This is a genomic window from Ramlibacter sp. WS9 (assembly GCF_003797765.1).
Taxonomy (GTDB): Bacteria; Pseudomonadota; Gammaproteobacteria; order Burkholderiales; family Burkholderiaceae_C; genus Ramlibacter.
The window spans coordinates 56,924-112,487 of record NZ_RKMB01000003.1; the positions used below are offsets into that span (position 1 = coordinate 56,924).

Below are 55,564 nucleotides of genomic sequence, written 5' to 3' on the forward strand. Positions count from 1 at the left end.
GCCGTCGAATCCCACGGGCGCGGTGTACGCGCGCGAAGAACTTGCGGCGCTCGCGCGAGTCCTGCTCGAGCACCCGCACGTCTACGTGCTCTCCGACGACATCTACGAACACCTGATTTTTGACGGCGCGCCATTCCACACCATCGCCCAGGTCGAACCCCGCTTGCGCGAGCGGACGCTGACCATGAACGGCGTGTCGAAGGCGTATGCGATGACCGGTTGGCGTATCGGCTTCGGCACGGGCCCGCGGTGGTTGATCGACGCGATGGAGAAGCTGCAGGGACAGCAGACCTCCGGCGCGAGTTCGATCTCGCAGCACGCGGCCCTCGCGGCGCTCAACGGCCGCAAAGACTTCATCGCGCAGTCGAAGGCGCAGTTCGAACGCCGCAGGAACCTCGTCGTGCAACTGGTAAACCAGGCGCCGGGATTCCACTGCGAGATGCCGGGTGGTGCCTTCTACGTGTTCGCATCGTGCGCGGGTCTCATCGGCCGCACGACGCCGGCCGGCGTCCTCCTGGATTCCGACGAAGCCGTCGCCATCGCCTTGCTGCAGGAGGCGAACGTCGGTACGGTGCACGGAGGCGCCTTCGGTCTTTCGCCGTATCTGCGCATCGCCTATGCGATGGACGAGGATTCGCTGCGCAGGGCGTGCGAGTCAATCCGCACCTTCGGCAAACGCACGACTCAGTGAAGCACCGCATTCCGTCCGGCCTGGCCCCCCTCGCCTGCCTGCCCTTCGAATCGCAGGAATGCAGGTCATTGCACTGGATGCCGCTGGCCGTCCGATACAAGCTGGACGTCTGCCAGCTTTGCCTTTCGCTGGGGCAGTGGCAGTCGCTGTCCCTGGAGTCCCGTGCCTTCCTGCTGCGTGAGCCGTTCGCGACCGGATGCGGCAGCTGGTTCGAGCGCCTCGCGGTGGACAGGGGTGCCCGACCGTTGAACGAGGACCGGATAGCGCCCGGCTCTTTCGCCGAGTACGTGTGGCGCAAGCTCGCCACCGGCAACGGTAAGTTCCGCAGCGCGTCGGGCAACGGGGCGCTGCACGCGGTCTCCTGATCAGGCGCACATCCTGACGCGATGAGGCGCGGCACCAGCTGGCGCCCCGCACGGGCGTTCGTCTGATCAACCCGCTCGCCTCCTGCCGGCGCAGCGATACATCCCGCGGGGTCGTACGGCCAGCCTTCGTCCGTGACGATGTAGGTGATGTCGGAGGTCCACACCGAGTTCGGCACCGCAGGTGCGAAGGCGCGCGCAATCAGAGTCGGCGCCACCGGCAGGTCATCCCGCGTCCGACGTCGCTTTGAATTTATGCACGGTGTGCGCCCGGTTGCGGTGAAAGCCGCTGGCGCTGACCTTTAACTGTGTTCTCCTCGCCAAATTGCACTTCAGCGAGGGATACGTTTTCGGGGGCAAGGTCAATCTACTCGTCGTTGCGAGTCGCTGGCGACGCATAAAACGGCACGGTCATTCGAAGCCGACGCTGTCCCACTCAGTGGCGAACAGGCCAATGCGGTCACCGGTATGTACCACGGGGTCGCGACGGATACCTATGACGAACGAGTCGACTTGCAATCGAACCTCCTCCACCACCTCGCCCTTTAGTGTCACGACTCGTCCGATCAGCTGCCCCGCGGGAACGATCTCTTTGGCATCGCAAGTGGATAGGAACAAACCGCCTTTCCGGACCATGATCCACTGACGTCGCGTGGCGCGCAGAATTTTGGCTGGTGCTACAGGCTCGCCGCTGAGGATTCCCAGATGTCGCCCGAGGCTCATGAGACCCCGGACTGCCAGCTCAACGTTCTGCGGCGTATACCAGCTTCCCTGGCCCAGTTCGACCATGAAGGCGGGGATACCGCGCGCCAGGCACTGGTAATCCAGCGCACCGTCGACGTTGCCTGGCAACTCGCCCGTTCCACCCACGTCTATGCGGCGGCACGCCATCGACGGCCAGAAGTATGAAGTCATGCGCAGCAGTTGAGCCTCGGTGACCTTACCGCCGGGCCAAATCTTGTATATGCAATACGGCTCACTGGAATAAATTGGACCCATCGTGTGCAGGTTTACAAGGCACGATGCCATCGTGCGTACCTGGTCAAACAGCGCATTGGCCAGATGGCCTGTCACGGTACCGCTGGTTTCGCCGGGAAAGTTCTGGTCTAGATCCAGCAGATCTTGCGGTGCCGTCTTGGAGTGATTGTCGAGCGCCAGGGGGTTGGCAGTGGGGGTGATAATGATCGAGCCAGTGACCGACTCAGGATCGATGCGGCGGCCGAACTCGACTGCTGCCACCACGCCGTTGACCTCCGCGCCATGCACCTGCCCATTAATCCATAAGCAAGGGCCGGGGGTCGTGCCTTTGATCAGAGTCACGGGCAAGGCGATATTGGCGCCCGAACTCATCGTGCCCACTGGAATGTCGCCCTGCATGCGCGTGCCGGGTGGCATTTCGTCAAAAAGCTGTCTAACCATAATTTTTGCGTTTACTACAGTTCGAGTGAGGAGAGATCGCGGCGTCCTGAGCGTTCAGGTCGGCGCGTAACCAATGCGCTTCACAAAAGCAGCCCATTTTTCGCTATCCTTTTTCAGGATCTCCGTCGACTCCTTCGGATCTGCTGGAACAACCTCCATCGCCAGGCGGCCAAGCGCGTCAATAACGTCCTTCTGCGCGAGCGCTGCGCGCAGTGCCGTGCTATGACGCTCGACGATTTCCGAAGACGTTCCCGCTCGAACGAAAAACGAGGTATACGCACTGACATCCATGTCAGAGATGCCCTGCTCCGCAAAGGTTGGCACTTCGGGAACTGACGGGTTCCGGTTGTCGCTGGCAAGGGCTAGTAACCTGAGTTTCCCTTCACCGAGGTGGGGCTTAATGTCCCCGAGCGAAGCCACCATCGCCGGAACGTTGCCCGCAAGAGCATCCAGCGCTGCCAACTGACCACCTCGATACATCGCCGGCACCATCTCGACTCCGGAGATTTTGGACATCATCAGGCAGATCAGTTGAGGAAGTACGCCAGCAACAGCAACAGTGGCATGCTTCGAATCTGTCTTGACCCACGCCCAATAGTCCTTTACCGAACGAACCGAAACGGGCACCATCCGCCCCACCGCGTATGCATACGGCGCCCTGGTCGCTGCAGTCAAGATGACGAAGTCCGCCACTGGATCGTACGGCAGGCTTTTGTATACATGGGGGAACAGAGACAGCAAAGGCATCGGTGACGCCAAAATTGTGTTGCCATCGGTGGGCTGCATCTTGACTTGGCTGATCGCTAGCTGACCGAGGGCCCCAGGTTTGTTGTCCACAATCACCGAATGCGTATATTCGAGCTGCATCTTGCTGGCGACCTGGCGGCTGAGTTGGTCAACCGTGCCGCCTGCAGCGTAACCGCAGACTATCTTCAACGGCGAGAGCTTGGTCTGAGCGACCGGATGACCGACAGCAGAGAGGAGTGCCACACCTCCCGCCCCTCGAATCAGGGTACGCCTGTGGGCATCCAACACAGAGGGTTGTTGTTTCATTTTCTTGAGCATTGTTGAGTTAATGAGGAAACGAAGAGGCTCTGCACGCGCATCACAGCGAGCGGCCAAAGCCGTTGCCCAGGTGCCAAACACGACAGTAGGCGTAGCGACGGGCTTTGCATAATTCGAATCGCGGAATGGATTGATATGCCCCGCCTATTGAAGGCTAAGGAGCGTCTGCAGATGATGTTGGCGTTTGATTGGCGAGTCTGCCGGTACGCTCCAGGAATCGGACGAAGCCGTCGCAAGCGCATTGCTGCGGGGAACCAAAATTGGAACCGTGCACGGCACGGCGCACACGCCAAAGAACACACCTCCTGCGGTCGTCTCCCGGTTGCAGCAGCGAGAGATTGCCAAGGTACTCGCCACGCCGGCAATCTCAAGCCGGCTAATTCAGGACGGCTTGGATCCAGCGGGCAGCACGCCGGAGAAGTTCAGGGAGTTCCTCCTGGCCGAGAGGAAGAAGTTGGCCAGCGCTTCGAAATGCGATTCGAGCTCGAGATGGTGCGCCTAGATCCATACGTGGCGTTTGGCCTCTCCGATCAGTTCCGCCACCTTGGTGTGCACGTCGCAGGCCAAGTGCCTGCGACAGGAGCGTAGGCAACCATACAAGCGCCGACCCGTCCAGCACTGCCCAGGCAGGCAGCAGCGGCAGCCTGAATGTCAGAACCTGAAGCCCCACCTTCACCATGCGGAACCCACGATTGGATGCTCCGTGGAAAAAAACTCGCGTGCCAACGAATTACTGTCATGCCCATGGATTTTTGCCCGACACGGCCGGAGCTGATCCCTCTCGCTCCGGAAACTAAAAGATGACAGTGGGCCGCTGCAACAGAAAGGGGACCGTGCGACGCGCATGCCACCGCAAGCCGCGGCGACACCAGATCGGGCCGGTCCAGGTTGAAGTTGGCCGCCCCTGTCATGCCGCTGGGCGGGTCCGCTCACACAATGGCTTTCATGCGCCTTTCTGACTGAGGGTGGCTTCGACCCAGGCGGCCGAGTAGGTGCCGGCACGGATCGCAGCGATCGTTTCCTGCTCCTGACCCACCTTTTCGCGGGCCTTGTTCGCGACTTCCCGTGCAAGCGCCGCCGGCACAGCAACGATGCCATCAGGGTCCCCGACGATGACGTCCCCAGGCTGGACAAGCATGCCGCCGATGATGACCGGCACATTGATGCTGCCGGGACCTTCCTTGTAAGGGCCACGCAGGCTGACGCCGCGCGCCCAGCACGGGAAGCGATGCTCCTCGAAAGCATCGACATCGCGGATCGCGCCGTCCATCACGAACGAGACCGCACCGCGCACGCGCGCCATCGTCATCATGATCTCGCCCACGAGCGCGCGAGAAACGTCGCCCTCGCCGTCTACCACCAGAACATCGCCGGGCTCCAGGAGGCCCAGCGCCTTGTGGATGAGCAGATTGTCACCGGCTCGCACTCGCACGGTGAAGGCGTTGCCGCAGGTGCTGGCCGAGGACCGGTTCACCAGCCGCAACGCGGTCGTTCCGATGAGCCGGCCACCCATCACGTCTCCGATCACCGAGGTCGGCAGGCCCCGCAGGGCCTCCACGGCGGCGGCGTCTTCTTTCACACGAGCGTTGATTTCGATTCCGTTGAACACCGACATATTTCAATCTACCTTTGCGCCGGAGCGCTTGACCACGGATTCCCACAAGGGCAGTTCCCTCGCGATGAACTTGGTGAACGCCTCAGGCGTTGTCTTGACATCCGCGGAGCCCATCTTGTCCAGGCTCGCACGGACTTCCTTTGTTTCCAGCACGGCGTTGAGCGCCGTGTTCAGGCGTTGCACGAGAGCGGGCGGTGTGTTGGCCGGCGCGAACACGCCGTACCAGTTCTCGGTCACGAAGTCGGGCATGCCCAGCTCCTTCATGGTGGGCACGTTGGGCAGGCTTGCGGAGCGCGCACTGCCCGTTGTGGCGAGGGCACGGACGCGGCCCGACGTGAGCTGGGGACCGATCACGCTCATGGCCTCGAACGAGACTTGCACCTGTCCCGCCACCACGTCCTGGATCGCCGGCCCCGAGCCCTTGTATGGAATGTGGACGAGCGAGATCTTCTGCTCCAGCTTGAGCAGTTCACCCATCAGGTGTTGCGGGCTGCCGCTGCCGGCGGACGCGTAGCTGAGCTTGCCCGGGTTCTTCTTCGCCAGGTCGACCAGCTGGCTGAGGTTGGCAGCCGGTACGCCCGAATGGACGTACAGCACCAGGGGAACCGAGGCGACCGGCCCGATCGCGGCCAGGCCCTTCACTGGGTCCACCCGCAACTTGTAGAGATTGCGGTTGATCGCCACGCCGGTGTTGTTGCCCAGGAGCAGCGTGCAGCCATCGGGGGCGGCCGTGGCGACGAACTCGGTGCCGATGTTGCCGCTCGCGCCGGCCTTGTTCTCGACGATCACGGTGGTTGCAAGTTCTTTCGCCAAACCCGGCTGGACCAGCCGCGCCAGCAGGTCGGTGGTGCCGCCCGGCGGATAAGGCGATACGAGCTTGACGGTAGCACAGGGATAGGCCGATTGCGCGAAGGCTCCCGCCGGAATCGACAGCAGGGCCACGCCGAAGGCAATGGCGGACAGGACGGATGCGGTCTTCATGACGCCGCCAGAGGAGAATCCACGGCGCGTTGCAGCGTGTGGTACTTGAACTGCTTGCGGGCTTCAACCAGGGGCATACCGCCCAGGGCCGCAGCGAGAATTTTCTCCTCGATCGTCCGGGTTTCGAGGGCCTTCGTGAGCACGTCTTGAATTCGGGCTCGCAGCACCACCACGATGCCGTCGGCGTCGCCAACGACGAGGTCCCCCGGGCACACGCGCACGTCGCCGAGCGACACCGGCTGCTCGTATGCCTCCACTTGCACGCGGTCCTTGCCGGTGCGCATGAAGCGGCCGTTGGCATACAGCGGGTAGCCTGCCTCGTCGGCTTCGGCGGTGTCGCGGCACACGCCGTGGATCACCGTGCCCGCCAGGCCCTTGTGCGCAGCCAGGCGGCTCATGATGCCGCCCCACACGGTGCAGTCGAGGCGCCCGCCGTTGTCGAGCACGGCCACGGTATCGGGTCCCAGCTTGTCGAGAAAGTCCCCCACCGTTCCCGGCGAGGAACGGTCGATCGGCGCGAAGCGCACGGTGTACGCGAAGCCGAACAGCTTGGCGGGCCCGGCCACCGGGCGAATGCCCAGGGCGCTGCCCGGCAGCTTCAGCGCGTCGAGTGCGTCGGAGATTTCCGCAGTGGTGAGGGTTCGCGCTTGCGCGAACCAGTCGGTTTGGGTGATGTCGTTGTTCATGGAGCGAATGATGGAACAGTGAATAAATGAATTCAACTTCCGATTTCTGAACTAATATTCAGAAATGCTGAACCTGAAGCAGCTTCGGTACTTTTGCGAGGTCGTGGACTCCGGCAATGCCCGGACGGCCGCAGGCAAGTTGTTCGTGGCGGCAACGGCCATCAGCATGCAGATCAGCCAGTTCGAAGAATTGCTCGGCGGGCCTTTGTTCGACCGCAGCAGCCGGCCCATGACGCTGACGCCGCTCGGCGAATTCGTCTACGCGAAAGCGAAGGAGTTGCTGTCGGCCGCCAGGCGGCTCGAGCTGGAGGCCCAAGGCATCGCGGCCGGCAATCTCGGCTGGCTCGGTATCGGCTTCACGCGATCCACGATCTTTTCGATCCTGCCCGAGGCGGTGCGCGCGATGCAGGCCGCCTATCCGAACGTGCGCATCGACCTGCTGGAGATCCTCACCGAGGAGCAGCCGGCAGCATTGCGCAGCGGCGTCATTCACCTTGCCATTGCGCGGACCCTTGGAGCGTTCATCCGTGAGCCGGACCTGCACTACACAGAGCTGTTCGACGATCCTCTCGTCGCCGCCCTGCCGCTCCAGCATCCGCTGATTGCGCGTGACTCGTTGAATGCCGCGGACCTGGAGGCGCTGCCCTACATCAGCTACCCGAAGGTGGCCAACGCGCATTTCTCCCGGCAGGTGCTCAACATCCTGGAGCTGGCCGGCGCCAAGGTCCAGGTCGGTCACGAGGCCAAGGAGATCCACACGGCGCTGGCGCTGGTGGCCGCGGGCCTGGGGACGACGGTGGTGGGCCGAAGCGTCGCGGCCAACAACCGGACCGACATTCGCTTCGTGCCCATTGCCGACCTGGAAGTCCATAGCAAGGTCCTTGCCGTTCGAAAGAGCGGCCTGGTTCATCCGTTGGCCGACGCTCTTCTGGCCAAGCTGCGCGAGCAGGTGCCGCACGAGCGCCCAGCAGGATGAAGCTTCAGATTCCCCGATTGTTCGGATTCTTGTAGGCCTCGCGCACTGCGGGCGACATGGGGAAGTTCAGGTTGATGTTGGCCGGCGGCACAGGGCGGGTGAACCACTTGGCGTAGAGCTCGTTGATTTCCCCGCTCTTCATCACGGCGGCCACCGTCCTGTCGACCAGCGTCTTGAACTGGATGTCGTCCTTGCGGTACATGAAGCCGTAGGGCTCGTCGCGCAGGCGTTCGTCCAGTATCTTGTATTCGCCCGGATTGCGGACTTGCGCGATCAGCCCGGCGAGCTGCACGTCTTCCAGGATCATCGCGACAGCACGGTCCGACGAGAGCATCAGGAACGCTTCGGAAATGTCCTTGCCGGACACCTCCGCGATGTCCACCTTCTCGCTGCGGCGGTAGGCACGCAGCAATTGAATCGCCGTGCTGCCGGTCACGGTCGCCACTCGCTTGCCGTCGAGGTGCGCCATGCTGTCGACGCCCGAAGTCTTCTTGACCGCAGCGGCCACGCTCCCCACGAAGTGCGTCGGCGCGAAATCCACTTGCTGGCCGCGCGCAACGGTGTTCGTGGTGGTGCTGCATTCGAGGTCGACAGTTCCGTTTTGCACCAGCGGGATGCGGTTGGCCGGCGTCACGATCGTGTACTGGACCCTGAGTTTCGGCATGTCGAGCTTCGCCTTCACCGCCTCCACAACTTTCATGCACAAGTCGGCCGAGAAGCCGATCGGATTGGCGTCTGCACTGGTCTTGTACGAGAAGGGGAACGAGGCGTCCCGGCCGCCAAGCTGGATGACACCGGTCTCCTTGATCTTCTGCAGCGTGTCCTTCGGCTGGGCGTGAGCGGTCACGGTTTGCAGAGCAAGAACGGCCGCGGCGGCAAGGGCAAGTTTCAGTTTCATGAAGTCTCCATATGGGATAGAACGAGTGAGCGCAGCACGTGAAGCCGGCCCGTGAAGAAATGGTCCGCGCCCGGAACGACGGTGACCGGTTGGGCGTGCGGCCTTGCCCAGTCCAGCACGGCCTTCAGCGGCACGCGCTCGTCGAGCTCGCCATGAACGACGAGCGCGTCCGGGATGCCGCCTGGCGTGTCGTAGCGGCGTTGGCCATCGACATCGCCGGTCGGCATTCCGGCCAGGCAGACACGCCAGGGCGGCGTGGCGCGCTCGGCCATCGACCGCGCCACGCGTGCCAGGACGAAGGCCCCGAAGGAAAAGCCGATCAATGCCAACCGCAGGTCCGGGCGGATTTCACGCAGCACTGCGCAGAGCGCAAGAACGTCCTCCGTCTCGCCCAGGCCAGCGTCATGCGCTCCTGCGCTGCGCCCGACCCCGCGAAAGTTCGGACGCGCCACCAGCCAACCAGCCTCCGCGAGTCCGCGCGCAAGCATGTGCGGCACCTTGTGCGTCGCATGCCCTCCAAGCAGTGGCTGCGGGTGCGCGACGACGGCAATGCCGGCTGCGGGGCCCTTCGGGAGATCGATGAGGACCTCCATCGGGCCGACAGGCCCGTCCAGCAATTGCGGACCGCTTTCGCGCAGGTCAAACATGGGTCAATCGGCGAACTGGCCAGCCGCCTTGATCACCGGCCCATAGCGCTGCGTCTCCTGCTGCAGCCAGCTCTGCAGGCCAAGAGGGGTGAGTTTGTCGTCCGTGGGGATCACGGCGCCCAGTTCGGCGAGCCGCACCGCCACCGCCGGATCCTTCAGCGCGGCCCTGAGCGCGGCGCCAAACTTGTCTACCGCTTCCTTGGGCGTGCCCTTTGGCGCGTAGATGCCGTGCCACACGACGACCTCGAAGCCCTTCAAACCCTGTTCGGCGAGCGTGGGCGTGTCGGGCAAGGTCTTGAGCCGGCTCGGAGTCGTCACGCCGAAAAGCTTCACCGACCCCGCCTTGATGTGGGCCGTGGTGGACGTCGTCTGGTCGCACAACAGGTCGACCTGCCCGGCCAGCAAGGCATTCATCGCCGGGCCGGTCCCTTGGTAGGGCACGGTCGTCAGGTCGACTCCGACGGCCTGGCGAAAGAGCATGCCGCACAAATGGGAAACGGCGCCCAGGCCGGCATGCGCCAGGTTGACCTTGTCCCCGCTGGTCTTCAGGTACGCAAGCAGTTCCTTGAAGTCCCTGGCGGGCAGATCCTTGCGCCCGATCACCGTCATCGGCACGTCGATGACCTGGCTCACGTACTCGAAATCCGCGAGCGGGTTGTAGGGCAACTTGCGGTACAACGCCGGTGCCGTCGCCATGCCGTTGTGGTGGATGAGGAAGGTGTAGCCGTCGGGCGCGGCGCGCGCCACGGTGGCTGCGGCAATGGTTCCGCCGGCACCCACCTTGTTCTCGATCACCACCGTCTGGTTGAGGGACTTCGTCATCACCGCACCCAAGGTGCGGGCCACCACGTCGGTCGGCCCACCGGCGGCGAATGGCACGACCAAGGTGATGGCCTTGCTCGGATACGTTTGCGCGGAAGCCGCAAGCGGCAGGGCGAGGCATGCCAGCATCGCTCCAGCGACAGCTGCCGCGCGCCGCATCATGTTCAAAGTTTTCATTTCGTTTTTTCCCCAACGTGTCAGGTCTGCTCAACGCATCACGAATGGATTGCCCGCGACCGCGCCGCTGTTGATCCACACGCTTTTCACCTGCAGGTACTCGCGGATCGCGTCGATTCCGTTCTCGCGGCCGAGGCCGGAATCCTTGTAGCCGCCGAAGGGCGCCAGGTAGCTGATCGCGCGGTAGGTGTTGATCCACACCGTTCCGGCCTGCAGCTTCTCGGACATGCGAAGGGCCCGGCCGATGTCGCTCGTCCACACCGCGGCGGCCAGGCCGAAGCGCACGTCGTTCGCGATCGCCACGGCCTCGGCCTCGTCCTTGAAGCGCAGGATGGAGAGCACCGGGCCGAACACCTCCTCCTGCGCGATGCGCATGTCGTTGCGCACGCCGCCGAAGATCGTCGGCTGCACGAACCAGCCGTCGCCGCATTCCGGCGCGTTGCCGCGCTCGCCGCCCAGCAGGAGGGTGGCGCCCTCCTGGCGGGCCACGGTGATGTACTCGAGCACCTTCTTGAACTGCGGCGGCGTGGTGACCGGGCCCACCTGCGTGCTCGCATCCATCGGGTCGCCCATGCGCGCTGTTTTTGCCACCGCCAGCAGCTTCGCCACGAAGTCGTCGTAGATGCTGTCTTGCACCAGCAGGCGCGAGCCGGCGATGCAGGTCTGGCCGGTGGCCGCGAAGATGCCCGAGATGGCACCAAACACCGCTTGGTCGAGGTCCGCGTCTGCAAACACGATGTTGGGCGACTTTCCGCCCAGTTCCATGGCCGTGTGCTTGAAGTGTCGCGCCGCTTTCTCGTTGATGATGCGTCCGGTGGTGTCCGAGCCGGTGAAGCTGATCTTGCGCACCAACGGGTGCTCGACCAGCGGCGTGCCGACTTCTGAGCCGAAGCCCGTGACCACGTTGAACACGCCCGGCGGAAATCCAGCCTCGTCGAACAGTTCGGCAAACTCGAGCGTCGAAGCCGATGTGAACTCTGAAGGCTTGACGACGATGGTGCAGCCGGCGGCGAGGGCCGGGGCAATCTTCCAGCTCGCCAGCATCAGCGGCGAGTTCCACGGCGTGATGGCGGCCACCACGCCCAGCGGCTCATGGCGCGTGAAGCTGAAGTAGCCCTTCTTGTCCAGCGGCAAGGTCGCGCCCTGGATCTTGTCGGCGAGGCCGCCGTAGTAGTAGTACCACTGGGGGATGTAGTTCAGCTGGCCCAGCATCTCCGCCAGCAGCTTGCCGTTGTCGCGGACTTCGATGGCCGCCAGCTTGGCCGCGTCGCGCGCGATGAGGTCGCCTAGCCGATGCAGCAGCATGCCGCGTTGGCTGGCCGACATCTCCGCCCATGGGCCTTGGGTGACTGCGCGATGGGCGGCCTGCACGGCGAGGTCCACGTCACGCGCGTCGGCGCGTGGAATTTCCGCCCAGGCCTGGCCGGTGTAGGGGTTCTGGGTTTCGAACCAGGTCCCGCCTTCGGGGTCCACCGACTGGCCGTCGATTCGCAACTGGTATCGCTTCATGGCGCTACTCGATCTTGGCGCCACTGAGCTTGACGAGGTCGCGGTAGCGATCAAGCTCCGACGTCCAGAAGGACGCGAATGCGGCGGGGGTGGATGTCTTGGGTTCGGCGCCCATGTCCTGGAGCCGTTTGGCGATCTCGGGCTTTTGCAGTGCCGCGGTCATGGCGTTGTTCAGCCTCTCGACCACCGCGGCCGGCGTGCCCTTGGGCGCCGCCATGCCGAACCAGGTGCTCAGCTGCACGCCCGGCCACCCCAGTTCGGCAAATGTCGGAATGTCGGGAACAGCCGCCAGGCGCCGCTCGGAAGCAACGGCAAGGCCTCGCACCTTCCCGCCCTGGATCATCGCGACGGCCCCGTTGTCGAACATGAAATCGATCTGTCCACCGATCAGGTCCACCATCGCCGGCGCGTTGCCCTTGTACGGGACGTGCTGGGCGTCGACTTTGGCGACGGACTTGAACAACTCCGCGCTGAGGTGGCCGGAGTTGCCGTTGCCGCCGGACCCGTAGGCCAGCTTGCCAGGGTTCGCCTTCGCCGCAGCGACGATGTCTTTCGGCGACTTGTAGGGTGAGGCCGCGGGCACGATGAGGATGCTCGGGGACAGTGCGATGGGCGCGACCGGCACGAAGTCAGTGATCGGGTGGAAGCCGATCTTGGTGAACAGCGCGGGGCTTGCCGCGTTGGTCGTGCTCGTCGCCAGCAGCAGCGTGTAGCCATCGGGCTGCGAACGCACGAACTGCTGTGTGCCGATGTTGCCGGAGGCACCCGCGGCGTTCTCCACAAAGACGCTCTGGCCCAACTCCACGGCCAGGGCGCCGGCGACCAGCCGGCCGATCGCGTCGGCCGAGCCGCCCGGCGGCCAGGTCACGACCAGTTTGATCGGCTTGGCCGGGTAGGCCTGCGCGAGCGCGGGCAGCGGCGCCAGCGTGAGCGCGAAGAGAAGGCCCAAGGTCTTCCACACAACTGACGTCATCGCGTTGTCTCCTTGGATGGAATCAGAAGGGCTCGAAGCCGAGCGCGGCGCGAAAGCGGTTCTTGATATGGACGCCGTCGCGCGGCGGCAGGGCCCGGGGCGGTTCGTTCGCGGCGATGCGCACCTGCACGAACGTTGTTCCCTGCCGAGCCGCGGCCCGGTCCGCTATCTCGCCGCAACGCTCAATGCTGTCGACGGCAAAGGCACTCGCGATACCGCAGCCCTTCGCCACGGCGACCAGGTCGGTGCCCAGGCTCGTGTGGCTGCGCTGCATGCCGGTTTCGCCGAAGTGACCGTTGTCGAGCACCACGATCGTGAGGTTGCGGGGCTGCTTTGCCGCGATGGTGGCCAGGCTGCCGATTCCCATCAGCTGTTCGCCGTCTCCGGTGACCACGACCACGGACTTGTCCGGCTGCGCGAGGGCGAGCCCCAGGGCCAACGAGGTGGAACCGCCCATCGCGCCCCAGAGGTAGTAGTTCTTGTCGCGATCGCCGGCTGCGAAGACGTCATAAGAGGCGGAGCCGAGGCCTGTGACGACCAGAGCTTCCGGCAACGCGCCCAGAAGCCTGGAGACGAATTCGCGGCGGTCGGCCGTCTTGCTGATGCCGTTGTTCATCACTTGCGCTCCCACTTCTTGCGTCCGATCAGGTTCTGCCCCAGCAGCACCGCAACCCGGTCACCCGCCTCGAAGGCGGCGTCGAAGCCGGCCCTGACGATCTCCTCGACCTGGTCCGGGTCCGACGCGCGAAGCACCGTGATGCCCATGAGCTCGAGCGCGCCTTGGGTCGCGCGGCCCATCGGTCCTTGCCAGGGGTTGAAGTCCGCGTACTCGCCGCGCATCGTCACCAGCGTGAAGAAGGGAAAATTCGCGCAGGCCAGCAGCGAAAACATGTTGACGCAGTTGCCGACGCCGCTGCTTTGCATCAGCAGCACGGCGCGCTGGCCACCGAGCCAGGCCCCGCTGACAACTGCGACGCCCTCCTCTTCGGTGGTCAGGACAATGTCCTCGATGTCCGGGTCCGCGATGGCGCTGCGGATCACGTGCGAGTGGCCGGCGTCGGGGACGTACGCGATCTGGCGCACGCCGCCCTCCTTCAAGACCTTGAAGATGTCCTGCTGCCAGGCAGGGGTGGTGTCGGCGGAGTGATCCATTGCAATCAGCGGTGGCGGTGAAATGACGATGAGGAATCATAGAATCTGATGTGTTCGATGTTGAAATAGAATTTTGGAATACCTCCATCACACGCCGTCATTGCGAAACCTTCATGGACTTCAAACAGTTGCGCGCATTCCTCACAGTCGCGGACACGGGCAACGTCACCCGCGCGGCGGAGTTGCTCAACCTGGTGCAACCCGCCGTGTCGCGCCAGCTTCGGCTCCTGGAGGAGGACATCGGCGCCGAGTTGTTCGAGCGGGAGCGCCATGGCATGGTGCTCACCGATTCGGGCAAGGCGCTGCTGGTCTACGCGCGCCGCGCCATGCTGGAACTCGACAGGGCAAGGGCCGAGGTCGGCGGTGCGGTCAACGGCATCGGTGGGCTGGTGACCGTGGGGTTGCTGCCCAGTACGACTGAGCTTCTCTCAAACGCGCTGGTGAGTTCCGTGGCGGCGGCCTATCCGGGCATCCGCATGAGGATCGCCATGGGCTATGCAGGTACCTTGCACCAGTGGCTGGAAAGCGGTGAGATCGACATTGCCCTCCTCTACGGCGTCGAGCGAGCGCCCAACATCCAAGCCAGGCCGTTGCTCGACGAGGCACTCTGGGTGGTCGGACCGGCGTCGGCCAAACTGCGCCGGCAAAAGCCTGTGTCCCTGGCCAGTCTGGCGGGGCGGCCGCTGATCCTTCCTAGCGGGCCGCATGGTATTCGCATGCTCGTGGACCATGCCTGCGCGGTTTCGAACGTGACGCTGACGGTGGCTGCCGAGACGAATGCAATGAGCATCCAGAAGAGCCTTGTCCTGGGCGGCCACGGCCTCACAATCCTTCCGCCGATCGCTTTCGCAGACGAGCTCGCCCGCAAGCAGGTCACGGCCGCGCCCCTGTGCAAGCCCGATATCACGCGGACCATCGTTCTCGCGCTTTCGGCGAACCGGGCGGTCGGCCAGCACGTGCGGCGCACGGCCGATCTGCTGGCTCAATGTGTCAAGGATGCCGTGCACCGGGGAGCTTGGCTCGAAGCGCGCTGGATAGAGGGATGAAAGAGGCGCACCACCAGCCAGATAGATGGCATGCCGCTGGCCAGCCTCAGCCTCAGCGCCAGAGCTTGAGCGCGGAAGGCGCGGCGTCGAGCTGCAGCCGCTCGCCGGTGTCGGTTAGGTCGCCGGCAACGTTTCGGTACAGGCGGATCTGCCGGTTTGCGGCGTCCTGCACCAGCACCGAACGCCCATCGGGCGTGAAGGCGTGGCCTTGCAGCCATTGGCCCCCGACGACCTGCGCGACCGCGTGAAGGCGGCCATCGGTGATGCCGAACAAGCGATAGCGCGCCGTGCCGTGAAAGGCTGACCCCTTCGGCTTGTTGCTGCCGTCGATGACGGTCACGCCCAGAAAGCGCCCATCGGGCGAGAAGAAAATGCCTTCAGGCGTTTGGCCGGCAGAGACTGTGTCGACAACGCGGGGCGGCTGGGCCCTGAGGTCGATCAGGCTGATCGTGTCGGCGTCGCCCTGGCCTGCTCCGAGGTTGCCGACGGCGGCCCACGCACCGTCCGGTGAGACATCGAGACCATAGGGACGCAGGCCCGCATAGATCTCGCGCGCCTCGAGCGTGACCGAGCGACCTTCGATGGCCAGGAGGCTGATGCGGTTGTCACCGTCACGGCTGACGAGGGCGCGCCGGCCATCGGCGGTGAACGCTACGTGCGCGGGCCCGGACTTGTCGCCGAGCGCCACTTTCCCCACGGCCTGGACCTGTTCACCCTCGATGGCGAGGACGGAGACCGAGCCTTCGACGCGATTGGCTACCAGGGCCAGCGTGCCCGCACGGTTGATGGAGATGCCGGACGCACCCGCACCAGCACGCACGCTCGATACGACGCGCGGTGGCGCGTTCCCGGACGGGTCGAGCGCCACCACCGACACGAGGTCGAATGCAGCCACCTTGGTGGCATCCAACGGATCACGGCGGGTGGCCGCGCTAACCAGTGCCAGCCGGCCGCCGGATGCAATGGCGATTGAGCTCGGCGGCCCGACCAGCGATGTCGGCATGGCGATCTGTTGTGCCACGCGCAGGCGGCCCGCCGCGACCTCGACCACGGCAAGCGAGTCCGCCGCTCCGCGCACTACCGATCGTCCATCCACCAGGCCGGCGCGCCCGTCCTGGACGGAGAGGAAGTACGAAGGCGTATCGAGAGCCTCCGTCATGCCGGCACATCCCGCGAGGACGGCGACGGTGACCACTGCGAGCGCGCGCCGCAGAATCAACAGAGTTCGTTGCAACATTGCCATTTCGTCACTCGACCGTGGCGCCGGAGATCTTCACCAGATTGCCCCACTTGTCGATCTCCTGGTCGAGGATCTTCTTGAACTCGACTGGCCCGTTGCCGACGGGCGTGGACCCCTGGTCGGAAAGGGCCTTGCGGAACGCCGGCTCTTGCGTCACCTTCTGGATGGCGGTGGCAAGTCTGGCCACGACGGCAGGCGGGGTGGCTGCAGGCGTCAGAACGCCGTTCCAAAGCGACACCTCGAAGCCCGGAAGTGACTCCGCTATCGCCGGCACATTGGGCAGTCGCTGCGAGCGGGCCTTCGTCGTCACGCCGAGGGCGCGCAGTTTGCCGCCCTCGATGAACGGCATTACCTCGACCAACGGCGAAAAGACCGCCTGAATCTGCCCGCCGATGAGGTCGGTGTTGGCGGGCGCACCACCCTTGTAGGCGACGTGCTGCATGTCGCCCTTGGCCATGCTGTTGAACAGGGCCCCCGACAGGTGCGAGGCCGAGCCGCTGCCCGCCGAGCCGTAGTTGACGGGGCCCTTCTTCTTCTGCACGTGGTCGACGAACTCTTGAAGGGACTTCGCAGGCAAGTCATTGTTGACAGTCAGCACGTTGGGGATCAGGGCAACTTGTGAAACCGGCACGAGGTCCTTGCGCAGATCGAAGCCCATGCTCTTGTACAGGGTGACATTCGTGGCGATCGTGCTCGTGGCGAAAAGGAGCGTGTAGCCGTCGGCCGCCGACTTGGCCACGTAGGCTGAACCTATGTTGCTGCCGGCACCCGCCTTGTTGTCGACGATGACCTGCTGGCCCAGCTCCTTGCTCAACCTCTCGGCCAGCAGGCGCGCCGTGGAATCGGTGCTGCCGCCTGCGGCGAATGGCACGACCAGGGTGATGGGCTTCCTCGACGGCCACTCCTGGGCATGGGATGCCAAGCCAGTGGCAGCCAGGCAGGCGGCGAGTGTGAGGCGAAAGAACGGGCGTCGGGTCATGAATGTCTCCTGGGTGTGTTTCGGGCTGCCGCATGGCGCGGCCGGCCCTTGAATCAACAGAGGGGCTCGTTGCGGGATTGCGGAAAGGCTAAGAACTGCCTGAAGCGTCTCGAATGGTCACGGAGACGGTGCCGGCATCAGCGTCGACCTCGACGAAATCTCCGTTGGAAATAACGTGCGTCGGATCCTGGTCCAGACCCGCCACGACCGGAATGTTTCCGATAATGGCGCCGATGGTAGTCACGCCTTCGGGGCTCACTTGGACGAAAGCAACCGGGGCTGTGCCGCGCGACACCATGTCGTAAATCTTGTACGAGCCGCCGGTGGACCCCTTTCCGGTAAGGAACACAAGAATCTTGCCGGCGATGTTCACGCCTTCGATCTCGTGCCCGGGTTCGGTGACGATTCCCGTCATGTTGTCGACGCCGCCATTGAAGCTGATGGCCTCCCGGGTCACAACAGCCTCGCCGCTGGCTTTGCCCGTGACGATCTTGCGGCCCTTCAAGATGAGCTTGTCAGTCATCATGGCGCCTACCTCCAGACGCCGTTGATGGCGGCTTGCATGACCCTGTCCAGATTCCCGTAGTGCGTGGGAAGGCCGAACTGGCCCGGCGCATAGAACGCCATCTTGGCCGAGTTGGTGGTCAGCGTTTTGTAGCCTTTGTTCGGCGCGATCACGCGACTGCGAGCGAGGAAGGGACAGGTTTCGCGCACCACGATGCCGCCCGCTTCCTCGATCGTCCGGATGTAGCCGTTGCGTTCGGCCATGGCATGCATCGCGCCTGCCGTGGTCACCCAGAGCGCGACATCCTTGTGGACCTTCTTGCCTTGGAGGGCTTCAGCGACCTCGCGAATCTCCTGCACCGAGGCGTTAGGACACCCGACGAGAATCCAATCCACGTGGTCGGACGGTTCTCTATTTAAGGCTGCCTCCGCCTGCTCCCTTTCGGCGTCACCAAAGACAAGCACCTTCTGCGGAGCCCCTCCGCCGAAAGCCTCCTGCAGCGTCGAAGCTTCGGGAGTGACCCCGACCGCATGGAACATGCTCACCGATCCGGAAGAAGCCAGCGCGGCACTCAGCGCCTTCAACTGCTCCAGGGTCGGGTCGGTCGGCATGCCGGTGAAGACCGGCGTGTCCTGCCCGGCGATCTTGCCTGTGAAGTAGCCGAGTGTTCCGTAGTCGGTCATGTCACGCAGCTTTGCCTCCACCTTCACCAGGAACTTGCCGTAGCGGTTCTGCTTCAAGTGGTAGCCATATTCCGGCGTGCGGCCTGTCAGGGCCGAGGCCAGTCCGCTTGGCCCTCCTTCCCTGTTCGTGCGGGCGCCGCAAACGGAATTGGCAAACACGACCGCGGACGACTCGCCCCATGCCATATGCTCGCCGAAGCGCGGCATGTTGCCCACTAGGTAGGGAATGCAGGTGTTGCAGCTGTTCGCGCCCATGCCCGCATACGCATTGGTCAGGCGGGTCTGCAGGACGCTGTCCGATTCGGGAATGCCGATCTCCCGCCATTGCGTGGGATCGACGGCAGTGGGGTTGGTCGTGACGCGGGTCACGAACTTTCCGCCCTGATTCCGGATGTCCTCGACGAATCGAGTGCCGGCCTCTTCGGCGACCAGCACCGACGATCCAGCCATGTGGACGTTGTTCACCGGCACGAGCCGTTCGGCGCCGAAGCTTTCGCCCAAGGCCACCAGGATCTGCATCGCCTTCTGCACGGCAGCTCCCTTGCCGCCGTCGAGCATTGCCGCTTCTTCTTCAGTCAAAACCATTTGCTTGTCTCCTTGTTGCGCATCTCTCGCGAGGCGCCCTTCGATGGGTGAATTCTGGTCCGCCATCTCGATTAGCAAAAGCGATAAATCGGAATGAGGCTATATTCCACTTCGAGATCAACTTGGCGGTACGGCGGAGCAAGACCATGATGACGTTCAAGCAACTCGAAGCGTTCTTCTGGGTTGTGCAGGCGGGCGGCTTTGCGCAAGGCGCCAGCAAGCTGCACACCACGCAGTCGGCCGTGTCGAAGCGGGTGCAGGAGCTGGAGTCGGTGTTTGAGACCCCCTTGTTCGATCGCTCCGCGCACAGGGCGAAGCTCACCGAAAAAGGCGAGGAGATGTTCCTGCTCGCCAAGCAGTTGCTCGACCTGCGCGATGTCACGGTGGAACGATTTCAGCGCGCCGAGGTGCTGGAGCGACACGTCCGCATCGGCGTTACCGAGCTCACCGCGATGACTTGGCTGCCCCGCCTCGTCAGTGCGATCCAAGCCAGGTATCCGCGCGTCATCATCGAACCCCATGTCGACGCAAGCGTCATGCTGCGTGACAAACTGCTTGCCGACGAAGTGGACCTCATGATCGTTCCGGACGTTTTCGACGATCAACGGTTCCTTTCCAAACGGGTCGGCGTGGTCGAGCACACGTGGATGTGCAAGCCCGGCATGGTGCGTCGGCGGCACCGGATTCGCATGCAGGAACTCGCGGAACACCGGCTCCTGACCCAGGATGAGCGGTCCGGCACGGGCCAGCTCTACAACCGGTGGATGCTCTCGATCGGCATCAAGCCGGAGCACACGGTGTTCAGCACCAGCCTCGTGGCCATGATCGGCCTCACGATCTCCGGCATGGGCATCAGCTACCTGCCACGCAAGTGCCTCGCTCCGATGGTCGACACGGGCGCGCTCGAGGTTCTCTCCGTGACGCCTGCCTTACCGGTGGCGCCCTACGCTGCTGTCTGCAAGGGCGACCGGCCGAGCAGTCTTGTGTTGTCCATCGCGACGCTTGCGCAAGAACAGTGCGACTTCGGCCGGATCTTCCAGACGGGGTGAGCGGCGAATCTCATGGCTGAAAGCGGGTATCCGTCCATGATGCACCGCGCCGCGGACTCGCAAGCCTTCAGTCTCTTGGCTGAATTGGGGAAAGCTGCTAATACCGCCAGGTAGTTTGCGTGGTGCATGCAGCTTTGGGCGCTTCTATGCGCACCGTGCAGCTGATCCGCGAACTTGGAACGCAAGTGGCCCATCTCCGGTCAAACGGAGCGTCGGCGCATTGTGACAGTCACAACGCTACTTTGCGCCGCACTTAGACCAGCCACGACGACGTAGCCAGGCTCGGCCCGCCGTCAAGGCACGAAGAGTCTGCGTATGGCCCTGCCCCGCCACAATCCGATCAGTTCGAGTCGGTGCCCGCCCTAGGCGTGCGAAGAGTCACCATCTCTTCTGCCGCGGTGGGATGGATGCCAACCGTGCGGTCGAAATCGATCTTGCGCGCCCCACTCTTCATGGCGATGGCTACGCCCTGCATGATCTCGGGCGCATCGCGACCCACCATGTGACAGCCCACGACGCGCTGCGACTCGCGCTCCACGATCAACTTCATCATCGTGCGCTCGGACCGGCCGGACACCGTGTTCTTCAAGGGTTTGAAAGCAGTCTGGTACACGTCGAATGCCAAGCCGTCGCGCGCCGCGTCCTGTTCCGTGACGCCGACACAAGCGACTGGCGGCTGACTAAAGACAGCGCTGGGCACATCGTCGGCGCGATACCAGAACGGCACGCCGGCAAACAGGGAGTCGGCCAAGGAGCGCCCTTGCGCGATCGCCACTGGCGTGAGGTTGACCTGGTCCGTGACGTCGCCGACGGCGTACACGCTGGACACCCGCGTGCGGCAGGCCTCATCGATCGGAATGGCGCCGGAGGGGCCGAGCACGACGCCAATGTCTTCGAGCCCAAGCGAGGCCGTGTTCGGTTGACGCCCGGTCGCCGCCACGACCGCGTCGCACGCAAGGGTCGAAACCGCAGTAGCGACCAGAAGGCGATTGCCGTCCGAGCGCTTCACGGAACGCACCGGCTGATTCAACACGATGCGGATGCCGCGCGCCTTCATCTGCTCGTACAAAGCAGCCTGCACGTCGGCATCGAAGCCGCTCAACAGGCTGGGGCCGCGCGCCAATACCGTGGTACCCGACCCGAGTCCATTGAGGATGCCGGCGAATTCCGAGGCGATGTAACCGCCGCCCACAATCACCACTTCATCGGGAAGCTCGGGCCAAGCAAAAAGATCGTCGGAGGTCTGGAACAGATCCGATCCCGCAACATCCGGCACGACCGGCCGCGCGCCAGTCGCAATGAGAATGTGCTCGGCGGTGAGCGTGCTGCCGCCAACCTGCACCGTGTGTGCGTCCACCAGGCGCGCAGCGCCGCGCACCAACTCCACTCCGGCATCCCGCAGCATGCTTTGGTAGAGCCGCTCCAGGCGCGCCACTTCGCCTGCCTGCTGGGCCTGCAACACCGCCCAGTCAAAGCGGCCCTCCATCTTCCAGCCGTAGCCGGGCCCGTCGTGCAACGCATCGGCGAACTCGGACGCATACATGAGGATCTTCTTGGGCACGCAGCCCCGGATCACACAGGTGCCACCGACCCGGTCTTGTTCGCAGATGGCCACGCGCGCGCCGTGGCTCGCCGCCCGGCGCGATGCAGCCACGCCGCCGGATCCGGCGCCGATGGTGAGCAGATCGTAATGGTAGCGACCGCTCATGCAGCAGCCAGAGCAGTCTGCGTTGGCGTATGGTCCTCGACCGTGAAGGCCAGCAGCGATTGGTCCAGCGCCGTCTGGTGCTTCTGCAATGCTTTCAAGGCCCTGGCCACTTCGGCGGCGAACGACGCGTTCTGCTGGATCGAGCTATCAACGGCCTGCAGCGTAGTGCTGATCCCGCCCAGGCGAACCAGGTCCTGCCGGGCCTGTTGCGACAACTGGCTCATCAGGCCAGAGGCTCGTGGGGCAGAAGCGAGCAGCTCTTCCAGCGACCGGCCCGCTTCGGCCATCCGCTCGGCACCATGCGCGATCTGATCGCTTGCCTGCGCAAGCAAGGTCCGCACTTCGACTGCGGAGCGGCCGGCTTGTTCGGCCAGGCGGCGAACTTCGATAGCCGTCTCGGAAAACCCTGTCTTGTGTTCGCCACCGCGGCTAGCCTTGACTCCGGCGTCAACGGCCAGTACACCTGTTTTTCGCGCGATGGTCTCGACGACCGCGACAGCCTCTCCCATGTGCCGCGACTTCTGTTTCAGGCCGTTCATGGTTTCGATTGCCTCGCGCACTATAAGGCCGATCTCCTGCGCCGCGCTCTGCACTCTGCGACCGAAGTCGTCTGCCTGCATCGTCTGCTCAACGGTCTTTTGCGCACCGCTGGCGAACCGCTGGAGCTCGCCAGTTGCTGTGTGGATGTGGGTGGCGCTGCGTTCGGTGCGCGTCGATAGATCCGCCGTGCCCGAAGCGATGCTGGCAACCGTCTCGGCAAGGGCCTTGGCCGAAACATCGATTTGGCCGATCGCGCCGCCCAGGCGGCGCTGCATGCCGATCATGGCCACCTCCATCTCAGAGCGCGGCGAGGCCGACACGCCGGCGGTCGTCTGGATCTTGCCCTGGGCGATGCGCTCGGCCATGTCCGCCACCTCGAACGACGAAAACACCAGCTTGCGCAGTGCCATCGCAACGTATGACAGAACCAGCGTCTCGGCGCCGCCGACCGCCGCATGAACCCAGAAGTGCCCCCACAGACCACGGCCGTCGTTGAACACCCACAAGCCCATGCCGCTGGGTTGCAGCAGCACGAACACCAGGTGGTGCAGCGCGATGGCCCCGTAGGCCAGCACGATCGGCCGCCAGTCGCAGTAGGCCACCAGAACCGCCAGCATGACGAAGAAGCTGAAGTGCGCTTCCAGGTCACCACGTGTCTGCAGGATGATCAAGCCCGTGAAGATCATGAATGCAACAGCCATCACCATGCGTGAAATCAGCCGCGTGGGGTGCAAGCTGCTCACGTACCAGGGCACAGCCAGCGCTGGGGCACCGATGAGGAGGGCGAGCAGCCACGTGTTGGTGAAGGGCGCGAATGCGACGCACACGAGAAGGTGCGCCAGCGCGGACCCGAGCGCGAAGCCATGCGCTCGCTGGTAGAACGCCAGCTCCTTGTTTGGGCGGGGTGATGCCATGCTGTGTACTCCTTGCTTGGATCGATCAACGGGCCGTGGTGCAATACGGCAAGATGTCAACAATGGTCACGGGGTTGAGCAACCACGACAGCACCAACGTAGCGGCCAGCCAGACCGCGACCACGACGTGGGCACGTCCGGTGCCGGTTCCAGCCGCGGCAGCCTGCTGCGGTGCCATGGGCGGACTCAGAAGCGGTAGCTCACACCGGCGTGCACCAGCAGGGGGTTGAGCCGCACCGATGCGTTCGCGGGGGCCGGACCCACCATGCCCGTCGCCGTGGTCTTGAGAAAGATTTTCTTCACGTCCAGGAAAACTCCCCAACGCTTGTCGAGAGGCAGATCGACGCCGGCCTGCAGCACGCCGCCGAACGCGTTTTTCGCATCCAGCGATGTGATCACGCCGTCTTTAGACGCAAGCACGATGGTGTAGTTGATACCCGCGCCCAGGTATGGCCGTACCGCGCCCATGCCGTCGAACGCCCACGTCAGCGAGGCCACGGCCGGCCCGTACTTCAGGCGCCCCAGCTCTCCCGCGCCGGCCAGCGGACCGGTGCCGGTGATCCGCGTCGTCGGCGGCACGCCCACCGTCACGCGCGCGGCCAGATTGGGAGTCAGGTCATACCCGACTTCCAGGCCAAGCGTAGTGTTGCTGCTTGCGGCCAGGCCCGCGCCCGGAACAGCGGCTCCGCCCAGGCTGACGTCGGCGCTGGTGTGGAACGTCACGTTCACCGGGCCTACGTGGACCCACCAAGGGTTAGGGCTCTGCGCCAGGGCCAGGCCCGGCAGCATCAGCAAGCCAGCCAGCGCGGCGTTTCTTATGGTCAATTTCATCTCATGTTTCCTCGTTGTGGTCAGGGGGTGGTTGCCGCTTCGTACGTCAGCAAAAGCGGTCATAGAAAACCCGGTCGGCGCGGGCGCGGCCGGTGGCCACCAGCTCGCGCATCGCGTTGTCGATGAGCCCGGGCGGGCCCGCCATGTACAGATCACAGGACTGCAGGTCGTCGATGTCCGCGGCGAGGGCTGAGCCTGCCGTGCCTGCCCGGCACACCACCGGGTCACCAGGCGCCGGGTTCATTAGCACCAAATCAATCTGAAGGTTTGAATGCCGCTGTTGCGCCTGTTCCATCTCGGCCAGCCAGAACAGGTCTTGCGCGCGGTTGACACCGAAGTACAGCCGCAGTGGGCCTTGCGGTGAGCGCGCCAGCGCTCCCTGGGCAATGGACCAGATTGGCGCAAGGCCGGAACCGCCCGCCAGCAATACGACATCGCGCTGACTCTCGTGGCGCAGCCAGGCGCGGCCGTACGGTCCCTCGAGATCAAGCCAGTCGCCCGGCTTGATTTGCTCGAAGAAGAAGCGGCTGGCCGCCCCGCCGGGCTTGCGCTTGATGAGGAACTCCAGCTGGCCAGTGCCTTGCGCAACGTTGGCCATGGAATAGGCGCGGCGGCCAATACCAGCACCCAGTGCGAACAGCATGAACTGCCCTGGCAGAAAATCCACCGGCTGCTGCGCCTCCAGCACCAGGTGGATGACGTCGGGATTGAGCGTTCGGACGCTGCGCACAGTGGCGCCCAAGGGCGCGGGCGGCGTGTGCACACGCTCGTCGCCCGCCCGCAGCTTGATGACGCAGTCGCCCTGTGGGATGCTTTGGCAGCACAGGATGCGGTCGCCCTTGCGCCGGTCGCGCTCACTCAGTCCTGGCGCATCGGGCCAAAGCGACCCGACTTCACCGGCGGCCAACTGGCCGCGGCAAGTGCCGCAGCTGCCGCTTGCGCACTCGTACGGCAGGTCGATCCCGGCGGCGAGGGCTGCCGCAAGAAGCGTTTGCCCGGGTGCGCAGGCAAAGCTTCGCCCGTCAGGCTCCACGCGAACGCGAGCCCCCGGGCCCTCGTGGGCCGAGTTCATCATGGCGGTCTCCGGTGTGGCGGGGCTAGTCTTGCGGGCCGAGGCCGGCGTCGGCGAGGAACGCCAGCCATTGCGTCCCGGCGCGGTCGGCGATGGCGCCTGCCTGCGTGCCCGGCGCGTGGCGCGCGAGCAGGCGGCTGCCGGATTCGAGCATGGCCTGCCCGTGCGGGCGCCATTGCGCCAAGTGCCCGCGCAGTACCGCTGCATTGCCTGAATCGGCTTGCACCATGGCCCGGGTGGCATCAGCCGTCCAGCGGCGGCTGCGCTGCGCGTCGAGGTAGAGGTTCTCGGCGATCATCGCGTCCAGTTCGTCGCCCTGCTCGCGGGCGACGTCGGCGAAAGACTTGAGGAACAGTTCATCCGCCACCGGCTTGACGACAAGATTGAGCCCGACGAAAGCCTGGTCCCAATCGAAAGCCAGCAAGAGACTCTCGATGGCCTTCCGGGTGGGTTGCCAATCGGAATCGGCTTCCCACAGTTGGCGCTCGGCGGCGCCAAACCGGCGCTGGGGATGGGCGTTGGCGAGCTGGCGCGTGCGATACGCCACGCGCTGCACGCGACGCAATTGGTCCGCCGTCTGGAAGGCCGCGCAGTTGGCCACATAGCTGGAATGCGCCAGTTGCTGCACATAGGCGGTGACCATCTGCAACCCATGGCCAAGATAGCGCGTCGGCGCCATGGCCGCTGACAGCAGGTCGAGCGCCGCGGGCGTGAGTGCGGCGTCACTGGCCTGGACCTGGCTGTAATGCTGCAGCAAGCCGTCGATGTAGGTTTCCTGCTCGTCCATCGCCTGGGTGTACTTGCGATACGTCATCTGGTCTGGATCGCGGAAAGCATCCAGCTTGGCGACCTTCAGCGCATTGCCGTCGCGGTGCTTCAGCAGCCACTGGTTGCCGTGCACGCCCGGACCCATCTCCAATGGCGTCGCGCCCACCGTGTGGTTCATGTTGTGGGTGACGATCTCGTACTCGTTCGGCTTGCGGCCGAGCTGGCCGAAGCTCGACCAGGTCTTGGTGCGGCGTGTGCGCAGCTGGGGCACAGAAGGGGTGGCGGTCATGGTTTGTCTCCGGTCTTTGTTTGCTGGCGGCTGGCGTGTTCAGGACTTGAGGTACCAGCGGTATTCCTTGTCGCTGGTCTGCATGCGCCCCGCGAAAGACGGCATTTCGATCTCCAGCATCGACAGGTCGTAGCTGCGGCCCAGATTTCGCTCAAGGCTGGCGCGGGTGAGCCGGCAATCCATCAGTGTGTGGATGTGCAGGTAGTCGCCCCGGTCTGTCACGTACACGTCGCGCCCGGGGTTGTCCTCGGCCACGGCATCGATCACCGCGTCGGCGATGTCGCCGCTGCGCATGATGGGGCCGACGGCGTCGTACTCCACCGCGTCGGTCATGAACACTCGTTCTGTCGTCATGCAGTCTCTCCTTGTTCTTCGCTCGGGTCGGTGGACACGAACACTTTTCCGCCCTCGATGCGCAGCGCGAAGCGTCTCAGGCATTCGGCTTTGGGGTTGATGCCCTCGCCCGTGCAGGCATCGAAGCTCCATTCGTGGGCGCGGCAGGTCAACACCTTGCCGTCGAACCGGCCCTCGACCAGCGACACGCTCTGGTGCGGGCAGATGCCGTCGAAGGCCTGCAGCTCGCCGTCGACGTTGAGGATGAGGACCTCATGCGAGGCGACCTCGAAGCTCTCCATCTCGCCCATCCACAAGTCCTCGACGGCACAGACTTCGACGAACGCCTGCTTGGTAGTGCTGCTCACTGCCTGCACCTACTTGTTCCAGCTGACGGTGACCCACTCCAGGGGCTTGAGGCCTGTCTCGGCCAGCACCTGCAGCAGGGACTGCTCATTGGCGACCGTCTTGCCGCCGATCTGAACCCGGTAGCCGGCGTTGCCTGGCGGACGCGGCACGCGCCGGCCGACGCTGTGAACCGCGATCTTCGCGGCCACCTGGTCCATGGTGTCCTCGGTATCCACCGCCACCAGGTGCGGCACGAAGTCGCCGGCGAACACGCCGTAAACGGGAAATAAAGCCATGTGCTTCTCCTTGGGGTTGCGTGCTTCACGCGGCTTTGCGTTGAGGCGCCGCGTAGTCGGCAGCCCACTTGTAGGCGAACGCGTCATCGCCCATCACCTCGGGCGTGATGCCCATCCACTGCAGGCCGCCCGCCAGATTCATCGGCTGGATCTGGCCGAGCAGGAAGCGGTCGATCACGTTGGTGTGGCCGGCGTAGCGCTCGGGCTCCGTGTCGAAGATCCACTTGGACACGTCGGAGTCGAAGTTGTACAGGCGCCCCTTGTACTCGCTGGTGTACATCTTCAAATGATGCCGGTCCCAGGCCGAGCCCAGCGGCAGCTGCGTGATGTTGCACAGTGCCGGCAGCGTCTCGGGATAGGTCTGCGCCATCTCGCCGTTGTTGACGTTGGCGATGATTTCGTCCCACAGGCCGCCCCAGCTGTCTTCCCAGTTGGGGTACTTTTCATTGAGCCATTTGCGCTCGGCCTTGGAGACGCCGGCGTTGGGTTTCCAGAACAGGGTGGGCCGCCAGAACCAGGTGCCGATGTGCATCGCGTGGTGGCCGTGGTCCAGGCATTGCAGGAAGGTCTCCCAGTACCAGGGCTTGGCCAGGCCGAAGTCTTTCATGGTGCGCTCATGGTGGTGCACCACCCACTCCATCATGAATTCCTTGAACGACATCTTGCGCTTGGCCACGGGCGTGTAGTAGTCCATGGCCGTGCCGGTGAGCGTCTGGAACAGGCGGAACGAACGCCAGAACGACACGTCGAAGATGTACTGCGCACGCTTGGGGTCGTGCTTCATCAGCACTTCGAGCGTGGGAAACCCCAGCTGCGCGTGGCGCGCCTCGTCGGTCTGGATGCTGGAGAGAAGGTTGGAGAAGTCGATGTCCCCCGCTTCCATGGCATCGGCTGCGAGGGCCACGAACTGGATGTTGGTGAAGCCGTGCTCCACCACCAGGCTGGTGGCCATCGCCGCTTCAATGCAGTTCGCATTGAGCATCCAGTCGTCGAAGAAGTTCTTGACGGCCAGCACGCCCCACTCGTTGGTGTGGAAGGCCTTGTTGCACCAGTCGAAGCGCTCGTCGTGTTTCAGCAAATCGTGCGAAAAAGCGAGATCGAGCTGCGCGTGGCGGATCTCGTCGAGCATGCCGAACACGCCCAGGTTGCGCCAACGCGGCGTGGGGGCAAAACGGCAGAAGCGGCTTTGCATGGTCACGGCCATCTGCTCGACCATGCAGGTCGTTCCCATGTGCAGCTGCGACGACGCGGTATGGCCCGGGTCGAGCTTGTCGTAGACATTGGCGCGCTTCAAGGCTTCGCGCACCGCATAGGCGCCGGCCTCCTTCTCGCGCTGCACCCGCACATAGTCGCGGAAGGTCACGCGAAAGGGCTCATCCCACTCGTCCCATGCGGCCTTGGGCACGTTGCCGCCGCCGGTCCAGGCCTCGGGAAAGGCTTCCTTCTCGTCGACGTACGAGAGCGTCCATTCGACGTCACGGCCGATGTCGTACCAATCGTCTCTGCTGAGCAATGCCATTTGTCTGTCTCCTGTTATTGGGATTCGGGTTTCAGCCACCGAGCTTCACGTTCAGCACCTGGACAGAGGTGTATTCCTCCAGTCCCAGCTGGCCGAGTTCGACGCCGAGGCCCGAACCCTTGACGCCACCGAAGGGGATGTCCGGGCCCATGGCCGGATGCTGGTTGACCCAGGCACCGCCCGAGTCCAGGCGCGCGGCCAGACCAGCGGCGTGCTCGATGTCGCTGCCCCACACCGAGCCACCCAGGCCGTATTCGGTCTCGTTGGCCCAGCGCAGTGCATCTTCCTCGTCGTCGTAGGGTGTGATCGTCAGCACCGGGCCGAAGACTTCTTCCTTCACCACGCGCATTGCGGGTGTGACGTTGGTGAGGATGGTGATCGGCAGGAAGAGGCCAGGGCCCGCCGGGACCGGGCTGCGGTAGAGCACCTCGGCGCCAGCTTCCAAGGCTTCGTCCACCATCGCGTGGACCAGGTCGTACTGCGCCTTGTTCTGGATCGGGCCGATGTCCATGCCCTCTTCCATGCCGTTGCCGATCTTCACGGTGGCCGCGAATTTCACCAGCTCTTCGCAGACTTTTGCGTAGACGCTGCGATGCACGTACATGCGCTTGAGCGCAGCGCACACCTGGCCGCAGTTCGAGAACTTGGCCCAGAACAGGTCTGCAGCGACCTTGGCCGGGTCCGCATCTGCCAGTACGATGCCCGCGTCGTTGCCGCCCAATTCGAGTGTCAGGCGCTTGAGGTTGCCGGCTGCGCTGGCCATGATGCGCTTGCCGGTCGGCCCGGAGCCGGTGAAAGCGATCTTGCGGATGCCAGGGTGCTCGGTCATCCAGGCGCCGAGTGCGTTGCCGCCCGAAACCACATTGACGACGCCGCGAGGGAATACCTTCTGCGCCAATTCACCCAGGCGCAAGGTCGCCAGCGGCGTGTAGGGCGATGGCTTGAGCACCACCGTGTTGCCGGCGAGTACGGCAGGCACGATCTTCCACATTGCCAGCAGCACCGGGTAGTTCCAGGCGGTGATGGCCCCGACGACGCCGAGGGGGCGGCGGCGCAGCTCGACGCGTTGCGTGGCCGTGTCGCGCAGCACCTGCGGCGCCAAGTCCAGCGCGGCATAGCCGCGCGAGAAGAACACCGCGGAGTTGATTTCGCTCTTGGCCTTTGCCAGCGGCTTGCCCTGCTCGTGGGTGATCAGCGAGGCCAGCGTCTCCACGTCAGCCACCACCGCTTCGATGAAGGCATTCACGAGGCGCCGCCGCTCTTCGAAAGGCTCTGCACCCCATTTGGTGAAAGCGCGCTGCGCCGCCTTGACGGCCGACTCGAGCTGCTCGCGGCTGCAGTCAGGCACTGTGGCGAAGGGGGCGGCAGTCGCTGGGTCGATGACTTCCAGCGTGGCGGACGCGGTGACGAGCTCGCCGTCGATGGACATGCGGTGCAATGAGAGTTGGGCTGCGGTCATGGCTGTACTGCTTGAATAGGTGTCAGGTTTCAGGTGTCAGGTGTCAGGTGTCAGGCGGCGGTTGCGGGGGCTGGCGACTTGCCGCCAAATAGCACGTTCCAGGTTTCGTCGGTGTAGTAACTGGTCTTGGCCGCCTGCTTGGTGGCCTCATCGCGGTCAAGCTTCTTCAATGCCGAGGGCCGCCCGCCAACTGCGTCGCACCAACGCTTGACGTTGGGAAAGTCGTCCAGGTTCACCCCCTGTCCCTTCGCCACACGCACCCAGGGAAAGACCGCGATGTCGGCGATGGAAAACTCCCCATCGATGTAGTCGCGTCCCGCAAGCTGCCGCTCCAGCACGCCGTAGAGCCGGGCGGCTTCCCTTCGGTACCGATCGACCGCGTATTCGACGCCGATCCCGCGGTTCGCTGCATGGCTCACGAAGTGCGCGGCTTGTCCGAGCAGCGGACCTTGGCTCGATGTCTGCCAGAACAGCCATTGAATGACGTTCCAGCGGCGGATCGGATCGGTCGGCACGAGCTTGCCGGTCTTCTCGGCCAAGTACAGCAGGATGGCGCCCGATTCGAACACCTTGAGCGGCCGACCTCCGGGTCCGTGGTGATCAACCAGGGCCGGTATCTTCCGGTTTGGGTTGATCCTCTCGTACTCGTCGGTATGCTGATCGCCTGCGCTGATGTCGGTCCACCGAACCTCGTAAGGCAACCCGATTTCCTCGAGCATCATCAACGCCTTGCGGGCGTTGGGCGACGTGTAGTAGTAGAGCTCGAGCATGGCAACCCCGATCAGATTCCGAACTTGTCCTTCATGCGGCCCATGTAGCCGACCAGGTTCTTCTTCGACCCCGCGTAGTCCTTGGTGTCGAAGTTGAAGGGCGTGTCGACGATATGGCGCAAGATGGAAAGCACCGGGGCGTCGACCCAGCGAGGCTGGTCACCCATGAAGAACTTCTTGTCGCCGAGAAAGTTGGACAGCGTGTCAATGTCGGTGCGGGCACGCCGGTAGATCACATCAGCGGGCATGCGGCCCCATCCACCGTTCATGAACTCGTTGAGGATGCGGAAGCGGAAGTCGTCGGCGAAAGAGCGCAGGCCCGCAGGAACGTCGTCGGTTCCGGCGATGATCCGCAGGTACTTCTCCCAGTTTTCCGTCTCGCGCCACCGCGGCTGAATCACCGCCACCCAATAGGTGTGTTCGTCGATCATTCGGTTGAAAGCCATCATCGTCGCCTGGTCTTGCGCGGTGACTCCCTCGCCCAGCTTGTCGCCGTACTTGTCCTTCAGGTACTCGATGATGTGGGTGGAGTCGTTCACCGCCGTGCCATCGGTGTCCACGATGCAGGGCAGCTTGCCCGCAGGGGTGTCCTTGTCCAGGCGCGTCAGGTCCTGCGGCTTCGTGTCGTACGTCAGCCCCGTCATCTTCATGTAGTACGCCACCTTGGTGACATACGGGCTGATGCAGGGCACGGTCCAGGCGGGAAGGTATTGGTAAAGCGTGATCATGGTTGTCTCCTGTCGTTGTGATGCGATGGCGTGGATGACCGGGGGCTACCAGAGCAGCTTGTCCCCGTTGGCGTGGCGAAACTGTCCGGATGCGGCCGGGCTCAACTCGTCCATGCGGGCGATCAACCCGCGTGCCGCATCTTCCGGCTGGATGTAGTTGTAGTTGCCCGGGTAGTCTTTCGTGAGGTCCGTAGCCACCATGCCCGGGTGCAGCGCGACCACCGAGATGCCCTTCTTGATCAGGTCGTGGTGCAGGTTCAAGGCGACCATGTTGGCGCCCGCCTTTGAAACCCGGTAGGCGTACATGCCCCCCGAACTGTTGTCGCCCAATGAGCCGACGCGGCTGGTCACGATGCCAACCTTTGCGTTGGGGCCGAGGAACGGGAAGCAAGCTTCGACCACGCGCAGCGGCCCCAATGTGTTGATCTCGAATTGGCGACGCATGTCGTCATAGTCGATCTTGCCGAGCTCGTCCAGGCCGAGCACGCCAGCCACATGCAGAATCCAGTCCAGGCGGACGCCCCGCGAGCGCAGGCCCTCGGCCAGCTTGGCCACCGCCGGCGGGGATGTCACGTCGATGCCGCCGATCGTGTCGACGCCACCTTCGGTGAAGCCTTCGCCCGCACCCATGCACGCGGCAATAACATGCTCACCTCGCGCCTCGAGCTGCCGGCAGATCGCGTTGGCGATTCCACGGTCGGCACCAACCACCAGAATGTTGTTCATCAGACTTCCTTTCAAGTTTTGTTGCGCAGAGACTCGCTGCCGATGATGCGGGCCGAACGCAGTTCGTTGCGCATGGATTCGGAATAGCCCAGCTCTGCCAGTATCTCGTCGTTGTGCTGCCCGAGCAACGGCGCGCCGCGCCGCAGTTCGGACGGCGTGCGCTCGAATCGCGCTGGCGAACGGGCTTGGCGCAGGCGACCCGCGGCGGGGTGATCGACCTCGACAATCGTTTCCGACGCCAGCACCTGCGGATGGCGGATCACTTCGCTGCGCGTGAGTGCCGGCGCACACGGCACGTCGTGCGCTTCCAGGCACTCCATCCATTCGCCCGTGGTGCGCGTTTTGAGCACCTCTTGCGTCATGAGGAGACGCTCGTTCACGTGGCTGTCGCGTGCCTTCGGGGTGGCGAAACGGGCGTCGGCAAGCCATTCGGGCTTGTCCAAGGCCTTGGTGAGTCCGACCCATTCCTTGTTGCTCATCACGGCCACGGTCATGTGCCCGTCCTTGGTTTCGTAAATCAGGTCGATGAAGCTGGCGGCTTCCTGGTTGCTCATGGTCTTGTCAGGGTATGTCTGCGCGCCCATGTCCGAAGCCCACAGGAAATAGAGCACGGAATCGAGCATCGAGATCCGAACGTGCTGCCCTTCGCCCGTGCGGTGCCGCGAGACCAGCGCGGCCGACAGCGACTGCGCCACCGTCACGGCCGCGAGCTTGTCGGGCAGCACAGTGCGGATCAGGCGCGGCCGCTCGCCGTCGGAGCCGGCCTGCACTGTCGTCAGTCCCGAGATTGCCTGAATGACAGGGTCGTACACCGGCTTGCCGACCCAGGGGCCGACATCGCCAAAGCCGCTGATGGATGCATAGATGATGTTGGGGGCGACGGCGCGGATGTCGGCCTCGCCCACACCGAGCCGGTCCACGACGCCCGGGCGGAAGTTCTGCATGAAGACGTCCGCTCCTTTGGCCAGGTCCAGCACGATCTGGCGGCCTTGCGGGTTCTTCACGTCCACGCTGACCGAGCGCTTGTTGCGGTTGATGTTCAGGAACATCGCCGACATGCCGGCGCGTTGGTTGCCGAGCGAGCGCACATGATCGCCGGCTTCGGGAACCTCGACCTTGATCACGTCGGCGCCCTGATCCGCCAGGATCATCGCCGCCCAGGGGCCCGACAGCATCGTCGTCATGTCGATGATGCGAATGCCGGCTAAAGGTCCACTCATTCTTGTCTCCATTTACGTCGCCCCTCGCGAATTTCGCGGGTGGGGATGACTTGTTTCGTTTGGCTGGATCGAATAGTAGGTTGGCCATGAAAAACGTACTAGACCAAAATTTGAGGATTCAAAGTACGGTTAAAGTGGACAGTCAAAGCAATGCAGGAGATGGCGAAATGATCAAGGAGCTTTACCGGATGGCCGTGTTCGCCGAGGTCGTGGAGCACGGCTCCTTTTCCAAGGCGGCGACCACCTTGGGTCTTGGGAAATCGATCGTGAGCGCGCATGTGGCCGCGCTCGAAAAGCGCATCGGCGCGCAGTTGCTCACGCGCAGCACGCGTGCGCTTTCGCTTACTCAGGAGGGGGTTGCGTTCTACGAGAACTGCAGGCGCATGGTGGCCGCCGGCGAAGATGCGTTCACGACGGTGGAATCAAGGCGTGTCAGCGTCAGCGGAACGATTCGCCTCACCTCTTCGTACAACGTCGGCGTGAGCTTCCTGATCGCGGCGCTGGCGCGATTCAAGGACGCGTACCCGGACGTGTCATTTGACCTGGTCCTGGAGGACTCCATATCGCATGTCATCGAGGAAAGGTTTGACCTCGCGGTGCGCGTGGGGCGCCTCCCGGACACGGGTCTCTTTGCCTCCCAGCTTGGCAACTGCTCAATGCTGCTGTGTGCAGCGCCGTCGTTCGTGCGGCGCCACGGGAAGATCACCAAGCCTGAAGAACTGGCCAAGGTGCCTTGGGTCACCATTACCCAGCTGCCTCACCCGGAGAAGCTTCATCTCGTACATCAGAAGACGGCACAGCGCCTGACGGTTGGCATTCATGGCGCTGTCAAGACTCATTCCGGCATCGCTGCGCGGGAGTTCGTTCGTTGCGGAACCGGGGTGGGCCTGCTGCCTGACTACGCGGTGCACGGTGACCTGTCCAAGGGCGACCTGATCCGCATTCTGCCGGCCTGGAACGAAGCGAATGATCGCCCGATCTCAGCCGTGTTTCCGAGCCGGGACCGCATACCTACCCGAGTCAGGCTGCTCATCGATTTTCTGCGCGATTCACTGAACCCATCCGGGACTGGAAACGCCGATACAGGCAGCCGCCGATGACGCTGCCTTGGTCAACAGCCACTCTCGAAAGAGCCGTAGCGAAATCATGTGACGCTTCGCGGACGAATACACAAGGTGGTATCCGCGAGTGTTCATCACCTCGGCAATCCACGGTATCTCGAGCTTGCCTGTTTCGAGATAGTCATCCAGCAGGCATCGTTGCACCACCGCAATGCCCAGGCCGGACGATGCGGCTTCCATCATCTGGCTTGCCTGGTCCAGACCAATACGAAGATCAAGGGCCGGGACACTCTCGCAGACGGATTTGAACCACCAGGGCCAAACATCGGGCTGCGCCGTATTGAACAGGAGCGGGAAGTTCGCGATCTCTTCCGGCTTTGTTATCGCTAGCGGGATGAACCCCGGGCGGCATACCGGAACGATTTCCCTGCCAACGATGTAGTCCGAAACGACGTCGGGCGGGCTGCTGCCGTCTGTACTCCGAATTGTGGCATCGACCTCGTCGAGCGGCGACTCCTTCTTGTACTGCACAAACTCCAGCTGGATTCCGGGATGTTGGCGATGGAAGTCCGGCAGGCGGCGAATGAGCCAGTGGCTCGCGAGTGTCGGGATGACCGAGATGCGAAGACGCTCTGCGTCCTGGCGCCGCCGCGTCCGCCGGCTCGATTCCTCCAGGACGTCCAGCGCGGGCCCAATGGCCTCGAGGTAGGCCTTGCCGGCGCTGTTTAGCACTGTCCCCCGGCGGTTGCGCTCGAAAAGCACTTGGCCAAGGTGCGACTCCAGGCGCTGCAAGGCCCGTGTCACGGCTCCCTGCGTGACGTTCAGCGACTCCGCGGCCGCCAGCACGCTGCCGGCACGCGCCACGGCGACGAACGCATGAAGCTCAACGAGAGACGGCGAATCCATGCGCATGTGCTATGACCTTCTTGCATACCTCGTGCTGATTCTGTCAGTTTCCCGGAGACGCAGCAATCAAGAGAATTCGTGAATGCAATCGCCCGCCCCTGAAGTGAATACCACCGTCCCCCGCAATGTCGTTCTGACGAACTTCGAGCTGCTCGATGTCGACGCCGGCGAACTCCAAAGCGGCTGTTCGCTCCAGGTGAAGGGCGAACAGATCAGTGCCCTGAAGAAGGGCCGCATCGACGATCCGGAGGCGGTGCACATCGATCTCGGCGGGCGCACCTTGATGCCGGGTCTCATCGACTGCCATGTGCACGTTTGCGCCGACGCGATGTCGAGCAATCCGCCGATGCTCGCGGCCATGGGCGTGGCGAAGGCCGGGCACCTATTGCACGACACCCTTATGCGCGGCTTCACGACAATCAGGGACGCCGGCGGCGCGGATGCCGGCTATCGGCAAGCAGTCGAGCGTGGCCTGTTCCTCGGCCCGCGGTTGCTCGTGAGCGGAAGGCCGATCAGCCAAACAGGCGGACACGGTGACTCCCGCGCCACGAGCGACTTCTGCGAAGTCTGTCCCAAAGGAGCCACGTTCCGCCTGATCGCCGATGGTGTGGACGAAGTCAGGAAAGGCGTGCGCGAGGAGATTCGCCGCGGCGCGGACCAGATCAAGATCATGGCCTCCGGCGGCGTCGCGTCGCCAGCGGACCCGATCGACTACATCCAGTATTCAATGGATGAACTGCTGGCGGCGGTCGATGAGGCCACGCGGGCCAATAAATACGTGATGGCGCACGCCTATATGGCCGATGCAATCCGGCGCGCCGTCGAAGCAGGCGTGCGCAGCATCGAGCACGGCAATTTCCTCGACGAACAGGTAGCTCGGCAGATGGCGGAGCGCGGGACATTCCTGGTTCCTACGCTGATCGTGTACCGCCGCCTTGTGAGCCATGCCAAACAGGTGGGGGCCAGCGAGTTGCATGTACAGAAGTCCAGGCAAGTGCTGGAGATGGGCACCCGCTCTCTCGAGATCGCAAAACGGGCGGGCGTCAAGATGGCATTCGGCTCGGACCTTTTCAAGGCGCCGAAGGAATTCCAGTCCGAAGAATTCCTGGTGCGCGCGGAAGTGCTCAGCCACGCGGAAGTGATCAGGAGCGCGACCATCGTGTCGGCCGAGTTGCTGCGACTGGACGACCGGATCGGGCGCATTCGCGAGGGCTACCTGGCAGACCTGATCGCCGTCGAAGGCAACCCGCTAAGAGACTTCCAGTGCCTCCAGGACCAGGGCAAACACATGGCATTCATCATGAAGGGCGGTCGCCGGATCAAGGACACGCTCTCCGAGGTGGGGCCCGACAAGGTTGAGGAGCCCAAGTCCCTCGGCGAGAACTACCTGGGTTGGAGACGCAGCCGCTAGCGCGGCGACGGAGCAAAAGCCATGGTTCGACCCGACCGCATCTCCCGCAGGCAGATGCTGACCGCAGCCTCTGGGGTCGCCGTTGCAGGCGCCATCGGCTTCCCCGCTTTGGCGAGCGACTTTCCGCGCAAGGCCATCCGCATCATCGTGCCATTCCAGGCCGGCGGCATCGTGGACCAGGTTGCGCGGGCCGTGAGCGACTTCGCGTCGTCGGCGCTGGGCCAACCTGTGGTGGTGGAACCGATGCCTGGTGCTGGCGGCATGATCGGCACAATGGCTGTCGCGCGAGCACAGCCGGATGGACATACTTGGCTGTTGGCCACCTCCGGCCACGTCGCCACGCCCTTGCTCCAGGCCTCCAGTTACGACCCGGTGGACGATTTCGTCGCCGTGAGCTACCTCGGTCGCGGCCAGCACGTGGCCCTGGTGCCAGCGGCTTCCAAAGCGCACAACCTCGCCGATTTCGTGCAACTCGCCAAAGCGAAGCCGGGGGCGTTGAACTACCTGAACCCCGGCAACGGCTCCTTCTCGCACCTGGCAGCCGAATTGCTCCAGATGAACACGGGCGCCAAGCTGCAGGCCGTCGCCTACAAGGGCCTGCCCCAGGGTCTGCAGGACCTGGCGGCAGGCCGGATCGACTTCGCCCTGGCATCTCTTCCCTTGCCGATCCCGTTCATCCAGGCGGGAAAGATGCGCGGGATCGGCATCATGGCCGTGCGGCGCAATCCCGCCGTCGCCGACGTGCTTACCTTTCAGGAGCAGGGCTTCGGGTCCTCTCAGATGATCTCCTGGAGCATGGTGCTGCTGCCGGCAAAGACGCCGAAGCAGATCGTCGAGCAAGTCAATGCGATGTTCAACAAGGCCCTGCAGGACCCTGAGGTGATGCAGCGGCTGCGAACGATCCACCTCTCTCCCGCGGACCCGATGCCGTGGCACGAGGTGCAGAGCCTGCTCGCCACGGACGCGAAGCGCGTGGCGGAGATCGTGAAGCGAGCTCAAGTCAAGGCAGTCAACTAACCGGACAACAACGAGGAATGTCGAGAATGAAACTCAGAACAGCCGCCCTGGCGGCCTTCATCGCAGCGCCCGCAGCCTACGCCCAATCGTCAGTGGCCATCTTTGGCATTGTCGATGCGGGCGTTGGCAAAATCTCCGCCGACGGCAACGGGTCCGTAACGCGTGTTCTCAGCGGCGCGTTCAACGCGACCCGCCTGGGCTTTCGCGGGCAGGAGGACCTGGGGGGCGGCATGTGGGCAGGCTTTCACGTGGAAACCGGCTTTCTGACCGACAGTGGCGTCGGCCAGGCTACGAACACAAACAATCAGGCGTCCGGCGGTAGTCCGGCGCCCGGCGGCGGACAAGGGATGACCTTCAACCGCAAATCCACCGTTTCGCTCGGCGGTGGATGGGGTGAGCTGCGCCTGGGCCGGGACTATGTGCCCTCCTATATCAACCTGTCCGCCTTCGACGTTTTCAACAACGTGGGCAGCGGGGGTGCGCTCAACATGACGGAAGCGGCGGGACTTGGGACGGGGCAGGCACCGGTCGCCGCGACCCGCGCGTCCAACACGATCAGCTACTTCACCCCGAGCTTCTCGGGCTTCACCGGGCATGTGATGTACGCGCTCGGGGAGAACTCGTCCAATTCGGGTGCAACGAGCGACGACGGACGGTATGCCGGCGGGCGGATCGCGTACACCGAGGGAAAGCTGGTCGCGGGCGCGGGCTACGGCCGCACCCAGTACGCGTCCGGCGATTACCACCAAAGCAACACCGGCGTCTCCTACGACTTTGCCGTGGTGAAGCTGAGCTTCCTGGTGGGACGCGAGGAGCTGAAATCGCCCGCTAACACGCGCCAGACCCACTGGAGCGTTGGAGCCATCGTTCCGGCGGGCCACGGCGAAATCCGCGCGCAATATGTTCGCGTCAATGTAGCCGGCACTTCCAACGATGCGGACTCGGTGGCGCTGGGCTATGCCTATCCGTTCTCCAAGAGAACACTCGCGTACGCCACGTGGGCCCGCGTGGACAACAAGGGCACTGGAACGTCCTTCAACAATGGCCGCGCGGTGACAACGCCCGGCGGCGCGTCCACCGGATACGAATTCGGTGTTCGCCACACGTTCTGACGGAATTCCATGACGCTCTCCCCGCAAGCATCCAAAACGAGTTCGCAGGCCTATCGGCCCGATGAACGAAACGATGAGGTGCTGGTCTACGTGAACGGCGCCTTCGTGCCGCGCGCCGACGCCAAGGTCTCTGTTTTCGACGCCGGCTATGTGTGCGGCGATGGCGTCTGGGAGGGGGTCCGCCTCGTAAAGGGGAAGGTCGTCTCTTTCGACGCCCATATCGAACGGCTTTTCGAGGGCGCCGCGACCATCGCGATGGACATCGGCATGTCCAGGGAGCGGGTCAAGGGCGTGATCATGGAAACGTTTGCTGCCAACGGGATGGTCGATGGCGCGCACGCCCGTCTGATGGTGACCCGAGGCGTGAAGAAAACGCCGAACCAGGATCCACGGTTCGTGATCGGCAGTGCGACGGTGGTCTGCATCGCCGAACACAAGGTAGTCACGGCCGAGTCGAAGCAGCGTGGCTTGAAGCTACATACGTCGGCGATCCGATGCAGTTCTCCCGACGTGTTTGACCTGCGCTTGAACTCGCACAGCCGACTCAACTTCATCCAGGCGCTGATCCAGGCGATCAACGCGGGCGCGGACGAGGCGATCATGCTCGATCCGCACGGGTTCGTTTCGAGCTGCAACTCGACCAACTTCTTCATCGTGCGAGACGGAGCGCTCTGGACTTCTTCAGGCCGCTACTGCTTCAACGGGATCACCCGCGCCACGGTGCTTCGCCTGGCAAGGCAAGCCGGCATTCCCGCGTTCGAGGGCGACTACACGCTGGCCGAGACCTACACGGCGCAGGAGGCCTTCGTCACCGGGACGCTGGGCGGCATCACCCCGGTCTCGGCCATCGACGGCCGCAAGCTACTGACCGAAGGCGCGGGCGCCGTGACGCGGCAACTCGGTGAACTCTATCAAGAATACATCTCGGCCTGACCCAGATGCCGGTCATGAATCACCCATCAAGGACATTCGGGCGGCGACGGATTCTCCAGCTCGGCGCGTCCTCCTTCGTTTACGCGTCCCCGCTCATCGCGACGGCCAGGGCCTTCCCCACCAAGCACATCCGTCTCATATCGCCGTATCCGGCAGGCGGCGCCGTCGATCAGGTGTCACGCGCCTTGAGTGACAGCCTGGCCGCGGAACTGCGCCAGCCGGTTGTCGCCGAAGCGCTGCCCGGCGCCGGCGGCTCGATCGGCACGCAGGTCGTGGCGAAGTCGGACGCCGACGGCCATACCTGGCTTATGGCCACGCCTAGTCACATCGCGACGCCCTACTTGCAGCCCACCCCGTACGACCCGGTTCGGGACTTCAAGGCGGCGGCGGTGGTCGGCAGCGGCCGGGCGGTGGCCGTCGTGCCCGCGACATCCTCCGCCCGCACGATGGCGGACTTGATACGGCTAGCCAAGGCTCGCCCGGGCGAGCTCAATTACCTCAATGCGGGAAATGGCAGCGTGGCCCACATGAGCACCGAGCTGTTCAAGCTCCACGCCAAAATCTCGATGCAAGCCGTCCTCTACAAAGGGCTACCCCCTGGCGTGCAGGACCTCGCCGCAGGCCGCCTCGACTTCGGCTTTGTCAGCCTGCAGGTCGCCCTACCGTTGATCACTGCCGGGCGCCTGCGTGCGATCGCCATCTCGACGCCTGTGCGGCAACCGGACTTGCCGGAGGTGATGACCCTGGATGAACAGGGCTTCGCAACCTCGTACATCCCCGGATGGTTCATGGTCTGTGTGCCCGCCGCGACGCCAAGGCTGGTGATCGATCGGATCAACGCGGCAGTCAACAAGTCCGTTGCCGCGGCCGATGTCCGGAAAAATCTCGCGACCGCGTTTGTCACGCCAGCCTTGCGGCAGACACCCGAACAGTGCCAGAGCCTCCTGTTGCGCGACCACCAGCGCATCGGCGTAATCATCAAGGAAGCCAAGATCAAGGCGAGCTGAATGGAACGCTCATGAGCATCGAGAAAATCCAAGTGGGCAACGCGCTTGACGTGAACAAGCGCGGAACCACCAGCGTTCCAGCGGCGGCAGCCAACGGGCTTGTCTACACGTACGGCATCACGGCGATCGATCCCCAAAAGGGCGGCGTGATCGCCGGCGATATCGAAACCCAGACCCGCCGGGTGCTCGACAACCTGCAAATGGCCCTGCAAGCAGCAGGCTCAAGCCTTTCGCAGGCCGTCTACACGACGGTCTACCTGCGCGACATCCGGGGAGATTACGCCGGGTTCAACAAGGCCTACGACGATTACTTCGGATCGAATCCCATCCCGCGAACCGTCGTTCAAGCCGTCATCAGGTCGCCGGATGCGCGGGTCCAGATCCAGATCGTGGCGCTTCAAGGCGCCGGGAAGGGCGGTCAGTGACTTTGGGGGATGTCGGGCGCTGCAACCTGCGCGGCCGCTGACGACAGGTGGCCTTGGATACGTCCCCACCTTGTGGAAACAAGTCGCTCACCACCATTTCCAGCGTCGCACGACGGCGTGGATTCAACCGAAGATCGATGCCCCGATGACCGTCACGTCGTGGCCGCTTCGGGCTAGATAGTAGGCGCTGGTCACGCCGACGACGCCTGCGCCCAGTACAAGGATGCGCATGACGCTAGCTCGCCTCGACCGACATGGCCAGACTGATCTGGCGCGTGATGTGAAGGAAGCGGTCGACATCGGCCACGGAATTGCAGTGCAAAGGCGAAACCCGGATGGCACCTTCCAGATCGAACGATTCGAGCATCCGCTTCGAATACAGACTTGAGGACACTCGTTCGTAGACGATGACGCCGCGCTTTTCATACTCGCGAACGGCTTGGGCATGCTCCAGGTTGTCGATGCCGATGGCGAGGATCAGATCTCGCTTGGTCAAATCCTCGTAGTCGAGGAAGACTTTGATGCCATCGAGGTGCCGCAGCCCCGAGCGGCCGTCGCTGCCGTTCAACATGCGCGCCAGAAGTGCCCGCTCGTGCAACTCGATCCTCTCGATGCCGCAGACGAAGAGTTCGCGCCGATCGGCGCTGCCGGTGAACTGGCTGCCGATCCAGCACACGTAATTCACGATCTCGGTCACCACGCCGAACTGCGCCGGTGCCGAGCTGCCCAGGTCCCAGAAATCAACATTTTTGGCTGCCAGCTTGTGATGAGGGAGCCGCGCAGCGCGGTCCGACAACCAAGACATGCCAGATCCTCGGCAACCGAAGAACTTGTAGGGCGCGATGTTGATGCCGTCCACCGGCGTTTTCTGCAGGTCAATCAAACCGTGTGGCGCATGCTGCACCGCGTCCACAACGATGTAGATGTCGGGCTTGATGGCCCGTGCCTGCTTGACGATTTCTTGAATGTCGAGCTTGGCACCCGAGATGTTGGATGCATAGATCACACTCAGGAGCGTCGTGTCCTGATCGATCAAGCCGACGATGTCGGCCACATCGACGCCACCGGTCACAGGGTTGGACTTGGCGACGCGCAGTTCTTTGTCAAGCCGCTGGGCGTAAAGTGTCAACGCATCGAACGACGAAGGATGTTCGAGCGTCGTGGTCACCATGTTCGTGCCGGGAATGTTCTCGGCCACCGCCCGCACCATGTCAAACATGCCACCCGAGGCTGTCAGCGATGCGTACACGCTGCCGCCCTGAGCATTGAGGATTGTGCGCACGTCAGCCGTTCCATCGGCCTGGACCTTCTGGAGCAATCGCGACATTTCGTGAATGCGTTCGGGGCAGTCGGGCAACGCGTCGATCTGGGCGAAGCGTTCGACGGCCGACTTGAGCCGGAACGACCCGCCCGCGTTGTCGAAAAACAGACGCTCGCGACCGTTCATGTCGCGATCGACATAGTGGAAGCGGTCCTTGATCTCGCGGGTCAACGCTTCGGGAAAGAGAATGCCTTGATCGTTGTTCATCACAATGGTTTCTGGGGTTTGTATTGATTCAGTGGGAGCGCAGATCTGACAAGAACTTCTGCGCCCGCTCGCTCTTCGGCCGGCTGAAAAAATTTTCGGGAGTGTCGGTCTCGACCAAACGGCCTGCGTCCATGAACCACACCTTGTCGGCCACTTCCCGTGCGAAGTTCATCTCGTGGGTGACGCACATCATGGTCATGCCCTCGCGCGCCAGGCTCTTCATCACTTGCAACACTTCGCCCACCATCTCCGGGTCGAGCGCACTGGTCGGTTCGTCGAAGAGCATGGCCGGCGGGTCCATGGCCAAGGCCCGCGCGATGGCCACGCGCTGCTGCTGGCCGCCGGAGAGCTGGCCCGGGTACGAGCCCGCCTTGGCGGCAAGGCCGACGCGCTCGAGCAACTCGCTTGCCCGCTGTCGCGCCTGCGTCTTGCTCTTCCCAAGCACGTTCGTGGGGGCCAGCATGATGTTCTCGGCCACCGACAGGTGCGGGAACAGGTTGAAGCTCTGGAACACAAAGCCGACGTGGCTGCGAAACTTGTTCAAGTCGAGCTTTGGAGCATGAACGTCTTGTCCGTTGAACTCGATCCTGCCGCCCTGAATTTCCTCCAGTCGATTCACAGTTCGGATCAGCGTGGACTTGCCGGAGCCCGAGGGCCCGCAAACCACGACGACCTCCCCCTTGGCGACATCCGCGGTGATATCGGTCAGCGCCTGGAAGGTGGAGCCATACCACTTGTTGACGGCATTGAAGACGATCATCTTCTTGCCGCCCTCGGGAGGAGAGGTCTTTTCCATGATGAACCTTTGTGAAAGCGAAGGAGCGTTACTCGACCGGCTGGAGCACCGCTGTCGCGGATGCCGGGGTTCGCGGCGCAACATCTTGATGGCCCGCTCGTTTTCTGGCGATGCGGCGCTCGAGGTGGCGAGCCAATTGGGTCAAGGAGAAGCAGACGAGGAAATAGATACCCGCAAGGAGGATGAACACCTGGAACGGCTTTGTGAGCAAGGTGTTGTTGACCTGGTTCGCGGCGAATGTCAGTTCGTTGACGCTGATGACGTAACCCAACGAGGTTTCCTTGATGGTCGAGACGAACTGGCTGACCATGGCCGGCACCATGTTGTAGAGCGCCTGGGGCAACACCACCTTGAAGGTCGTCTGCATGTAACTCAGGCCCAGTGCGCGTGAAGCTTCCGTCTGCCCCCGTGAAAGCCCCTCGATGCCAGCGCGGATCACTTCCGCGAGGTATGCCGCCTGATAGATGACCAGTGTGACGACCATCGTCGTGAAGCCACTTACCGTGTGTCCGGTCAACGCGGGCAGGAAGAAGTAGACCCAGAAGATGAACATGATGAGCGGCACGCCACGCACCACGTAGACCACCGCCGTGGCCGGGGCCCGCAACCAGCCGATCGGGCTGACCCGGGCCAGGGCCAGAACCACCCCAAGGGGGAAGGCCAGCGCCAAGCCGAGGACGGACAGCAGCAGCGTGATCGCGAGCCCGCCCAACGGGCCGTTTGGATATTGCCCGATCAGCAGCAACGTCCAGTTGTCACGCAGAATGTTCAGGATATCGCTCATGGCTTACCTCGCCTGAATGCGCAAGCGACGTTCCACCATTTCGCCGGCGGTCATGATCAGCAGCGAGATGCCTAAGTACGCAGCGGTCGCCATCAGGTACACCTCGACGGTGCGAAACGACTGACTCTCGATCTCGCGAGTCGCGTAGGTCAGTTCCGCAACGCCGATCGTCATGGCGAGGCTGGTGTTCTTGAAGAGCAATACCGTGTGGCTGACCAGGGTCGGCATGGCAGTTCGGATCGCCTGTGGAAGCACCACCAGCCGGCTGGCCTTCAGGTATGACAGCCCGAGGGCTCGGGCCGCTTCGATCTGCGACTTGGGGATCGAGCGGATGCCCCCGCGAAGGTCTTCCGATATGTAGGCCCCCATGGCCAGGCCGACCGCGATGAAAGCGAAGACGAATTCGCTGTGGTGGGCGTTGAGCCACTGCTGCCACGCGCCTGGAAGCAGCGTTGCCACGCCAAAGTACCAGAGGAAGATCTGAACCAGCATCGGTACGTTCTGGTGGTATTCGACGTAAGCGGCGACGAAGCCCTGAGCGACGCGACTGCTGGTCATTCGCACCACCGCGAGCACGATGCCGACGACCATCGCCAGAATCCACGCGAGCAACGTGAGTTCGAACATGGTCACCATGCCGTCCAAGATCATCTTCAGATACTCGGGGCGCATCAGGACCGAGAAGTCCAGTCTGGCGTTCATGAAGCTGTGATCGGTTGAGTGATCGCGGCAAATGGGGCGCTGCGCTGCCCGTCAGCCTTTGATCGGCTCGATCTTGAAGCTGCGCGGCATTTTGAAGATGGTGCTCATGCCCATCCACTTGTCATAGATCTGCGCCGCCTCACCCGACTTCTCCATGGATTCCAACATGCCATTGACGTGCTTGATCAGCGCCGTCTCGCCCTTTCGCATGCCAACGCCCCACGGTTCCAACAGCAGCGACGGTTCGAGGATCACGACCGGCGACGACGCCTCGGACTGCTGCTTAAACTTGACGAGAGCGAGCTCGGACAACACGAAGCCTTCGACCTTGCCTTGTTGCATCGCCAAGAAACCGCTTGGCGGGTCCTGGAAGGTGACCGTGGTTGCGGTCGGCAATGCCTTGCGTACCGCCAACTCCGAGCTGGATCCCTTGGTGGCGCTCACGCGCTTGCCGGCCAGATCCTTGACGCTGGTGAAGCCGCTTTCTTTTCGGGCGGCAATCTTTTGCTGACTGGCGAAATATTGATCGCTGAAGGCGATCTGCTCGGCGCGCTCGGGCGACCAGCCGAGATTGGCGATGACGACATCGACTCGCCCCTGCTGCAGCTCGGGAATGCGTGCGGCGACGGCGATCGGCTTGAGATCGAGCTTCACGCCGAGCGACTTGGCCACAGCCTTGCAGAAATCAACGTCATAGCCCTGGATCTCGCGAGTCTGCGGATCCGGGAAGCTGAAGGGCTCCGAGGTGCCGAGCGTGCCGCAGGTCAAGACACCCTTCGCCTTGATGTCGGCAAGCTGGTCAGCACAAGCTGAGCCGGCTGCAAGGGTCAAGGCGCAAGTAACGAAGGCGATTCTGGCGTTCATGGTGGTCTTTCAGAGTTCGGTGGCCGGGGTGGGGGTGCGTGATGTCCAAATTCTGGGCGAGCAGTAAAATTAAAAAAAGCGATATTTGGGCATAAAAATCCATCGAAAAAAGCGATGCCGTCAGGGTTAACGTGAATAAGGTGAATCCACCATGACGTTCAAGCAGCTCGAGGCTCTGTACTGGATTGCGCAGTTGGGGGGGTTTTCCGCCGCCGCCCTCAAACTTCACACCACACAGTCAGCCGTATCGAAAAGGGTGCAGGAGTTGGAACTGCTGTTCGATACGGAGTTGTTCGACCGCAGTCAGCGCAGCGCGCGTCTCACGGAAAAGGGGGAGGAAATGTTCGTGCTGGCCAAGAAGCTGCTCGAACAGCGTGACGCGGCCATTGAGCAATTCAGCCGGCCCGAGGTGATCGAACGGCGCGTACGGATCAGCGTCACTGAAATGACCGCGTTGACCTGGTTGCCGCAGCTGGTGAATCTGATTCAGCGCTACTACCCCAAGGTCGTCATCGAGCCCGATGTAGACAACGCCATCAGTCTGAGGGACAAGCTGCTAGCCGACGAGGTTGACCTTATCGTCCTGCCTGACGCGTTTGAGGACACGCGCTTCTCTTCGAAAGTACTCGGCAGCGTGGAATACGCGTGGATGTGCAAGCCCGGCATGCTCGACTCAAGCAAGCGCTTGCGGGTTCACGAACTGGCGACCCATCGACTACTGGTGCAGGGGGAAAAGTCAGGCACCGGGCTTCTTTACGCACGCTGGTTCAAGGCGCTCGGGTTCCAGCCCGCGAGTGTCATCACCAGTAGCAATCTGGTTGCACTCATCGGCATGACGGTTTCGGGGTTGGGCGTTAGCTACCTTCCCCGGCAGTGTCTCGACCCGCTGGTTGCCGCAGGCATGCTCGACGTGATCAAGACTACCCCCGCCCCGCCTGCTGTGACCTATGTTGCCCTACACAAAGGAGGGCAACGAAGTACGCTCGTCTCTTCAATCATCCTGATGGCCCAGGAGTGCTGTGACTTCACGCGCATGCTTCAAACTTCCAAGATTGCGCCAGGCGCGGGGATCTAGTTTCGCCTGAAAACGCTCAGCGATCGCCAGTCGCAACCAAGTCAGGATTCAGCGCCCGGATGCGCTCGTCCGTGTAGTAACCGCCGTACTCCGTGTATCGCAGGAAGGGGCGCCCACACGCCGCGCACGCCCAGACGTCGCAGCGGTTGTAGGGAAACCAGGCCGGCGCGATGGGCGCATCGGCTGACCATCCGTGGGTTCCGGCCGGGTGATACTCCGCGACTGTGGGTTCTTCGTTCTCGGAGTTCTTCAGAGTGCCAACGCACCGCAGCAGTGCCCGGTCGAAGCCGCCGGGCAGAGACTCCCAGCCAGCACAGACGAGTGCGTTGCAATCGTCGCATGGCGGCCCACCTTGGGCGCTTTGGCCCAGCGCGAGGAGGTCGTCGACCGTCAGTAGGGGAACTCGTGGATGGTCAGGCATTCTGTGTGTTTGGGAAAGCGGTGCAAAAGTACATGGTCGCGAGCGCGCCTACTCTGTCAGCCAACCACACCGGCCAACACATTGCCGCCCCAAGCTGACACATTTTGCCATCCCCGCTGAGTCTTTCAGCCATTGTGCCCGGCACGCGCGCGTCGGGATACTTGCGGAGCCCGCACACCACTCGGGGCATCAGCAAAACGAAGGAGACATTGCGCGATGAATTTCTTGCAGTACGTGCTTGCCGTAGCCACGGCAACGATGACACTGGGTGCATCCGGCACGGAGAATCGGGCGTTGCCACTCGAGATTTCGAGCCTCAGCAACCGGGCTGATCTGCTCAGCGGTGGCAATGCGTTGGTCGAGGTCCGGCTGCCGGCGAAGGCCGATCCTCGCTCGTTGAGAGTTCGACTCAACGGAAAAGATGTCACAGCCGCGTTTGTCGCTGGAGACAAAACGCATCGGCGAGGTCTGCTGGACCAGCTTGCGATCGGCCGCAACGTCATCGTCGCTCGGGCCAAAGGAGCCAGAGCGGCAGAGCTGGTCGTCACGAATGCGCCTCGCGGCGGCCCTGTGCTGGCCGGGCCTCAAGTGACGCCCTATGTGTGCGCCACGCGGGCAGCCCGCGCCGCAACGGCCACCACGGCCGCGACAAACGCCAGCGGCTTCAGCACTGAAGCGGTGGACGCGCAATGCAATATCGCCACCGAAATGTCGTTCTTCTATCGCAGCACGCAAGCCGGTTGTTCGATGGCGAGCCCGAACCCGAGCCCGCCGGCCACCGCGCCCGCCAACGCGTGCTTCAAGCCCTACGCCGTGGGAGCTGCCGTGCCGGTTGACCTGGCAACCATCACCACGGACAAGGGACTGCAGGTGCCCTACATTGTGCGGCTCGAGCGCGGCGTGATCAATCGCGGTATCTACGAAATGGCAGTTCTGTTCGATCCCGCGAAACCGTGGAGCAGTGGCCTCGCACCGCAAAGCACCTGGAACGGCAAACTTGAATTCGTTTTCGGCGGGTCTAGCGGCCAGGCCCGCCGGCAGTTCCGGCCCGCGAGCCTGTGGAACCATGACGCGGCGCTGGCCAAGGGCTGGCTCGTCGCCACCAACAGCCTGATCGACGCTTCACGCAATTCCAATCGCGCGGTGATGACCGATACCGTGATGATGATGAAAGAAGATGTCATCGAACGCTACGGGCCTCTGAAGTACACGGTGGGCAACGGCTGCTCCGCCGGTTCCATGACGGCCCTGACCATTACATCCACCTTTCCCGGCCTCCTGGACGGCCTGCTGATTTCGTGTGCCCTGAACGACCCCGAGTCGTCCAACCAGGAAAGCGTCGACTGCGGCCTGCTGGTCGAGGCCTACGACAAGCCGCGCTGGCGCGAGCTGATGGCCTCGGGCGGCTACAGCCTGGCCGATGCCAACCGCAAGAAGGCCGCCATCAACGGCCACGCCGATCACACGGCCTGCATCGGCTGGTACAACAGCTTCGGCCCCAACAAGCTCGCGGGCAACTTTGAGACCGTTCGCGAAGTCATCCCCGCCAACAGGGAGAGCGGCGTGATCACCGAGCGCTCGCTCCCGGAGCCGACCAACCTGTGCCAGTTGCCGGTGAGCCAGGTCTTCGACCCGATCAAGAATCCGAGCGGCCTGCGCTGTTCGCAGTGGGACCATGCGGTCTCTGTCTTCGGCAGACGCACGGACGGAGCGGCCAACTCGACGCGGGACAATACCGGCGTGCAGTACGGCCTGAAGGCGCTCGTCAGCGGGACGATCAAGCCCGAAGAATTCGTCACCCTCAATGAAATCATCGGCGGTGTGAACCGAGATGGATTCAGCGTGCCGGAGCGCGCGGTGGCCGACACCTCCGCGCTGGAAACCGCATACCGCAGCGGGCTGATGCCCGACTACAAGCTGGTCGCCAGGGTACCGATTCTTGACTTTCGCGGGTACGACGACAGCTTGACTCCACCGGTCGCGAACACTGGGCGCACCGGGCTGCATCAGATCTGGAAGAGCTTTGCCAACCGGGAGCGGCTCGTGTATGCCACCGCAACGGCGGGCAACTACGCGATGTGGCGCTACGGCATCAGCCCGAAGGGCTTCATCCCGAGCGACGCGATGGCCGATGAGGGATTTGCCGTGATGGACCAATGGCTGGCCAATCTGAGCGCCTTGAACCGCGGGACGCTCGAATCCCGAGTACTTGCCTCCCGTCCCGCCACGGCAGCGGATCACTGCCTGCTCAGTACCGATGCAATGCAATCCACCAAGGTCGCGGATCCAGCGGCCTGTGATGCGGACCCGCTGCTGCGTCGCGGCATGTCGCCGCGCGAGGCCGCCGGCGGTCCCCTTGCGAACGACATCCTCAAGTGCCGGCTCAAGCCGGTCGCTGCCGCAGACTACGCGCCTGTTGAGCTGAGCGCCACCCAGCTCAATCGGCTGCGCGCAAGTTTCCCCGATGGCGTCTGCGACTACAACAAACCAGGTGTCGGCGCGCAGCCGTCGTGGGGAGTGACGAGCTTCGCATCGCGGCCCGGTGGCCAGCCGCTGCCCGCCGCGCCTGTGTCGACGCCGCGGTGAATCCCCACGCGCGCTGCGACGGGCGGCGCAGCGCAGCGTAGATGATGCAATATTGGGTGCCAGTTGCGCTTGGTCAAGCTGGGCAGGTCGACCCGACTCAGGTACGGCACGCAAGGCGTTGATGCTGTCCTCACCGAACAACGCGTTCCATGTGTGCACGGTCTGGCGCGCCACGCCCACGGCCAGCGCCACCTCGGCGCAGCCCTTGCCCTTTTTGCCGCATCCGCCCGGTGCGCAACCGCTTTCTCGCTGCTTTGCTCAATCGCTTTTGCACCATGCCCATATTCTCCAGGAACAAGCCTGAAGACATAACGCACGGGGCGGGTGGCGCAATGGTCGTCATGTTTTTAGAGAGGATCAACAGTCGACACGGACGAATTGCGGCTTGTCGCCGCATGTCGCCGGTCACACGCACGTGTTAGGTCGTACAGGGGCGAACAAACCTAAGCGCGAAGTCCCTTGTACTCGGCCTAAGTCGCTCCAGGACTTACCGCCGGATTGGGCGCATCGTGGAGACTGGGAGCACCCGACGAGTTCTTCGGCCGGCCGCGATCGGGCGAGTTGCCGCTTGGCGCGCAAAGGCGATGGCGAGGATCAAGTCGCGCCTGGACAGGTCAGTGGTGCTGACGGCCTTCGGGTGCTGCAACCTGCGCGGCCGCCGACGACAGCACAAGGCGCACCAGATCGGCCTGCCGGCTCGCTCCAGTCTTGGCCTGCACCTGCTTGAGCTGCCAGCGCACCGTTCCCACCGTCACGTGGCGCTGCTGCGCATATTGCTCCAGAGTGTGACCGGCGACGATGGCCTGGACCAGGAGCGATTCCGCGCGTGTCAGATCGAACAGGCTCATCAACGCAGGCACCGGTATGTCTGCGGTGCTCGCGCCCGTCAACAGGACCAACACCGAAGCCTTGCCGCGCGCGCAGGCATCGGTTGGCGCTAGCGGCTGTATAGCCACGTGCAAGGCTTGCTCGCCACAGGCGAGCGACAGATAGCGCCCATCGCTCAATGCGCCGGCTCCGGCCACGTCGGCGATGTCCTGGTGGAGCGATCGAGTGGCCGCCGGCGCAGGCGCCAGCAAGCTGCCTGCGTGCAGCCGCAAGGCCTGCCCCCCGTGCAGCAGGGCCTCCGCGCTGCGATTCATCCAGCCCACACGAGCATCTGCGCCGCAGACGAGCACACCGCAGCGCAGCCGGTCGAAATACTGACCCAGCCTTGCGCCGAAATCGCTAGCGTCCTGCAGGCGCCCACCAAGTTCGACGGCTTGGCCAAGATGGGGCAGCAACGCCGAAAGCCGGTGGATCTGCGCCTTGGAGAAGTCCCTCGTATCCGATGCCGCGCGATGCAAGGCCACGCCCAGGTAGCTGTCGGAGCCCAGCGGGCGCAAGGAGCCGACGAAAAGCCCTAACCCCATCTGGGCCAGCGACTCTTTCAACTGGTGCCGCTGGCTGTCTTCCCACTCGAACAGGTCCTCGTCACGGGCGATCCGGTTCAGACCGCGCAGCGCCCTCCTCGCGTCCAGGCGCGGGTTGCGCTCATCGGAAACGGCAGATTGGTGCAGCGCCTCGGCGCTGTGCGTGCGCGAATCCTGCACCGACCAGCAGGTTCGCAGTCGCACGCCGTCAGCCTTGAAGGTCTGTACCACCACTGAGTGGGCGCCAGTTTCCGCGCAGATGCCATCCAGCACGCGAGGCCAGCGCGCAGGTTCGGCCGCGCACGCGTACAGGTCGAGCAGCAGCGAATCCGAGGCCATCGCAGTCGCGGCCATGGCTTGCTCCGTTCAGTCGAGGCTGAAGCCCGAGGCCCGGATGATGGGCTGCCACTTGCCGATTTCGGCGCTGGTGAGCTGGCTCAGCTCCTGCGGCGTCGATGGCGTGGGTTCGAGCCCCAGGTTGCGCAGGCGCTCCTGGACATCTGGCAACGCCAATACCCCGCGGATGGATTGGTTCCACTGCTGGATCACGGCGGGGCTCGCCTTGGGAGGCACATACAGCCCGATGAAGCCCTGCCCCACCACTTCGGGGTAGCCCAGCTCTGTGAAGGTCGGCACGTCGGGCAGTTGCGGAATCCGCTTCGCTGCCGATACCGCGACGATGCGGATCCGTCCGCCGCGGTGATGCTCCATCAAGTCCCCCACGGTGCTGATGCCCGCGGAAACCTGCCCTCCCGCCAGGTTGGTGACGATCGGCGCGGTGCCCTGGAAAGGCACGTGAACCATGTCCACGCCGATCGCGCGGCCCACCACGAGGCCGAAGAAGTGCGGAGGGCTGCCCGGTGCGGGCGAGCCGAAGCTGGCACGCGCCGGGTTGGCCTTGGCCCAGCGCACGTAGTCGGCGAAAACCGCGGCCTTCGGGTCTTCGCCCACCGCAAGGGCAAAGGGAAATTGGACCAGCGTCGAGACCGGCACAAAGTCACGCGCCGGGTCGTAGGTGAGCTTCTTGAACACGATGGGTGCACTGACGGAGATGGTGTCCGGCGCGATCATGACGACGCTGCCGTCTGCGGGCGCGTTCTTGAAAGTATCCACCGCCAGCCGCCCACCGGCGCCTGGCCGGTTCTCGACCAGCACGGGACGTTTGAGGTGCGTTTGCAACTTCTCTCCGAGCAGCCGCGCAATGGTGTCCAGCGAGCCGCCCGGCGGGAAGCCGACGACTATCTTCACCGGCCCGCCCTCACCCGTTTGCGCGCGCGCCGGATTCACCCAGGCGGTGAACACCAACGCCGCACACACCAGCCACGCCGCGCGGCGATTGGACAACATGACATCCGACGACATGAACGCGCTCCTTCGGGAGGTAATTGGGCGAGTAGGCTTGCAGCATTCGCCGGGGCCGGCGGACGACTGCATTGAAGCGTTAAATCGTTTCTTTGTCAACAATCTTAGTTACCATCAAGCCATGGCTACCTCCTTCGACTGGCGATTTCCCTATGCGGCGCAAAAGGCGCCCGTTCTGGCGCGCAACCTCGTGGCAACCTCCCAGCCGCTGGCTGCGCAAGCGGGCCTTCGCATGCTGCTCAAAGGCGGCAACGCCGTGGACGCCGCAGTGGCGGCCGCGGCCGCGCTCACCGTCGTGGAGCCGACCATGAACGGCATCGGCGGGGACCTGTACGCACTCGTGTGGGACGGCACGAAATTGCACGGGCTGAACGCGACGGGCGCATCGCCGGCCGCATGGCATGCGCAGCAGTTTCAGGACTACGACGCGATGCCGATGAAAGGCTGGGACAGTGTCACGGTGCCCGGCGGCGTGGCCGGTTGGAAAGCGCTGTCGCAACGTTTCGGCCGACTGCCCTTTGCCGACTTGTTCGAGCCCGCCGTCGCGTACGCGACCGAGGGATTTCCGGTGTCGCCTTTCATCGCGAGCGTGTGGCGGGAACTGGCCGACCTGGTGGCCGACCAGCCCGGTTTTGCGCCGGCGTTCCTCCCGCAGGGGCGGGCACCAAGGCCGGGCGAACTCTGGAGATTCCCCGAACAGGGCCGCACCCTGCAGGCCATCGCGGAATCCGGCGGCGAAGTGTTCTACCGCGGCGCGCTGGCCGAAGCCATTGTGGCTTTCTCCGCGCAAACTGGGGGCTGTATAAGCCTCGACGACTTGGCCGGGCATGAGGTCGAATGGGTCGAACCGCTGGCGCAAAGCTACCGGGACTTCGTGCTGCACGAGATCCCGCCCAACGGCCAGGGCATTGCCGCCTTGATGGCATTGGGCATCCTGGAGCATTTCGACGTGGCCGCGATGGGACTGGACAGTGCGGCTGCGTGTCATGTGCAGATCGAAGCCACGAAGCTCGCGTTCGCCGACCTCTACGCCCACGTGAGCGATCCACGGACCATGCGTGTTCCGAGCAGCGCGCTCCTGTCGCCGACCTACCTCGCACAACGCGCGCGAACAATCGACATGGCCAGGGCCGCGGCGCCGGTTGCCGGCGCACCGGCCGAACGTGGCACCGTCTACCTGACCACCGCGGACGCCAGCGGCATGATGGTGTCGCTGATCCAGTCCAACTACTGGGCCTTCGGCTCCGGGCTGGTCGTGCCCGGCACCGGCATCTCGTTGCACAACCGCGGGGCCAACTTCGTCCTGCAGCCGGGGCATCCGAATGAGGTGGCACCGGGTAAGAAGCCGCTGCACACCATCATCCCCGCTTTCGTCACCCGGGATGGGGCACCGGTGATGTCATTCGGGGTGATGGGTGGGGCCATGCAGGCGCAAGGCCACTTGCAGATGATGAGCCGGCTGGTGGACTTTGCACAGAACCCGCAGGCCATGAGCGACGCGCCGCGCTTCATGGTGGGGCCGCAGGACGGCTCCCTCAGCGTCGAACAGCACATGCCGCCGGCCGTCGTCGATGGCCTTCGCGAACGCGGTCATCGCCTCGAGGTATCGCCCACCGGTCACCTGAAGTTCGGTGCGGCCCAGTTGATCCACCGGCTGGAGGGTGCGGGCTATCTCGGCGCTTCGGACGGCAGGCGCGACGGGCAGGTCGTCGGCTTCTAGTTGAGCGGCGCCCCAAGCCGCGAAGGCCCCCTCGGGGGGCAGCGACCCACACGAAGTGGGGGAGCGTGGGGGCCAGCCCTTCACAGCTCCAAACTGCGCTTCATCAGCTTGTCGAGGATGATGTCCAGTTGCCGGTGTTCGTGGTCGTCCAGCGCCTCGAGGTACCAGGCTTCGCGGGCGGCGGCGGCAGGCAGGATGTCGGCGCACATCTTCTCGCCCTTGGTCGTCAGCGACAGGATCAGCTTGCGGCCGTCGGCGGGATCGTCCACAGTCTCGATCATTTTCAAGTCGACCAGACGTCGATGCGCTCGTGACGCACGGGCCTTGTCCATGCTGGTGCGGTCCACCACCTCGTTGAACACCAAGTCACCGTAGGCATAGAGCGCCATCAGGATGCGCCACTCTGGGATCTGCAGGTCGAACCGCGCTTCGAACAGGCGGCCGATAGACTGGGAGACACGATTGGCCACGACGGACAGCTTGTAGGGGATGAAGTCCTCGAGCTTGCCCATCGGTCCCAGGTTGGGGCGCTTCACGGTGACGCGCTTGGCCGCCGGGGCGCGTGGCTTCTTCTTCGCGGCAACGGTCTTCCTGGGGGCGGGGTCTCTGGCCATGCTCATGATCGAACGATGCTAACAGGACAAGCCTGGTCCGCGCGCCTCAGTCTTTGATCGCTCCCCTCCCAAATGAGGGGTGAAACGAAAGCTCGCCTTCCCTACGATGAGTCCACTTCAAAGACCACGAGGAGAGAGAGATGACCCCCACGTTCAAATACCGCCGGCTTTCGGGCCACGCCTTCGCGCTGTCCCTGCTGGCCGCCGCTGCCGCACCGGCGCACGCCGTCGAGAACGGTGCCCCGAT

The 55,564-nt window shown here is 63.8% G+C and carries 56 protein-coding genes and 1 pseudogene (2 of these 57 cut by a window edge); 16 read left to right on the forward strand and 41 right to left on the reverse strand.

Annotated elements, in window-relative coordinates; all coding sequences use genetic code 11:
- Both EEB15_RS06185 and EEB15_RS06190 read left to right on the forward strand, forming a co-directional pair.
- Window positions 1-691, forward strand: partial view of a pyridoxal phosphate-dependent aminotransferase gene (locus EEB15_RS06185; RefSeq protein ID WP_370283449.1) — the 3' portion only. The gene continues 521 nt to the left of window position 1, outside the view; the window shows 691 of its 1,212 coding nt (coding positions 522-1,212); its start codon lies beyond the left edge, outside the window; its stop codon occupies window positions 689-691.
- Complete coding sequence (locus EEB15_RS06190; RefSeq protein WP_141508751.1) at window positions 688-1,056, forward strand: nitrate reductase associated protein; 369 nt, start codon at window positions 688-690, stop codon at window positions 1,054-1,056. The genes EEB15_RS06185 and EEB15_RS06190 overlap by 4 nt, the downstream gene beginning before the upstream one ends.
- Window positions 1,057-1,464: 408 nt before the next feature.
- Here EEB15_RS06190 and EEB15_RS06195 read toward each other — a convergent pair whose 3' ends face one another.
- From EEB15_RS06195 to EEB15_RS06220, 5 genes are all read right to left on the reverse strand, one after another.
- Window positions 1,465-2,472 carry a M14 family metallopeptidase gene (locus tag EEB15_RS06195; protein ID WP_233259379.1) on the reverse strand — a complete coding sequence of 336 codons (1,008 nt, stop codon included), beginning with the start codon at window positions 2,470-2,472 and terminating at the stop codon, window positions 1,465-1,467.
- Between the two features lie 54 nt (window positions 2,473-2,526).
- A complete protein-coding gene (locus tag EEB15_RS06200) occupies window positions 2,527-3,525 on the reverse strand; it encodes a tripartite tricarboxylate transporter substrate-binding protein (protein WP_158290007.1) in 999 nt (332 codons plus the stop codon).
- Window positions 3,526-4,480: 955 nt separating this feature from the next.
- Window positions 4,481-5,152, reverse strand: coding sequence for an RraA family protein (locus tag EEB15_RS06210; RefSeq protein ID WP_141508759.1), 672 nt, complete (start codon window positions 5,150-5,152; stop codon window positions 4,481-4,483).
- A 3-nt stretch (window positions 5,153-5,155) separates the two neighbouring features.
- Window positions 5,156-6,133, reverse strand: coding sequence for a tripartite tricarboxylate transporter substrate binding protein (locus EEB15_RS06215; protein ID WP_141508761.1), 978 nt, complete (start codon window positions 6,131-6,133; stop codon window positions 5,156-5,158).
- The gene (locus EEB15_RS06220) at window positions 6,130-6,819 is read right to left on the reverse strand and encodes an RraA family protein (protein WP_141508763.1); all 690 of its coding nucleotides are present in this window, start codon (window positions 6,817-6,819) and stop codon (window positions 6,130-6,132) included. Before EEB15_RS06220 ends, EEB15_RS06215 begins: the two co-directional genes overlap by 4 nt.
- A gap of 64 nt (window positions 6,820-6,883) precedes the next feature.
- Here EEB15_RS06220 and EEB15_RS06225 point away from each other — a divergent pair, with 64 nt between their 5' ends.
- Entirely contained in the window at window positions 6,884-7,795 is a 912-nt protein-coding gene (locus tag EEB15_RS06225; protein ID WP_141508765.1) for a LysR family transcriptional regulator, read from the forward strand.
- 4 nt (window positions 7,796-7,799) lie between these two features.
- Here EEB15_RS06225 and EEB15_RS06230 read toward each other — a convergent pair whose 3' ends face one another.
- From EEB15_RS06230 to EEB15_RS06260, 7 genes are read right to left on the reverse strand one after another with little or no spacing between them, the layout of a single operon-like run.
- Window positions 7,800-8,693 (reverse strand): amino acid ABC transporter substrate-binding protein, encoded by an 894-nt coding sequence (locus EEB15_RS06230; RefSeq protein WP_141508767.1) that lies wholly within the window; start codon window positions 8,691-8,693, stop codon window positions 7,800-7,802.
- Entirely contained in the window at window positions 8,690-9,340 is a 651-nt protein-coding gene (locus EEB15_RS06235; protein WP_141508768.1) for an alpha/beta hydrolase, read from the reverse strand. Before EEB15_RS06235 ends, EEB15_RS06230 begins: the two co-directional genes overlap by 4 nt.
- Before the next feature lie 3 nt (window positions 9,341-9,343).
- On the reverse strand, window positions 9,344-10,339 hold the full coding sequence (locus tag EEB15_RS06240; RefSeq protein ID WP_141508770.1) for a tripartite tricarboxylate transporter substrate-binding protein: 996 nt from the start codon (window positions 10,337-10,339) through the stop codon (window positions 9,344-9,346).
- A gap of 30 nt (window positions 10,340-10,369) precedes the next feature.
- On the reverse strand, window positions 10,370-11,848 hold the full coding sequence (locus EEB15_RS06245; RefSeq protein ID WP_141508772.1) for an aldehyde dehydrogenase: 1,479 nt from the start codon (window positions 11,846-11,848) through the stop codon (window positions 10,370-10,372).
- 4 nt (window positions 11,849-11,852) lie between these two features.
- A complete protein-coding gene (locus EEB15_RS06250) occupies window positions 11,853-12,821 on the reverse strand; it encodes a tripartite tricarboxylate transporter substrate binding protein (protein ID WP_141508774.1) in 969 nt (322 codons plus the stop codon).
- 22 nt (window positions 12,822-12,843) lie between these two features.
- Window positions 12,844-13,437: a thiamine pyrophosphate-dependent enzyme gene (locus EEB15_RS06255; protein ID WP_141508776.1), complete on the reverse strand. Its 594-nt coding sequence runs from the start codon at window positions 13,435-13,437 to the stop codon at window positions 12,844-12,846.
- The gene (locus EEB15_RS06260) at window positions 13,437-13,973 is read right to left on the reverse strand and encodes a thiamine pyrophosphate-binding protein (protein ID WP_141508778.1); all 537 of its coding nucleotides are present in this window, start codon (window positions 13,971-13,973) and stop codon (window positions 13,437-13,439) included. Before EEB15_RS06260 ends, EEB15_RS06255 begins: the two co-directional genes overlap by 1 nt.
- A gap of 113 nt (window positions 13,974-14,086) precedes the next feature.
- Here EEB15_RS06260 and EEB15_RS06265 point away from each other — a divergent pair, with 113 nt between their 5' ends.
- On the forward strand, window positions 14,087-15,019 hold the full coding sequence (locus EEB15_RS06265; RefSeq protein WP_141508780.1) for a LysR family transcriptional regulator: 933 nt from the start codon (window positions 14,087-14,089) through the stop codon (window positions 15,017-15,019).
- Between the two features lie 52 nt (window positions 15,020-15,071).
- On the opposite strand, the gene EEB15_RS06270 is transcribed toward EEB15_RS06265, so the two are convergent.
- The 4 genes from EEB15_RS06270 to EEB15_RS06285 form a co-directional block, all read right to left on the reverse strand.
- Window positions 15,072-16,256 (reverse strand): YncE family protein, encoded by a 1,185-nt coding sequence (locus tag EEB15_RS06270; protein WP_158290008.1) that lies wholly within the window; start codon window positions 16,254-16,256, stop codon window positions 15,072-15,074.
- 10 nt (window positions 16,257-16,266) lie between these two features.
- A complete protein-coding gene (locus EEB15_RS06275) occupies window positions 16,267-17,238 on the reverse strand; it encodes a tripartite tricarboxylate transporter substrate binding protein (RefSeq protein WP_141508784.1) in 972 nt (323 codons plus the stop codon).
- Window positions 17,239-17,326: 88 nt separating this feature from the next.
- Window positions 17,327-17,764 carry an aconitase X swivel domain-containing protein gene (locus tag EEB15_RS06280; protein WP_141508785.1) on the reverse strand — a complete coding sequence of 146 codons (438 nt, stop codon included), beginning with the start codon at window positions 17,762-17,764 and terminating at the stop codon, window positions 17,327-17,329.
- Between the two features lie 5 nt (window positions 17,765-17,769).
- Complete coding sequence (locus EEB15_RS06285; RefSeq protein WP_141508787.1) at window positions 17,770-19,077, reverse strand: aconitase X catalytic domain-containing protein; 1,308 nt, start codon at window positions 19,075-19,077, stop codon at window positions 17,770-17,772.
- A gap of 80 nt (window positions 19,078-19,157) precedes the next feature.
- Between EEB15_RS06285 and EEB15_RS06290 the strand changes: the two genes are divergently transcribed.
- Window positions 19,158-20,060: a LysR family transcriptional regulator gene (locus EEB15_RS06290; RefSeq protein ID WP_370283407.1), complete on the forward strand. Its 903-nt coding sequence runs from the start codon at window positions 19,158-19,160 to the stop codon at window positions 20,058-20,060.
- A 340-nt stretch (window positions 20,061-20,400) separates the two neighbouring features.
- On the opposite strand, the gene gorA is transcribed toward EEB15_RS06290, so the two are convergent.
- From gorA to EEB15_RS06360, 15 genes are read right to left on the reverse strand one after another with little or no spacing between them, the layout of a single operon-like run.
- On the reverse strand, window positions 20,401-21,768 hold the full coding sequence (gene gorA / locus EEB15_RS06295; protein WP_141508789.1) for a glutathione-disulfide reductase: 1,368 nt from the start codon (window positions 21,766-21,768) through the stop codon (window positions 20,401-20,403).
- Complete coding sequence (locus EEB15_RS06300; protein WP_141508791.1) at window positions 21,765-23,222, reverse strand: methyl-accepting chemotaxis protein; 1,458 nt, start codon at window positions 23,220-23,222, stop codon at window positions 21,765-21,767. Before EEB15_RS06300 ends, gorA begins: the two co-directional genes overlap by 4 nt.
- Before the next feature lie 25 nt (window positions 23,223-23,247).
- On the reverse strand, window positions 23,248-23,400 hold the full coding sequence (locus tag EEB15_RS33605; protein ID WP_158290009.1) for a hypothetical protein: 153 nt from the start codon (window positions 23,398-23,400) through the stop codon (window positions 23,248-23,250).
- Between the two features lie 8 nt (window positions 23,401-23,408).
- Window positions 23,409-24,053: an OmpW family protein gene (locus EEB15_RS06305; protein WP_158290010.1), complete on the reverse strand. Its 645-nt coding sequence runs from the start codon at window positions 24,051-24,053 to the stop codon at window positions 23,409-23,411.
- A 46-nt stretch (window positions 24,054-24,099) separates the two neighbouring features.
- On the reverse strand, window positions 24,100-25,128 hold the full coding sequence (locus EEB15_RS06310; protein WP_141508794.1) for a 2Fe-2S iron-sulfur cluster binding domain-containing protein: 1,029 nt from the start codon (window positions 25,126-25,128) through the stop codon (window positions 24,100-24,102).
- 22 nt (window positions 25,129-25,150) lie between these two features.
- On the reverse strand, window positions 25,151-26,182 hold the full coding sequence (locus EEB15_RS06315; protein WP_199236467.1) for a toluene hydroxylase: 1,032 nt from the start codon (window positions 26,180-26,182) through the stop codon (window positions 25,151-25,153).
- 39 nt (window positions 26,183-26,221) lie between these two features.
- The gene (locus EEB15_RS06320) at window positions 26,222-26,536 is read right to left on the reverse strand and encodes an MmoB/DmpM family protein (RefSeq protein WP_199236468.1); all 315 of its coding nucleotides are present in this window, start codon (window positions 26,534-26,536) and stop codon (window positions 26,222-26,224) included.
- A complete protein-coding gene (locus tag EEB15_RS06325; protein WP_255466292.1) occupies window positions 26,533-26,883 on the reverse strand; it encodes a Rieske 2Fe-2S domain-containing protein in 351 nt (116 codons plus the stop codon). The genes EEB15_RS06320 and EEB15_RS06325 overlap by 4 nt, the downstream gene beginning before the upstream one ends.
- A gap of 9 nt (window positions 26,884-26,892) precedes the next feature.
- Window positions 26,893-27,159 (reverse strand): toluene-4-monooxygenase system B family protein, encoded by a 267-nt coding sequence (locus EEB15_RS06330; RefSeq protein ID WP_141508796.1) that lies wholly within the window; start codon window positions 27,157-27,159, stop codon window positions 26,893-26,895.
- Window positions 27,160-27,184: 25 nt separating this feature from the next.
- Window positions 27,185-28,678, reverse strand: a complete 1,494-nt coding sequence (locus tag EEB15_RS06335) for a YHS domain-containing protein (RefSeq protein ID WP_141508798.1) — start codon at window positions 28,676-28,678, stop codon at window positions 27,185-27,187.
- A 31-nt stretch (window positions 28,679-28,709) separates the two neighbouring features.
- On the reverse strand, window positions 28,710-30,137 hold the full coding sequence (locus EEB15_RS06340) for an aldehyde dehydrogenase family protein (RefSeq protein ID WP_141508800.1): 1,428 nt from the start codon (window positions 30,135-30,137) through the stop codon (window positions 28,710-28,712).
- 50 nt (window positions 30,138-30,187) lie between these two features.
- On the reverse strand, window positions 30,188-30,907 hold the full coding sequence (locus tag EEB15_RS06345) for a glutathione S-transferase family protein (protein ID WP_141508802.1): 720 nt from the start codon (window positions 30,905-30,907) through the stop codon (window positions 30,188-30,190).
- A gap of 11 nt (window positions 30,908-30,918) precedes the next feature.
- Window positions 30,919-31,635, reverse strand: coding sequence for a glutathione S-transferase family protein (locus EEB15_RS06350; RefSeq protein ID WP_141508804.1), 717 nt, complete (start codon window positions 31,633-31,635; stop codon window positions 30,919-30,921).
- 45 nt (window positions 31,636-31,680) lie between these two features.
- Entirely contained in the window at window positions 31,681-32,361 is a 681-nt protein-coding gene (locus tag EEB15_RS06355; protein ID WP_141508806.1) for an SDR family oxidoreductase, read from the reverse strand.
- Between the two features lie 11 nt (window positions 32,362-32,372).
- Window positions 32,373-33,581, reverse strand: a complete 1,209-nt coding sequence (locus tag EEB15_RS06360) for a CaiB/BaiF CoA-transferase family protein (RefSeq protein WP_141508808.1) — start codon at window positions 33,579-33,581, stop codon at window positions 32,373-32,375.
- An 86-nt stretch (window positions 33,582-33,667) separates the two neighbouring features.
- Here EEB15_RS06360 and EEB15_RS06365 point away from each other — a divergent pair, with 86 nt between their 5' ends.
- Window positions 33,668-34,681, forward strand: coding sequence for a LysR family transcriptional regulator (locus EEB15_RS06365; RefSeq protein WP_141508810.1), 1,014 nt, complete (start codon window positions 33,668-33,670; stop codon window positions 34,679-34,681).
- Here the strand turns inward: EEB15_RS06365 and EEB15_RS06370 are convergent.
- A complete protein-coding gene (locus EEB15_RS06370; RefSeq protein ID WP_141508812.1) occupies window positions 34,631-35,554 on the reverse strand; it encodes a LysR substrate-binding domain-containing protein in 924 nt (307 codons plus the stop codon). The genes EEB15_RS06365 and EEB15_RS06370 overlap by 51 nt on opposite strands.
- 76 nt (window positions 35,555-35,630) lie before the next feature.
- On the opposite strand from EEB15_RS06370, the gene EEB15_RS06375 reads away from it, so the two are divergent.
- From EEB15_RS06375 to EEB15_RS06400, 6 genes are read left to right on the forward strand one after another with little or no spacing between them, the layout of a single operon-like run.
- Window positions 35,631-36,959 (forward strand): amidohydrolase family protein, encoded by a 1,329-nt coding sequence (locus tag EEB15_RS06375; protein ID WP_141508814.1) that lies wholly within the window; start codon window positions 35,631-35,633, stop codon window positions 36,957-36,959.
- A 21-nt stretch (window positions 36,960-36,980) separates the two neighbouring features.
- Window positions 36,981-37,976: a tripartite tricarboxylate transporter substrate binding protein gene (locus EEB15_RS06380; RefSeq protein ID WP_141508816.1), complete on the forward strand. Its 996-nt coding sequence runs from the start codon at window positions 36,981-36,983 to the stop codon at window positions 37,974-37,976.
- 26 nt (window positions 37,977-38,002) lie between these two features.
- On the forward strand, window positions 38,003-39,088 hold the full coding sequence (locus tag EEB15_RS06385) for a porin (protein WP_158290011.1): 1,086 nt from the start codon (window positions 38,003-38,005) through the stop codon (window positions 39,086-39,088).
- Between the two features lie 9 nt (window positions 39,089-39,097).
- Complete coding sequence (locus EEB15_RS06390) at window positions 39,098-40,021, forward strand: aminotransferase class IV (protein ID WP_141508820.1); 924 nt, start codon at window positions 39,098-39,100, stop codon at window positions 40,019-40,021.
- A gap of 14 nt (window positions 40,022-40,035) precedes the next feature.
- A complete protein-coding gene (locus EEB15_RS06395; RefSeq protein WP_158290012.1) occupies window positions 40,036-41,028 on the forward strand; it encodes a tripartite tricarboxylate transporter substrate binding protein in 993 nt (330 codons plus the stop codon).
- A gap of 11 nt (window positions 41,029-41,039) precedes the next feature.
- On the forward strand, window positions 41,040-41,453 hold the full coding sequence (locus EEB15_RS06400; RefSeq protein WP_141508824.1) for a RidA family protein: 414 nt from the start codon (window positions 41,040-41,042) through the stop codon (window positions 41,451-41,453).
- Between the two features lie 144 nt (window positions 41,454-41,597).
- Here EEB15_RS06400 and EEB15_RS06405 read toward each other — a convergent pair.
- The 6 genes and pseudogenes from EEB15_RS06405 to EEB15_RS06430 form a co-directional block, all read right to left on the reverse strand.
- Window positions 41,598-41,684: pseudogene (locus tag EEB15_RS06405) on the reverse strand (FAD-dependent oxidoreductase); the annotation flags it as partial.
- 4 nt (window positions 41,685-41,688) lie between these two features.
- Window positions 41,689-42,981, reverse strand: coding sequence for an aminotransferase class V-fold PLP-dependent enzyme (locus EEB15_RS06410; RefSeq protein ID WP_141508826.1), 1,293 nt, complete (start codon window positions 42,979-42,981; stop codon window positions 41,689-41,691).
- A 28-nt stretch (window positions 42,982-43,009) separates the two neighbouring features.
- Complete coding sequence (locus tag EEB15_RS06415; RefSeq protein WP_141509306.1) at window positions 43,010-43,741, reverse strand: amino acid ABC transporter ATP-binding protein; 732 nt, start codon at window positions 43,739-43,741, stop codon at window positions 43,010-43,012.
- Between the two features lie 64 nt (window positions 43,742-43,805).
- Entirely contained in the window at window positions 43,806-44,552 is a 747-nt protein-coding gene (locus tag EEB15_RS06420) for an amino acid ABC transporter permease (RefSeq protein WP_199236484.1), read from the reverse strand.
- 12 nt (window positions 44,553-44,564) lie between these two features.
- Entirely contained in the window at window positions 44,565-45,263 is a 699-nt protein-coding gene (locus EEB15_RS06425; protein WP_141508831.1) for an amino acid ABC transporter permease, read from the reverse strand.
- A gap of 51 nt (window positions 45,264-45,314) precedes the next feature.
- Window positions 45,315-46,127 carry an ABC transporter substrate-binding protein gene (locus EEB15_RS06430; RefSeq protein WP_141508833.1) on the reverse strand — a complete coding sequence of 271 codons (813 nt, stop codon included), beginning with the start codon at window positions 46,125-46,127 and terminating at the stop codon, window positions 45,315-45,317.
- 151 nt (window positions 46,128-46,278) lie between these two features.
- Here EEB15_RS06430 and EEB15_RS06435 point away from each other — a divergent pair, with 151 nt between their 5' ends.
- Window positions 46,279-47,202: a LysR family transcriptional regulator gene (locus EEB15_RS06435; RefSeq protein ID WP_141508835.1), complete on the forward strand. Its 924-nt coding sequence runs from the start codon at window positions 46,279-46,281 to the stop codon at window positions 47,200-47,202.
- Between the two features lie 637 nt (window positions 47,203-47,839).
- On the forward strand, window positions 47,840-50,209 hold the full coding sequence (locus EEB15_RS06440) for a DUF6351 family protein (RefSeq protein ID WP_141508837.1): 2,370 nt from the start codon (window positions 47,840-47,842) through the stop codon (window positions 50,207-50,209).
- Window positions 50,210-50,823: 614 nt separating this feature from the next.
- Here EEB15_RS06440 and EEB15_RS06445 read toward each other — a convergent pair.
- The gene (locus EEB15_RS06445; protein WP_141508839.1) at window positions 50,824-51,975 is read right to left on the reverse strand and encodes a helix-turn-helix transcriptional regulator; all 1,152 of its coding nucleotides are present in this window, start codon (window positions 51,973-51,975) and stop codon (window positions 50,824-50,826) included.
- Between the two features lie 12 nt (window positions 51,976-51,987).
- On the reverse strand, window positions 51,988-52,983 hold the full coding sequence (locus EEB15_RS06450; RefSeq protein ID WP_158290013.1) for a Bug family tripartite tricarboxylate transporter substrate binding protein: 996 nt from the start codon (window positions 52,981-52,983) through the stop codon (window positions 51,988-51,990).
- 121 nt (window positions 52,984-53,104) lie between these two features.
- Between EEB15_RS06450 and EEB15_RS06455 the strand changes: the two genes are divergently transcribed.
- Complete coding sequence (locus EEB15_RS06455; RefSeq protein WP_141508843.1) at window positions 53,105-54,703, forward strand: gamma-glutamyltransferase family protein; 1,599 nt, start codon at window positions 53,105-53,107, stop codon at window positions 54,701-54,703.
- Window positions 54,704-54,783: 80 nt separating this feature from the next.
- On the opposite strand, the gene EEB15_RS06460 is transcribed toward EEB15_RS06455, so the two are convergent.
- Window positions 54,784-55,323: a MarR family winged helix-turn-helix transcriptional regulator gene (locus EEB15_RS06460; RefSeq protein ID WP_141508845.1), complete on the reverse strand. Its 540-nt coding sequence runs from the start codon at window positions 55,321-55,323 to the stop codon at window positions 54,784-54,786.
- Between the two features lie 134 nt (window positions 55,324-55,457).
- On the opposite strand from EEB15_RS06460, the gene EEB15_RS06465 reads away from it, so the two are divergent.
- Window positions 55,458-55,564, forward strand: the 5' portion of a protein-coding gene (locus EEB15_RS06465) for a transporter (RefSeq protein ID WP_141508847.1). Its footprint extends 835 nt past the window's final position; only the first 107 of its 942 coding nucleotides appear in the window; it begins with the start codon at window positions 55,458-55,460; its stop codon lies beyond the right edge, outside the window.

Bases quoted from the DNA above. Each gene is read 5' to 3' on its own strand.
- EEB15_RS06375 (WP_141508814.1), top strand. From the start codon at position 35,631: ATGCAATCGCCCGCCCCTGAAGTGAATACCACCGTCCCCCGCAATGTC.
- EEB15_RS06460 (WP_141508845.1), bottom strand. From the start codon at position 55,323: ATGAGCATGGCCAGAGACCCCGCCCCCAGGAAGACCGTTGCCGCGAAG.
- EEB15_RS06255 (WP_141508776.1), bottom strand. From the start codon at position 13,437: ATGAACAACGGCATCAGCAAGACGGCCGACCGCCGCGAATTCGTCTCC.
- EEB15_RS06395 (WP_158290012.1), top strand. From the start codon at position 40,036: ATGAATCACCCATCAAGGACATTCGGGCGGCGACGGATTCTCCAGCTC.
- EEB15_RS06305 (WP_158290010.1), bottom strand. From the start codon at position 24,053: ATGAAATTGACCATAAGAAACGCCGCGCTGGCTGGCTTGCTGATGCTG.
- EEB15_RS06215 (WP_141508761.1), bottom strand. From the start codon at position 6,133: ATGAAGACCGCATCCGTCCTGTCCGCCATTGCCTTCGGCGTGGCCCTG.
- EEB15_RS06400 (WP_141508824.1), top strand. From the start codon at position 41,040: ATGAGCATCGAGAAAATCCAAGTGGGCAACGCGCTTGACGTGAACAAG.
- EEB15_RS06245 (WP_141508772.1), bottom strand. From the start codon at position 11,848: ATGAAGCGATACCAGTTGCGAATCGACGGCCAGTCGGTGGACCCCGAA.
- EEB15_RS06240 (WP_141508770.1), bottom strand. From the start codon at position 10,339: ATGAAAACTTTGAACATGATGCGGCGCGCGGCAGCTGTCGCTGGAGCG.
- EEB15_RS06280 (WP_141508785.1), bottom strand. From the start codon at position 17,764: ATGATGACTGACAAGCTCATCTTGAAGGGCCGCAAGATCGTCACGGGC.
- EEB15_RS06445 (WP_141508839.1), bottom strand. From the start codon at position 51,975: ATGGCCGCGACTGCGATGGCCTCGGATTCGCTGCTGCTCGACCTGTAC.
- EEB15_RS06440 (WP_141508837.1), top strand. From the start codon at position 47,840: ATGAATTTCTTGCAGTACGTGCTTGCCGTAGCCACGGCAACGATGACA.
- EEB15_RS06365 (WP_141508810.1), top strand. From the start codon at position 33,668: ATGAAAAACGTACTAGACCAAAATTTGAGGATTCAAAGTACGGTTAAA.
- EEB15_RS06270 (WP_158290008.1), bottom strand. From the start codon at position 16,256: ATGTTGCAACGAACTCTGTTGATTCTGCGGCGCGCGCTCGCAGTGGTC.
- EEB15_RS06380 (WP_141508816.1), top strand. From the start codon at position 36,981: ATGGTTCGACCCGACCGCATCTCCCGCAGGCAGATGCTGACCGCAGCC.
- EEB15_RS06435 (WP_141508835.1), top strand. From the start codon at position 46,279: ATGACGTTCAAGCAGCTCGAGGCTCTGTACTGGATTGCGCAGTTGGGG.
- EEB15_RS06430 (WP_141508833.1), bottom strand. From the start codon at position 46,127: ATGAACGCCAGAATCGCCTTCGTTACTTGCGCCTTGACCCTTGCAGCC.
- EEB15_RS06300 (WP_141508791.1), bottom strand. From the start codon at position 23,222: ATGGCATCACCCCGCCCAAACAAGGAGCTGGCGTTCTACCAGCGAGCG.
- EEB15_RS06355 (WP_141508806.1), bottom strand. From the start codon at position 32,361: ATGAACAACATTCTGGTGGTTGGTGCCGACCGTGGAATCGCCAACGCG.
- EEB15_RS06410 (WP_141508826.1), bottom strand. From the start codon at position 42,981: ATGAACAACGATCAAGGCATTCTCTTTCCCGAAGCGTTGACCCGCGAG.
- EEB15_RS06385 (WP_158290011.1), top strand. From the start codon at position 38,003: ATGAAACTCAGAACAGCCGCCCTGGCGGCCTTCATCGCAGCGCCCGCA.
- EEB15_RS06285 (WP_141508787.1), bottom strand. From the start codon at position 19,077: ATGGCGGACCAGAATTCACCCATCGAAGGGCGCCTCGCGAGAGATGCG.
- EEB15_RS06310 (WP_141508794.1), bottom strand. From the start codon at position 25,128: ATGATGAACTCGGCCCACGAGGGCCCGGGGGCTCGCGTTCGCGTGGAG.
- EEB15_RS06450 (WP_158290013.1), bottom strand. From the start codon at position 52,983: ATGTCGTCGGATGTCATGTTGTCCAATCGCCGCGCGGCGTGGCTGGTG.
- EEB15_RS06340 (WP_141508800.1), bottom strand. From the start codon at position 30,137: ATGACCGCAGCCCAACTCTCATTGCACCGCATGTCCATCGACGGCGAG.
- EEB15_RS06350 (WP_141508804.1), bottom strand. From the start codon at position 31,635: ATGATCACGCTTTACCAATACCTTCCCGCCTGGACCGTGCCCTGCATC.
- EEB15_RS06210 (WP_141508759.1), bottom strand. From the start codon at position 5,152: ATGTCGGTGTTCAACGGAATCGAAATCAACGCTCGTGTGAAAGAAGAC.
- EEB15_RS06235 (WP_141508768.1), bottom strand. From the start codon at position 9,340: ATGTTTGACCTGCGCGAAAGCGGTCCGCAATTGCTGGACGGGCCTGTC.
- EEB15_RS06230 (WP_141508767.1), bottom strand. From the start codon at position 8,693: ATGAAACTGAAACTTGCCCTTGCCGCCGCGGCCGTTCTTGCTCTGCAA.
- EEB15_RS06250 (WP_141508774.1), bottom strand. From the start codon at position 12,821: ATGACGTCAGTTGTGTGGAAGACCTTGGGCCTTCTCTTCGCGCTCACG.
- EEB15_RS06220 (WP_141508763.1), bottom strand. From the start codon at position 6,819: ATGAACAACGACATCACCCAAACCGACTGGTTCGCGCAAGCGCGAACC.
- EEB15_RS06195 (WP_233259379.1), bottom strand. From the start codon at position 2,472: ATGGTTAGACAGCTTTTTGACGAAATGCCACCCGGCACGCGCATGCAG.
- EEB15_RS06360 (WP_141508808.1), bottom strand. From the start codon at position 33,581: ATGAGTGGACCTTTAGCCGGCATTCGCATCATCGACATGACGACGATG.
- EEB15_RS06225 (WP_141508765.1), top strand. From the start codon at position 6,884: ATGCTGAACCTGAAGCAGCTTCGGTACTTTTGCGAGGTCGTGGACTCC.
- gorA (WP_141508789.1), bottom strand. From the start codon at position 21,768: ATGAGCGGTCGCTACCATTACGATCTGCTCACCATCGGCGCCGGATCC.
- EEB15_RS33605 (WP_158290009.1), bottom strand. From the start codon at position 23,400: ATGGCACCGCAGCAGGCTGCCGCGGCTGGAACCGGCACCGGACGTGCC.
- EEB15_RS06455 (WP_141508843.1), top strand. From the start codon at position 53,105: ATGGCTACCTCCTTCGACTGGCGATTTCCCTATGCGGCGCAAAAGGCG.
- EEB15_RS06335 (WP_141508798.1), bottom strand. From the start codon at position 28,678: ATGGCATTGCTCAGCAGAGACGATTGGTACGACATCGGCCGTGACGTC.
- EEB15_RS06200 (WP_158290007.1), bottom strand. From the start codon at position 3,525: ATGAAACAACAACCCTCTGTGTTGGATGCCCACAGGCGTACCCTGATT.
- EEB15_RS06415 (WP_141509306.1), bottom strand. From the start codon at position 43,741: ATGATCGTCTTCAATGCCGTCAACAAGTGGTATGGCTCCACCTTCCAG.
- EEB15_RS06265 (WP_141508780.1), top strand. From the start codon at position 14,087: ATGGACTTCAAACAGTTGCGCGCATTCCTCACAGTCGCGGACACGGGC.
- EEB15_RS06425 (WP_141508831.1), bottom strand. From the start codon at position 45,263: ATGAACGCCAGACTGGACTTCTCGGTCCTGATGCGCCCCGAGTATCTG.
- EEB15_RS06330 (WP_141508796.1), bottom strand. From the start codon at position 27,159: ATGGCTTTATTTCCCGTTTACGGCGTGTTCGCCGGCGACTTCGTGCCG.
- EEB15_RS06370 (WP_141508812.1), bottom strand. From the start codon at position 35,554: ATGCGCATGGATTCGCCGTCTCTCGTTGAGCTTCATGCGTTCGTCGCC.
- EEB15_RS06315 (WP_199236467.1), bottom strand. From the start codon at position 26,182: ATGACCGCCACCCCTTCTGTGCCCCAGCTGCGCACACGCCGCACCAAG.
- EEB15_RS06320 (WP_199236468.1), bottom strand. From the start codon at position 26,536: ATGACGACAGAACGAGTGTTCATGACCGACGCGGTGGAGTACGACGCC.
- EEB15_RS06275 (WP_141508784.1), bottom strand. From the start codon at position 17,238: ATGACCCGACGCCCGTTCTTTCGCCTCACACTCGCCGCCTGCCTGGCT.
- EEB15_RS06345 (WP_141508802.1), bottom strand. From the start codon at position 30,907: ATGCTCGAGCTCTACTACTACACGTCGCCCAACGCCCGCAAGGCGTTG.
- EEB15_RS06260 (WP_141508778.1), bottom strand. From the start codon at position 13,973: ATGGATCACTCCGCCGACACCACCCCTGCCTGGCAGCAGGACATCTTC.
- EEB15_RS06290 (WP_370283407.1), top strand. From the start codon at position 19,158: ATGATGACGTTCAAGCAACTCGAAGCGTTCTTCTGGGTTGTGCAGGCG.
- EEB15_RS06390 (WP_141508820.1), top strand. From the start codon at position 39,098: ATGACGCTCTCCCCGCAAGCATCCAAAACGAGTTCGCAGGCCTATCGG.